The organism is Sorangium sp. So ce185 (assembly GCF_051526825.1).
Taxonomy (GTDB): Bacteria; Myxococcota_A; Polyangia; order Polyangiales; family Polyangiaceae; genus Sorangium; species Sorangium cellulosum_D.
In genome coordinates this window covers 2589204-2646874 of the sequence record NZ_CP150316.1, presented here as the reverse complement: position 1 = coordinate 2646874, position 57671 = coordinate 2589204, and the positions used below count along the sequence as shown (strand labels likewise).

The window sequence follows — 57671 nt, the reverse complement described above, 5'->3', positions numbered from 1 at the left end:
CGAGCGGCTGGATGTGCTCCCAGCAGTTGAGCGCCCCGAGCCGCCCGATCGCGGTGGCGTGCACCTTCAGGTCGCCGCCGTCGCCCTCGCCGAAGACGGTGCGCTCGGCGTGCGTCGGCTTGAGCTTGCGCCGCGCGGCGATGAGCCCGCCGTCGGGGCCGAGGAGGGCCTGTCCGAGGTAGAGGCTCGAGCCGGCGCGCTCGCTGTAGCCCATCACCACGTGGATGCGGTGCCGCGCCGCGGCCTCGCGTAGCCGCGCCATACGCCGCTCGCCCACCTCGAGCGACTGGTCGGCGTAGCGCTGCACGAACTGCATGCCCCAGGCCGGTGATCCGAGCCAGATCCAGAACGGGTATCCGGGCAGCCACACCTCCGGAAAGACGATGAGCGAGGCGCCGTGGCCAGCGGCCTCGGCGATGAGGCGCACGGCCTTATCCACGCCGGCGTCGAGATCGAGAAAGGCTGGGGCGGCCTGGACAGCCGCGGCCTTGAATCGGGGATGGGTCATGGTCATGGCCCATCCATAGCGCCCTCGCCGCCACGCCGCCGACCGGCGCGTCTACGCCAACGCCGACCGCGACGCGCGCCGCGAGCTCCTCGCCACGGCGCTGATGCTCATCGACACCTGGTCAGGCCGCGGGCCGCGTCTCCTGGCGCCGCAGGTGCCCATCCAGGGCGACTCGAGCGCTTCCCACGACGCGTGGACGCGCGGGCTCGTCATTCGACGAGGCGCGCGCCAGCGTACTCGGGCGCGCCCTCCAGAAGCTGGCTGAGATCTCGCGCAGCGCCGGAGAGGAACCCCCTGAGCCAGGTGCGGCGCTCACGTAGCCTGGCGACCGGCGTCGGCGGCGGGAGAGCGCGCAGGCGGCCGCCCGCTCCCCCGCCCTTCGCGCCGGATCAGTGGCTCCAGCTCGTGCCCTCCGCGATCTTCTGACCGGCCGGGCCGAACGTCGTCTGGAGCACCGACTTGCCCTTGATGCGGACCTTGGTGACCGTCTTCGGGATGGACCAGCTCACGACGTCATCGCAGCTCGGCTGGATGAAGCCGCCGCCCGGGTAGTACACGCCGGTCTTGCTCTTCGTCGCGCCGATCTGCACCCAGCAGCCCTCGACCTCGTCGAAGCCGTAGAGCGTCGCCGTCGTCGTCGTGTGCTCGCAGACGCTCTTCGACTTGGGGGCGTTGACGCTGTACGCCATCGCCGTCTGGGTCGACGCGAACGCGTTCTTCACGTTCGTGACCTCGACGACGTAGTTGCCCTTGCTGCTGTAGTACGTGTTGTCCGGCGACTCGCGGAGGGCGAAGCTGCCGACGTCGCTCGAGTTCGACTGGGCCGCGGTCTGGTCGACCTGCAGGGCGGAGATATCGACGCACAGCGCCTGCGAGGTCTCTTCGACCTCCTCCAATCCGGCCAGCTCCGCGTCGAGGTCAGTCGCGTCGGCGACGCAGCCCACGAGCGCGAACGAGGACACGAGGGACGAGGCGAGGAGGATCATTGCACGCTTCATGATTGAGCTCTCTTTCAGGTATTTAGTTGAACGACACGTGATCTGACGCGCGGGCAGTCCGCCGCAGGTGCAACGAGTCGAGGCCATCCGTCGCCCGGGTCGCCCTGCTCGCCGCTTGGACCGCGCCGAGCGTCACGCAACACCTATAAACAGGAAGCGTGCCACTCCCCGATCCCGGCGCTCGGCCGCGCGCGCGCCGTCATTTTCGCGCTTTCGCGCGCTCCGCGGCCCGGGCGGTCCGCGCCCGCGCCGGCGCGCTGAGGGCGCGCCCCCTCAGCCTGGAGGCGCCGCCCTCCAGGGCGGAGTCGTCAGGGGAGATCGGAGCGCGCCGGAGCGCAGGCCGGCGTGGGACGGCGGGCGGCGGCGCCGGCGCTCAGGGCGCGAAGGACACGTGGAGCGTGTACGGCCGCCCGTCCGGCGTGCTCGCGCCGCGCTCGTCGTGGCGCGCCGCAGTAGGGGGCGAGCGCGCACGCAGCGCCGGCGGCGGCTACCCCGGGCGAAGACGGTGCCGTAGGTGGTGCGGGGCAGCATCGGCAGGTCGATCCAGCTCACGCCGCCGCGAACGCGTAACTCGATGATCGGTCTGATGTCGTCTTCCAGGAGGCAGCAGATTGCATAAGAAATCATCAGCCATCTGACGCAAGCGTAAAGATTCGACCTTGACGCCCTCGAATTGTGTGCTTTCCATCTCCCCGAAACGGCGCTCCTTCGTTTGCGTCGTTTCCCTATCCGTTTCGCTTCATCCCTGACGAGGTCAAGTGGCAATGCGGCTACACCGTACACGCGCGCGTCTCTGGCTCCCGCTCTTCTTCCTTCCCGCCTGCGTATCTCTCGATTCGCCCGACTCCGACGAGGCGATCGCGTCGCAACAAGCGGCCCTCACTGGCACGGATCTGACCCCGGCGTCCACGGTCGACGTCAGCGACATGCGGGGAAATCCCCCGGGGGTCGAGGGCATCGACAAGGTGCACGACGGCGACGTCAACACCAAGCTCTTCATGCCCCACCGCACCGACTGGATCCAGTACCGGATGCAGGCTCCGTCGATCATCGTCTCGTACGACATCACCTCGGCCAACGACTTCCCGGACCGCGATCCGAGCAGCTGGACCTTCGAGGGCTCGATCGACGGCCTGAGCTGGAGCGTGCTCGACACGAGGACGAACGAGTCCTTCGCCTCGCGGCACCAGACCCGGTCCTTCACCTTCTCGAACTCGAACGCGTACCTCTACTATCGCTTGAACGTCAGCCAGAACCTCGGCGGCGGCAACGCGCTGCAGCTCGCCGAGCTGCGCGTCGGCGGCTCGCTGGCCGCAGGCACCATGCCCGGCGCTCCGGTGCTCGCCGCGCCGAGCGTGGACTCCGACGCCGTCACGCTGACCTGGGCGCCCGCCGCGAACGCGTCCGGCTACTACGTCCAGCGCGTGAACGACGACGGCAGCGGCACCACGGAGATCTTCACGAGCTCCACCAGCTACACCGACACGAACCTGGCTCCAGGCACGAGCTATCTCTATCAAGTGCAGGCGGTGAACGGCGCGCTGCGCGGGTTCCCGTCCGAGGTCTCCGCGCGCGCCACGACGGCGGGGGTCGCCGTGCACCAGGACATCACCGCGCTCTCCTCGTCCGTGCCCGTCGAGCAGCACCCTGGAAACGGGGTCGCCGGCGAGGATGTCACGAAGGTCACGGACAACAATCCGTTCTCGAAGTACTACGAGCCGAACTCCAGCACCTGGATCCGGCTCGAGACGCCGAGCGCCGTGGTCACCAGCTACAGCCTGACGTCCGCCAACGACTTTCCGAACCGCGATCCGAAGGACTGGACGCTCGAAGGTTCGAACGACGGCACGAGCTGGACCGTGCTCGACACGCGGACCAACCAGTCGTTCACGAACCGCCACAGCGCGCGCACATATTCCTGCAACCCCGAGCGGCTGGAGTTCAGCCGATACCGCCTGCACATCCAGGACAACCACGGCGCCGGTGACACGCAGCTCGCGGAGTGGCGGCTCTTCGGCACGAGCAGCGCCTCGCTCGCCGCGCCCGCCGCGCCGGGCAGCGTGAGCGCACAGGCCCTGTCGGGCAATCAGATCCGCGTCACCTGGACGGACAACGCCGGGCAGCTCAACCCCGAAGCGTCGTACCGCGTGGAGCGAGCCACGAACTCGAGCTTCACCTCCGGTCTCGTGGTCGGGACTACCGGCGCCGGCAGCACCGAGTTCCGCGCCACGGGCCTGGCGCCGAACCAGACCTACTATTTCCGCGTGAGCGCGCAGAACGCGGCGGGCAGCTCGATCAAGGTCGGCCCCGTGAGCGCGACAACCACCGCGAACACGCCGCCCGCGTCGTTCGTGGAGAACGGCTGGTACGACGGCCAGAACCGCACGGTCACGTTGGCCTACTCGGACGCGAACCTCGCCGCGTACTTCGACCAGTACGTCCCGAACCCGTCCGGCGCCACCTGGGTGACCCCGATCGTCAGCGAAGCCTGGGGCTACGCGAAGGACACCTACGGCAGCATGGTCGACCCGATCCTTCACATGATCGGAAACCAGGACAACGCTCCGGGTGAGGTTCCCGGCACCCTGGCCTACAACGTCGGTGGAGTCGTCTACGCCTCGGACAGCGCCGCCTCCTATCGAAACATCATCTTCACCGTGAGCAGCGATTGGTCGGTGCCGGACTACGGCTGGGTCGTGCAGTCGCTGATCCACGAGATGGGGCACATCGTCGAGAGCAACAACAACGGCATCGCGGGCTCGCCCGCCTTCAATGCCTGGGGTGACAGCAAGTGGGCCGAGATCTTCGGCTACGACGTGTTCCTGAACCTGACCACGATCTCCCCGAACCTCGCGCCAGTGATCTACGCGGACAACGTGTCCCACACCGATGGATTCGGCGTTTACTGGTTCCGCGACTGGTACTATCCGCTCTATACTGGCGATTTCGGCAACACGGACGCGGACCACAAGGGCAGCCGGTTCCTGTCCAGGTTCTTCCAGCTCCTCGCCGAGCACCTGCCCACGATCAACAGCACGTACGGCAATCGCCCGCTCAACCTCGGCGAGTTCATCCACTTCTGCGCGGGCGCCGCGGGGGTGGATCTCGAGGACGAGGCCCGGCTCGCCTTCCGCTGGACGCCGCAGCTCGAGCTCGAGCTCGCCAAGGCGCAGACCGAGTTCCCCGGCGTCTCGGCGCTCTACCTCGGCAATCGCGCGCCCGGCTTCACGCTCGATCCGATCACGCGGGGCGCCACGGTCAACGTGGCGCTGTCCGGGCAGACGCTCGCGGGGACGGCGACCGATCCGGACCTCGGCGATACGCTGACGTACTCCAAGCAGAGCGGCGCGAGCTGGCTCACGGTGGCGAGCGACGGCGCGCTGAGCGGCACGCCCCCCTCCGTCGGGCTGAGCACGGCGGTCGTGCGGGTCACGGATCAGGATGGCCTCTTCGATACGGTCGAGCTCGTCTTCGAGGTGACGGACGGGACCTGCACGCCGGAGAGCGACGCGCAGTTTTGCGCGCGTCTCGGCGCCGGCTGCGGCAGCCTGAGCGACGTCGACAACTGCGGCGCGCCGCGGAGCGTGAGCTCGTGCGGAAGCTGCACGGCGCCCGAGACCTGCGGCGGCGGCGGCACGCCGAACGAGTGCGGCGATCCCGGCGGCAGCACTCCTTGCGGCGGCCTCTGCGCGAGCCCCGTCGTGTTCTCGACGCAGAGCTACCACTCGGGCAACCTCGGCACCGCGGCCACCTGCCACGAGACCACCGTGAACCTGCAAGGGCTCAACTGCGGCAACTTCGCCGCGGGGCGGACGTTCCTCATCAACGGCGTGCTCGTGACCTGCAACGGCGCCAACGTCACCTTGCCGGCCGAGCGAAACGGCGGCTATTGCATGCAGGCCAGCGCCGGAAACCAGCCGTGGGCGTATTTCTCGACGTTCTGATCTCCCCCGGCGCGCCGCGATCGTCCTTCGGAGCTAGCGCGGGGGCACGCTCGCTGGGCGCCGGCCCGCCACACGGAACAGCGCGATGGCGGCAGCGGTCCACGCGATCAGCGTGACGACCGACCCCTCGACGCCGTAAGCACCGCCGCTCAGCCACTCCGGACCGGCCGGCGTCACCTGAATCCAGCCGCGCGCCGCATGACCGGAGACGGGCACCGACATCAGCGCATCGAACAGGTAGTTCCAGGCGAAGTGCATGCCCATGGCGATCCATACGCGGCGGGTGAGCAGGTAGACGCCGAGCAGGCCGGCGCCGGCCGATGCCGTGGCCAGCACCGCGAGGACGCTCACGTTGTCGTTCGGCAGGTGGGCAAGCGCAAACAGCAGCACGTTCGATGTCACGGCGATGCGGAGCCCCCACCGCTCCTCGACGATGCGGAACAGGATGGCGCGGAACACGAGCTCCTCGAAGGTGGCGACCATGATCTGCTCCGGCAGCGGCTTGAAGATGGCGCGCCAGTCACCCAGGCCCTGCACCTGCAGGGCGCCACATAGCAGCAGCAGGCCGGCCACACCGACCGCCAGCGCCGCGCCGACGCCGAAGCCCTTTCCCAGCTCCGGCAGGATGCGTGGCCCGGCAGCTTCGCGCGGCTCGCGCTTCTCTACTTTGCGCACGTAGAAGCGGTAGCCCGCCATGCATCCGGCCGCGGCCAGCAGCGTAGGCCACACCACGCGCATGGGTTTGGGCACGATCTCGGACAGCATCAGCAGCAGCGCCATCGTGCCGATGGAGGCAAGCACCGCGAGCAGGATGCGGACGAAGGTGTTTGCGAGAAGGCGCTTGCCCAGCGAAGGGCGGAGCGCTGCGTCAGGAGCGGCGGTGCTCATTGGTCCTCCTTGGTTGAAGTGCTCCGGAAACCCTCTGCGCGCCGCCCTCCGAGGTACCACATCCGTTCGCCGCGCCACACCTCCCCGTGCCCACGCTCGCGCGTCTTTTACCGACGCGCCCGGTCGCTGCGCACGGCGTGAGGTGTCGTGCGGCGAGGGGCGACCGGCGCGACCGGCTGGCGACGCGGCGAGGGGTAGGCGCGCGCCGCCGTGGGTGCGAGGCGGCGCGCTCAGAACATGGCGCGGGGGTTCGGCGCGTCGGGCGGGATGTCCTGCAGCACGTCCCAGTGCTCGCAGAAGCGCCCGTCGGCGACGCGGAAGATGTCGACCACCGCGACCCCGCGCGGCCGCCGCGGGTTCACGAGCTTGTAGTGCACCACGGCGTACTCGGCGTCGGCGATCATGCGCTGGATCTCGACCTGCGCGCCGTGGAGCGGCGTCTCGCCGTCGCGGAAATAGGCGATGAAGGCCTCGCAGCCGTTGGTCCCGGGCGCGGCGCGCGCGTCGGGGTTGTGGTCGACGAAGTCGGCGGTCAACAGGGCGCGGACGGCGTCCCACTGCCTGCCGACCACGGCGTCGTACAGCTCGAGCAGCATCTGCTTGTTGCGTTCGGGGTTCATACGGAGGGGGCGTGCCTTTCTGCACCGGGGGCATGGTCGCTCGGCGGTGCGCGCTCACCCTCGCAGCGGGGCGCGCGGCGGGCTTGAATCTGCGCGCCAATCGTCGGCGCCAATCGTCGGCTGCCGCGCGCACCGCGCCGTCGGCGCGCGCTAGCGCGTGCGCGCGACCGCGCGATACGCGCTCGGCGGCATGCCCGACGCGGCGCGGAACTCGCGCGCCAGGTGGGCCGCGTCGCTGAACCCGTACGCGTGCGCGATCTCGGTGAGCGGCCGAATCGACCCGGCGATCGCGACGGTGACGTCGCGCGTGCGCACGCGGCGCGCGAGCGCCGAGGCGGTGGTGCCGTGCGCCGCGAGCCGGCGCTGCAGCGTGCGGACCGACTGCCGCGTGGCGTGCGCGAGGCCCTGCGGCGTCCACGGCGCGTGCGGCTCGCGCGCGATCGCCGCGAGCGTGGCGGCGACCGGGTCGTCCGCGGCGCTCGGTGGGTGCAACGTCAGACGCGCGGGCGGCGCCGGCGCGGTCCGGCGCGACCACGCGAGGCGGAGCGCGACCGGCGGCTCGGCGAGCGACGCGGGCCCGAGCCAGCGGGCGTCGCAGGCGAGCTCCCGCCACGGTCCGCGCGCGACGCGCGCCGCGACGACGAGCTCGCCGTGGCCCATCCGGCGCAGCAACGCGGCGAGCACCCCGGTGATCATCACGGTCTGGCTCGCGGGGGCGAGCGCGCCGGCGTACGGCTGCGCCGCGAGCTGCAGGGCGCCGGCGCCGTCGAGCGCGAACCGCGTCTGGTGGCGCACGCCCCACGCGCGCTCGAGCGCGCTCCAGCGATGCGCGAGCTGCGCCACGCTCGCGGCGCTCTCGAGCAGGTAGAGCGTCGGCGAGAAGGTCAACGCGTCGAGCCCGTCGCCCAGCGCGAAGACGGCGCCGAGCCCACCGACGCGTGCGCGCTCCGCGACGAGCGCCCGCAGCGGCGCCGCGGGGCTGAGGGCCTGCAGGGCGGGGTCGGGCGCCCGCGCGACGTGCGCGTCGCGCGGGCGGACGCGCTGCGCGAGGTGGAGCAGCTGCAGGCTGACGTTCTGCGACACGGGGCGTGGGCGCCGCGACGGGCGTGTGGACGGCCGCGGGCACTCGCGCGCGAGTGTGGCACCTGCGCGCGCGGGCCGCCACGGTCGTGCGCGCCCCTCGCCCGCGAGGGGTGCGCACGCGCTCACCTCTCCCTCCTGGGCGATCTCTCGCCGCCCGAGCGCGATATCGCCTTCGGCGCGCCCGCAGGCTGCTCAGCAGTGGTCAAATTTGAACATGAAGGCGGGAAGGCGGGAAGAAACATTGATGATCTCCCTGCCTTCCCGCCTTCATGTGGACTCTCTCTGGGCAAAGTTGACCACTATCCGACGGCGCGTCGCTCGCGCTCCCCTCGGAGCCGAGTGACATGATCCGGTCGAATTCGCACGATTTCGCCCGTGGCGGCGCGCCGCGGCGCGTGGGGGGACGCGCGGCGGCGTGCCGCCCGGGGGCTCAACCCAGCATCGCCCTGTAGACGTCGCGCGGATCCATCTGCTCGGGGAAGACCGAGCAGCCGCCGTCGTTGATTTCGATCACCGTGTACCCACCGCGCTCGAGCCGGGCCACGTCGGCCGTGAAGAATGGGGAGCCGATGGCCTGCCCGAGATGGGCGAATTGTCCCGGATGCTCGAGCGTCGAGTCCACGTCGTAGTACGGCGCGTGCGCCACCAGCCGCCCCTCCCAGAACACGAGCCGGTGCTCGTCGGTCACGCGACGCTGGCCGGGCGCCCAGCCGGGCAACGTCGCGAGATCGAGGTACTTTCTCACGACGAACCCCCGCTCGAACCGGTCGCCGCGGAGCTCCAGGACCTTCTCGCAAATCTCGGCGAAATCGTCGTACGTGGCGCCCTCGGGCACGAAACACGCGCGATGCCAGAGCTCCTTGACCGATTTCACGTGATCCTTGACCACCCACGGCGGCGGCCCGAGCTCCAGGGCCACCTCCCACGCTTCCCGGATGTCTTCACCTTCGGTCCACCGCGTGGGCGCCGTTCGATCGCCGAGCAGCGGGACGTAGCTCGGCATGTACATCGCCTCGGCGAAGCTCTCGGGATCGACGACGAGCTCCTCGCCGCGATCCTGCATGGCCTCGTACAGGCCGGTGTATTCCTCCTCGCTCAACATCCACCCCCGGTAGAGCCACGTCCGGTACCGGGGCTTCGGCAGCCGGCGCAAGGCGCGCTCCGGCTCGCCATTCACGACGGGGTCGAGAGGGATAGCGTACGACTCGATGCCGAGCTCCTCGGCGGCCAGCACGTCGATCTCGAAGCGATCATCGGCGAGCTGAGGGACATGGGGTCTTCCGAAGAGGATGGTGACTTCGCTCATGGAGTCCTCCAGGCTGGTGCCGCGCGTGGATCCGGGCCGCGCGGCGGGCCGACAAGGTGGACCCGTGTTCGCGAAGAACCAGTCTTGCGAGGATCGATCGTTTGCGAGAGGATAGGCTCAACGGCGGACGAAAGCCGGGTCTCCCGCCCGCGCGTCGCGCCGCCGTTCAGGCCGGAATGGTCGCGCCAGCGCCTCTCGTCGGCGACGTCAGCGCTTCTTCTCGAAGGACACCTCGGGGTACTCGGGCGAGGGGCCGTCGAGCAGCGGCGACGCGTCGCCGCGCACGTGCGCCTCGACGAAGGCGCGCGTGTACGCGTTCGTGATCTCGACCGCGCGGGCCGGAGCGAGCGTGCCCAGCTCTTCGGGGAGGGCGCCTGCGCCGAGCAGGTGCTCGATGACGACGGGCAGGTCCGAGAACGTGAGGTGGGCGGCGCCCTCGACCCGCGCGAGGTAGCCCTGGCCCTTCAGCGCGCCGTAGGTCTCGTCGACGCGCACGTCGTCGACGTGGCCCTCCGCGAGCATGATCAGGAACGGCTGCGCGAGGCTCCGGCCTCCGGCGCCGCTCTCCGGCCCGACGAGGGTGCCGTCGAGGTTGAGCCCGGCGTCGAAGCGGTCGTCGACGGCGCACGCCTCGGCGGCCATCGCGCCGCCGAAGGAGTGGCCGAGGACGCCGACCCGATCGAGGTCGAGCCGCCCGGTGAGCAGGCCCTCGGGGTCGCGCTGCGCGGCGGCCGTGAGCTCGTCGAGCACGAAGCGCGCGTCGTCGACCCAGACCGCGACGTGCTCGTCCATCGCCTCGAAGAAGGCGTCGATCTCCTCCGGCGTCGCGTCCATCCCCGGCGGCGTCCCGACGACCGAGCTGAAGGGCACCGCGCGGCCGTCGGGGAACAGCGCCAGCTCGGTGTCGTGGGTGTGGCTGATGGCGGCGACCACGAAGCCGTGGCTCGCCAGGTCCTCGACGAGGCTCGTGTAGTCGGCGCGGAGCATCCCGAACCCGTGCGAGAAGAGGAGCACCGGGTGGGGCGCGCCCTCGTCGGCGAGGGGGACGCCGATGCGCGCGTGCGTGACGAAGCTCGCCTCGAAGCCGTCCTCGACCGGGAGGCCGGTGCTCGCGCGGCGGCTGTCGCCCTCCTCCGGCGCGAGGTACGGCGCGAGCTCGCCGGCGCCGCAGGGATCGGCCGGATACCAGAGCTGCACGAGGAGCTGCCGGCGGTCCTCGGGATCCTCGGTCGCCTCCTCGCCACGCGCGCCGTCGGTCAGCGCGCGGACCTGCGTGCCGACCGGGTGCGGCCCGGTCGGGCGGGGAAGCTCGAAGAGGCCGTCGCCGGGCGGAGCGTCGCCCCACCCGGCGCAGGCCGGATCACCGTCGCGCGGCGGCACGGCGTCGTCGTCGCCGCAGCCGGCGAGGAGCGCGAAGACGGAGAGGGAAGCGAGCAGCCAGGCGGCATGTCGAGAGAGGCTGTGATGGATCATTGTTCGGTTCGTGCTCATACCGTGTTCGAGACCGGCGCGGCGAGCACGATTGTGGCGGGGTGGCCCATCACCGGGCACGGCCATCCCGGTCCCCGACGGCCGCATAGCAGCTCGGCTTCGGAGGCCACGCCGCAACGGCGCCACACACCTCGAGCTCGAGCCCATCGCGTTCATGGCCACGCTGGCCGCGCTTACATCCGCGCCGACGTGCGCCCGCGGCGCTGGCCGCGCCACAGGTTCGCGCGCGCCGGACGGCGCGCCAGAATACGCGCGCCGTCCGGCGCGTTGAGCCGGGCGTGCCCCCGAAGCCTCGCCCGGCCCGGCCCCGCCTCGGCGCGTCGACCCCTCGACGGCTCGCCTATCGCACGCTCGTGACCCTGGTGTCGCTGCTGCTCGTCGGGGGCGCTGCCCTGGCCGGCGCGCGCCTCTGGGTCCTGCGGTCGGCGCGCATCTACCGCGAGCTCGACGCCGTTCCGCGGGGCGAGGTGGCCATCGTCCCGGGCGCGCTCGTGTGGCCGGACGGAACGCCGTCGGCGGCCCTCGAGGATCGGCTCGCCGCGGCCCTCGAGCTGTACCGCGCCGGCAAGGTGCGGCGGGTTCTTGTCTCCGGGGACCACGGGCGTGTCGGATACGACGAGCCCAACGCCATGCGCGCGTGGCTCGTCAGCCGCGGCGTGCCTTCCGAGGACGTGTTCATGGACCACGCGGGCCTGCGCACGCTGGACACGATGCAGCGCGCCGCGCGCGTCTTCGGCGTGCGCGACGCGGTCGTGTGCACCCAGGGCTTTCACCTGCCGCGCGCCCTGTACCTGGCGCGCGCGGCGGGCTTCCCCGCGGTGGGCTACGCCGCCGACCGGCGCGTCTACGCGAACGCCGACCGCGACGCGCGGCGCGAGCTCCTCGCCACCGCGCTGACGCTCATCGACACCTGGTCAGGCCGCGGGCCGCGTTTCCTGGGGCCGCAGATGCCCATCCAGGGCGACTCGAGCGCTACCCACGACGCATGGACGCGCGGGCTCGTCGTTCGATGAGGTCCGCGCCAGGGTGCTCGGGCGCGCCCTCCAGAAGCAGGCTTGCTTGATGGTCCGTCGAGCCCCGCCGTCCGATGGTCGCGTGCAGCACGAGCGAGGAGCGCCGGAACGGAGGTCGCGCTCCACCTCGTCATCGGGGCCCTCCTGCCGTTCTCTGGCAGCGAGTCGGCCATCGGCCGCAAGCTGCTCGGCTCGAAGCTCGAGGAGCGTCGATTGCAGCCGTGGAGATGGTCTAATGCGCCATTGGGAGCCAGATCTGGCCGTAGTCGTACTCCCCCCAGCAGTACACCGTACCATCCGTCTTCAGCCCGCAGTTGAAGTTGGAACCCACGCTGATATCGACAAAGGTGCCCGTGGGGTCGGTGGACTGATGGTAGAAATTGTACCCCCAGCAGTCGACCGTGCCGTTCGCCCTCAGCCCGCAGGTGTGATTTCTACCCGCGCCGATCCGGATGAAGGTGCCTGCGGGCTCCGCGGCCTGGCCAGACGTGTTGTTCCCCCAGCAGTCGACCGTGCCGTCGCTCCTCACCCCGCACGTATGGGAGCCGCCCGCGCTGACCTGGGTGAAGGTCCCCGGCGGGTCCGCGGCCTGGCCTGAGCTGTTGTATCCCCAGCAGTCCACCGCCCCGCCCGTCCTCACCCCGCACGTATGGGAGCCGCCCGCGCTGACCTGGGTGAAGGTCCCCGACGGGGCCGTGGCCTTTCCGCTGTCGTTGCTCCCCCAGCAGTGCACGGTGCCGTCCGTCTTCACGCCGCAGCTGTGAAACCAGCCCGAATCGATCTGAGTATAGTCTCCCGGTGGATTGTCGGCCTGGTTCTCGCTGTTGTCGCCCCAGCAGTACACCTTGTTGTCGGACGTCATCCCGCAGGAGTGAAGGTTGCCCGTGCTGAACTGGGTGAAGCCCGAGGGCGGCGTGAGGCGGCCGACAGGCAAACTGGCCTGTCCGTGATCGTCACGCCCCCAGCAGTAACTCGTGCCATCCGCCTTCGCCCCGCAGCCATGATCGAGACCCACGCTGATTTGCGTGAACGCGTCCGTCTGCGGCGCGGCCTTGTCCGCGTAGTTCTCTCCCCAGCAGGCCACGTCGCCGTCCGCCGTGACGCCACAGGCGTGCGTGGCGCCGGCGCTGATCTGGAGGAAGGTCGCGCTGGGCGGTGACGCCTGGCCGAAGGTGTTATTTCCCCAGCACTTCACCGTGCCGTCCACCTTCAGCCCGCAGCTGTAGTAATTGCCGAGGCTGATCTGCGTGAAGGTGCCGGGCGGCGGCGAGGACTGGTTGTCTGTGTTGCGCCCCCAGCATGTTATGGTGCCGTCTGTCTTCAGCCCGCAGCTGTGGTACATGCCCGAGCTGAGCTGGGTGAAAGTGCCCGGCTGGTCCGTGCCCTGGCCGTAATCGTTGAGCCCCCAGCAGTACACCTCGCCGTTGTCCCACAGTCCGCAGGTATGGAAGCCGCCGGCACTGACCTGGACGAAGTTGACGGTCTGGTCCTGGGCCTGGCCGTAATTATTGAGCCCCCAGCAGTCCACAGAGCCCCATTGCGGATTGACTGCGCAGCTGTGGTACATACCCGCGCTGACCTGGGTGAAGATGCCCGGGGGATCCGTGGCTTGATTTAAGGAGTTGTCCCCCCAGCAGTGGACCGAGCCGTCCTGCCGCACACCGCATGTGTGGTTCGTGCCAGCGCTGATCTGCCGGTAGGCGCCGCTCGGTTCCGTGGACTGGGCATAGGTGTTGCCGCCCCAGCAGACCACCGTGCCGTTCGCGCTCAACCCGCAGGTGTGCTCGCCTCCCGCAGAGACAGTGGCGGGACCGAAGATTTGCGGGCTCGGGTCCACTGAGAGTGAACCCCAGCAGTCCACGGAGCCGTCCGTCTTCAAGCCGCATGTCATACCGGCCTGTGTGCTGATCTGGGTGAATACACCCGGGGGGTCCGTCGCGCCGCCCTGGTCGTTAGACCCCCAGCAGTCGACCGTACCGTTCGCTCTCACCCCGCAAGTGTTGTAGTAGCCCGAGTTGATCTGGAGAAAGCTGCCGTAAGGCTCAAAGGTCTGGTTATAGCTGTTGTCCCCCCAGCAGTACACCTCGCCGTCATCCTCCAGCGCGCAGGCGTGGCTCGTGCCGGCGCTGACCTGGAGGTAGAAGCCCGGAGGCACGATGGTCTGTCCGACGTCGTTGCCCCCCCAGCACGAGAGCAAGCCGCTCGTCATCACCCCGCAGGTGAAGTCGCCGCCCGCGCTGACCTGCGTGAAGGTGCCGACGGGATCGGTCGCGCGGCCGCTGCCGTTGTTCCCCCAGCAGTCAACCGTGCCGTCCGTCCTCACCCCGCAGGTGTGGCCTGAACCGGCGCTGACCTGGAGGAACGTGCCCGGGGGATCGTCCGCTTCGCCGATAAAGTTCCACCCCCAGCAGTCCACGGTCCCATCTGTCCTCACACCGCAGGTGTGGTGCCAACTGGCGCTGATCTGGAGGAACGTGCCCTCGGGAGCCGTCGCCTGGCCGTGGTCATTGTTCCCCCAGCAATGCACGGTGCTGTCCGGTCTCAGCGCGCAGGCGTGCCCGGCGCCGGCGGTCAGGATGGTGTCGTCGGGCATGGCGTTCGTCGGCGCGTCGTCGTCGCGGAGGCCTTGCGAGACCGCGGTGAGGTCGCTGCTGTCCGCGTCCGGCTCTCTCGGCATCTCGCCGACACACCCGAGAAAGGACAGCGCCAGGACGTTCAGCGCGGCGAGGGTCGAGAGACGCTCGCCACCCCTCGCGCGCAGGCCCGAAGTCGAGCGTCTCCTAGGAACGTGCTTCAACATAGATCGTTAAATTCCCTTGTTTCAACCACCAGAACGCGACCGCCGCGAGAGCTGGATCCGCAGGCGGCTCGACGCTGCACGTCCGTGCTGCGGCGTCCTGCCGAGCGCGCTGTCGCTGCCCGCGAGAGCCCTACGAGGCTCCTCGCCGGTGGTGACGAGGCGCCCGGGCCACCGCGTGGCAATCCTCGCGCCAAGGCCCGCAAGCGATCGCTCAGCCCGGTTCTGGCGTTGGCACCGGCCGAGACGCTGTCCGCTGGGTGTGGGATGTCACGCTCGCACCGCGACATGTCACGCTCGCACCGTGACATGTCACGCTCGCACCGTGACGTGTGATGTCCGACCCGCACGCGTCACGGTGCGAGCGCGGGGACGCCCCCGCCTACGCGGGGCTGAAGAGGGCCAGAAAGGCGCCCCCGCCCTGAGCGCTCGCGGCGCGCGCCCCGCCGCCGGGGGCGGCCCGCGCCGCGCGCCGCTTACTTGCCGCCCTCGACCTGAAGCCCCTCGGCCCGCATCGCCCCCTGCACCGCCGGGCGCGCGGCCACCCGCCGCTGGTACGCGAGCAGATTGGGGAAGGCCGACAGGTCGATCTTGACGAAATTCGCCCAGTTCGTGACCGTGAACAGGTAGGCGTCGGCCACGGTGAACTGCTCGCCGAACAGGTAGGGCCCCTTCGCGAGCGCCGCCTCGATCACGCCGTAGCGCTTGCGCAGGTACTCTTCGCGCTCTTGCCGCTGCTCGGGCGAGGTCTTCGGGGAAAAGAGCGGTCCGTAGGTCTTGTGCAGCTCAGAGTTGATGTACCCGAGCGTCTCTAGCACGCGGTAGCGAGCCATCGTGCCCGGCGGCGGCACGAGCTTCGCTTCGGGCTTCTGGTCGGCCAGGTACTGGACGATGGCCGGCCCCTCGGTCAAGACCTCGCCGCCGTCGAGCTCGAGCGCGGGGATGTACCCCTTCGGGTTGATGGCCCAAAAGTCGCGGCCCGACGACGTCTTCTTGGACGCGAGGTCGACCTTGTCGAGCGTCAGCTCGATGCCGAGCTCGCGGGCGACGATGTGCGGAGACAGAGAGCAGCCACCGGGAGAGAAATACAATTTCATGGAGGCATCCTTCGAATGATAGCGTGTTGGTGAGAACCCCGAACGGCCCCGCCCCGGCGACGCGCCCCCGGGTGTTCGGGGCGGCGAGGGGCGGGCGGACGCGGGGGCCGGCGAAGGCCCCCGCGCGCCCCGGCGAAGCCCGTCGCTTCGGCGAGGGCCGCGGCGCGCCAGCCCGATCGCTCGGGCCGGCGCCGTCGAGACCAGCAAGCTAGCGCGCGAAGTTACTCCTGGATACTCGCCAGGTGCCAGAATCCTGAAAAAGGGGTATCTTCGGGGTTACCCATGGCGCTGCCGGTTCGAAAAAATCACGTCCCCCCGCCGCCCCTCTGCCCGCTGACGCTGTGCATGGCGCTCTTGCGCGGCGCCTGGGCGCCGAACGTCATCTGGTCGCTCAGCGGGCAGCCGCGCCGGTTCGGCGAGCTGCGCGTCGACATCCCGCAGATCTCGGCGCGGGTGCTGAGCGCGCGCCTGCGCGAGCTCGAGGCCAAGGGCGTGGTCAGCCGCCGCGTCATGCCCACCTCGCCGCCCTCGGTCGAGTACGAGCTCACCCCGCTCGGCCACGAGCTTGTGCCCGCGCTCCGTGCCATCGCCGAGGTCGGCGGAAAGCTCAACGGCCGAGGGGGGCCTCACGCCGTGCCGGGGCCCGGGGCACGCGCGCGCAGGCGCGCGGCCGCCCCGGCGCGAAGCCACGTTGCCTGAGCGCGGGCACGGACGCAGCAGCGGATCTCAGAACACCGTCGCAGCGAGCGACACGGTCGCTCCCCACCTCGGCCGCAAGCTCGCCGACGGCGCGCCGCCGAGGCCCACAGGATCATCGCGGTCGCTCCGCTCAATGAACGCAGACGCGCGCTGCGTGACCCCCCTCGTGAGCTCCCATTCCAACTGCGCCGCGACGCGCGTCATCAAAATCATATCCCCCGCCCGAGGCGCCCCTTCAGGCACGCCCAGATCGCTCACCACAACCCGCTCCGCCAGCACGACCGTGCCGCTGCCGCCTGCGTAGATCTCACGCGCGATCGCTACCCGCCCCTCCGCTGCGATCTGGCCCCCCACGTCGCCCGCGCTCCCTGTCGGATCGAGCCGCGAGAACGTTCCAGCGCCGATCGCCGCGCCAGGCCCACGCTCCCCAGCGACAACTCGGTCGAGAGAGCTCCAGCTCGGTACGAAAGGCAGCGCCGTCGACCGATAGACGAGATCCCCGAAGATCGTCGGCATCATGACGCTCGGGACGCTGTCCTTCTCGCCCTCCTCCGACGACGGCGCCTCCGCCGGCAGCGTGGCGTCATAAAGATGCGCCGGCACAGCGATACCGATGCCGCCCCGCGCCCCGAGCGACAGCCGTCTCGACAGCGAAATGCCCGCGAGCGACAGCACATCAAGCTCGATCGTGAGCGCCGCCAGATTGGTACGCCCCTCCTCCCCCCGCTTGAACGGCGCGTCCTGCTGCGCCACGTTCAAATCGATGATCGCCGCACGGACCGGCCGCTCGGGGCTCCGGTCGAAGAACTCGACGATGACCATCTCGACCCCGAGATCGCGCCGCGTGGTTCCCTCCTCGTAGCGCAGCACGTCGGCCTCGACGGCGAGGCTCATCAGGTTCAGCTTCGCCGGCAGCACCGTGAACATCCCCGGGAGCGCGAACCGGCCGCCCACCGACATCACGCCGCGCTGCGATCGCCAGAAGCGATCGGTAAACTCCACAGGCCTCTGGTACGAAAACCGCTGCTCCAGGACGACCGGCGTAAGCTGAAGCGTCGCGCTCTCCGCCGCGCGCCACTCGAACGCCCGAGCGCCGCCCGTCGATCGCGCCGCGGCGAGGCCAGCCGCGCCCGCGCGGACGATCAGGCCGCGGCGCGCGTCGAGCATCGAAGGCGAAAAGAGGCCCAGGCCTGGCGTCCTCGCGTCCGGCTCCGCGGCCGTCCACCCGATCCACCCCTCGCTGTCGATATACGGCCGCAGCCCGCCCCGCGCGCCATCGCCTCGCGTCCCCGCGGCGAGCGCGTCGACGCCCAGCGACAGCGACGCTCCCCAGCGCTCGTCCTTCGCGATCGCGATCGAGTGCGGAGAAGCCTCCTCGCCAGCCACGGCGCTCGCCCCCGGCCCGTCCTCGCCGCGCGCGGACCCGCCCGCGCCGATCTGCGTAAGGAGCGCGCACGCCCCGGTCAGCGCGATTCGCTGACGACGCGAAATCGACTGCGCACGCAGGCGCTTCTGCGCGGGGTCTGGACGCATCGACGTGGGGCCCAGAGGGCGCCTAACAACTCCCGTGCCCGCGCCGAGCCCGCCTCCTTCCCAGCTCCGCCGCGAGCGCACCCACCAGCGCCGCGACCATGCCTCGGGCCGCGCCTCGGCATCCGCGGGCCTGCGTTCCTGGCTGGACGCGCGCCGATCGCCGGAGCGTCTCCCGGCGGAGATGTCTTTTCAGCCAAGCAGTGCGGCGGGAGAGAGCCACCGGAAGCGGCAATCCTTGTCACGGTGAGCGGCAATCCTTGTCACGGTGAGCGGCAATCCTTGCCACAGCGAGGTCGTCGCTCATCTCGCCCCCTCGCCCCCTCGACCGCCCCCATCCCCCCAACGGAGCGAGCCAGCGGGGGAGGGCGTGGGGCGCGGGCGGGGGGCGGCGGGGCAGGCCCCCACAAACCCGAGCGCCGGCCCGCGGCGAAGCGATTCGCCCCCCGATCGCCTCACCCGTCCCCCTGGCCATAGCCACCAAAAGGCGCGAGTTTGTGGGACCGCCCCGCCGCCCCCCGCCCGCGCCCCACGCCCTCCCCCGCTGGCTCCGCCGCAGCCGGCAGGGCCTCCGTCACCGTTGCCCCGGCTCCACCGCGATCTCGTCGAACCGCTCCGCCGCCGCGTGCCGGCTCCCCGGCTCCCGCGCCGTCCCCGGCCGCAGCAGCTGCACCGTGCGCATCCCCGCCGCCGCCGCCGCGTCGAGCTCCGCCGTCACGTCGGACAGGAACAGCACCTCTCCCGGCTGCACCCCGAGCGCCTCCGCGATCCGCTGGTAAGCGCCCGCCTCCCGCTTCGGCCCGGTCGTCGTATCGAAGAACGCCGTGAAGAGCCCTGTCAGGTCCCCGGATGTCGTGTGCTGGAACAGGAGCTTCTGTGCCTCGACCGACCCGGAGCTGAACACCGCGAGCGTCGCCCCGAGCTCCCGCCATCGCCGCAGCGCCGGCGCCACGTCCGCGTACACGTGGCTCCGGAGCCCGCCCGACGCGTACGCGCCGCGCCAGATCTTCCCCTGCAGCGCCTTCAGCGACGTCTCCTTGCGATCCTCGTCGATCCACGCGCGCAGCGCCGCCGCGAGCTCGCCGTCGCTCACCGCCTCAGCGGGCGCGCCCCGCTCGCGCGCGACCGCGCTCCGGGCCGCCTCGACCTCCGGGCTCCCGGCGTGCGCCGACACGTACGCGGCCAGGTCCCGGCGCGCCACCGAGAACAGCGTCTCGTGGACGAAGCGCACGTCCGTCGTGGTCCCCTCGATGTCGACAAGCACCGCGCGCGCGGGGATCGACGCCGTGGTCACGCCGCGAGCCTCGGGAAGCGCGACGCGATGTCCGACCCGGTGTGCTCGGCGACCCACCCCCTCGGATCGGAGAACCACCGGATGCAGGTGAACGACGGCGCAGGCCCCATGTCGAACCAGTGCCGCGTCCCGGCAGGAACGCTGATGAGGTCACCCTTCTCGACCAGGAACGAGAGCACGCGCTCCCCCTGATGGATGCAGAACAGCCCGCGCCCCTCGACGAAGAAGCGCGCCTCGTCCTCGGTGTGGATGTGCTCGTCGAGGAACTTCCGCCGGAGCTCCGCGTGGTTCGGCGTGCTCGGGGAGACCGAGATCACGTCCGCCGTGACGAACCCGCACGCCTCGGAGAGCTGCTTCACCGGGCCGGCGTACGCCTCGAGGACCTGCTCCGGCGACGCCGAGGGCGGCAGCGGGCGCTCGGCCGACCAGCGCTCGAAGCGGATCTGCGACGCGGCGGCGACGCGGACGATGTCCTCGAGCGTCGTGTATTCCTCGGCCTTCGTCGGATCGCTCTCCCGATACACCCGCAGCAGGCTCATGAGATGCTCCCTTCCAGCAGCGCGCAGTCGAGCATGAACTCGAGCGCCTCGATGTGGCGGATCGTGTCCGCGATGTCCGCGCCCCAGGTGTAGAGCCCGTGGCCGGCGATGAGGTAGCCGTGCACCGGCGGGTGCGCCGACATGAACGCCTCGACGTCCTCGGCCAGCTTCCGGATGTCCTGCGTGTTGACGAAGACGGGGAGGAGCACCGCGCGGTCGTGCGTCGTCACGCCGGAGAGCGCCTTCGCCACCTCGTAGCCCGCGAGGGTCACGTATCCCTCCTGCGCGCACCGGCGCGAGAGCACCGTCGCGGCCCGCGAGTGGGTGTGCGCGACGGCGCCGATGGCGGCGGAGCGCCGGTAGAGCTGGCAGTGCAGCGCCGTCTCGGCCGACGGGCGGCTGGCGGACGGCCCGACCAGGCGGCCCTCGGCGTTGACGACCACGATGTCCGACGGGCCGAGCGCGCCCTTCGGCCGCCCGGACGCGGTGATCGCGACGGTGCCTTCGCCGAGCCGGGCGGAGAAGTTGCCGCTCGTGGCCGGCGTCCAGCCGCGCTCGTAGCACCAGCGGGACAGCTCGATGAGCTCGGCTGCGACCGAGGAGAACGAGGTCAACGACGTCCCGCGCGCGCTCACCGCGCGACCATACCAAAGCGAGCCCGGCCGATCAACGCGCCCCCCGGCGGCCCGAGCCGCGGAGTCCGGGACAGCCGCGCTCGGTGCGCGCCTGCCCCCGCGCGCCCCCGCGCGTCACGACGTCGGCAGGCGGCCCTCCGCGCGCCGTCCAGCGCGTTCGCGGGCGCCGCGGAGCAGGCCGGCCCAGAACCCGAGCCCGTGCGCCGCGTGCATTGCAGGGAAGATGGCGCAGAGCAAGGGGAAATCGCCGGACGAGGCGCGCCGCGAGAGCCGGAGCGACTCCGCGATCACGAGCGCGGCGTACGCGAGCGACGCGAGCGCGAGCGCGGGTCGGACGGACGGCAGGAGGGCGGAAGCGAGGGCGAGCAGCGCGGCGGCGGTCACCAGGAAGAACGGCAGCATCGGCCGGAACGACAGGAGCCTCCGGCGGCGGAGCAGGGTGCGGGCGCGCCCCTTGCCATAGGCGAAGTACTGCCGCGCGAGCGGCGGCAGGGACGATCGCGGGTAGTAGTACGCGACGATCTCCCGGGACAGGTAGACGGCGCCGCCGGCCTCGATGATGCGCTGGTTGAGCTCGGCGTCCTCGTTGGTGATCGCGTCCGGGTCGTAAAGGCCGGCGATCTCGAACGCCTCGCGCCGGAAGGCGCCGTTGAAGACCGACTCGACGAAGCCCTCGCGCGAGGGGTCGCGGTAGGCCGAGCCGCCGACGCCGAGCGGGCTCGAGAGCGCCGCGCAGAGCGCCCGCTGAAAGCGGTTCCGGTGGCGCGCCCGCGCGGCGCCGCCCGCGTTGAGCGCGCCGGTCCTCCGGAGCGCGGCGACCGACGCGGCCACGTAGTCTTCGGCGTACTCGGCGTGCGCGTCCATCCGGACGATCACGTCGCCTCGCGCTCGGCCAATGCCGATGTTCATCGCCGCGGCCTGGATCCGGGCGGGGTTGTGGAGCAGCGTCACCCGCGGCTCCTCCGCCGCGACCCGGCCGACGATCTCCCGTGTCCTGTCGCTCGAGCCGCCGTCGACCACGAAGATCTCGAGGAGCTCGGGAGGATACCGCTGCTTCAGGGCGCAGCGGAGGACGTCCTCGATGTAGCGCTCCTCGTTGTAACAGGGAATGACGATGCTGCACCGCGGCCGCTCGGCGAGCGGGCGCAGCGAGAGGCGGCCCGAGAGGGGCGCGCTCGCCGATCCATCCATGAACTCCCCCCGTCTCTCTCGGGTCGAATCGACCCGACGCTGGACTGTGCGAGAGGCGGATACAAGCGCGGGGCCAGGAGGCGCCGCGGGGCCGACCGGAGCAACCTGTGCGGCGCGGGAGGGCCGAAGACGCGGGTGAGCAGGCCGCTGGGCTCGGGCTGCACACCGGCGGGCGAGGTCTTGCGGAGCTGCCCGCTCGCGAAGGTCCCTCATCGCCGTCGGCCTCACCACCGACGAGGCGGTGAACGATTACCTCCGGGGACGGTTGGCGTCGCTACAGGAGGACTGACGCGCGCGGAGCGACGTCCTCTGGGCCGCGGGAGATCCAGGTGCGTAGTCCGACGGACGTGACGGCTCGTCCCGGAGCGACGCTCCGGCCAAGTCTGGCGTGACGTGGACCGGAGCGTCGCTGGCGCGCGCTCGTCTCCTCACCAGGGGAGCGGCCCTGCTTCGTCCGAGAAGGTGCCAGTCGGTCCATCGGGGCCGAGCAGCGCGAGCCGCACCGGCTGGCGCGCGCCTTCGGCGACGGTGCGCGTCCCGCTGTGGTTGTTGAGATCGGTCGCGACGTAGCCGGGGCACACCGCGTTGACCTTGATCGGGGTGCCGGCGAGCTCGTGCGCGAACGCGATCGTCACCGCGTTGAGCGCGCTCTTCGACGGGCTGTACGCGACGCCGCCGACGCCGCGGTACGGCGTGGCGGGATCGCTCATCACGGTCATCGAGCCGAGGCTGCTCGACACGTTGACGATCCGCCCGGCAGGCGCCTCTCGGAGGAGCGGCAGCATCGCCTGGGTCACGGCGATCACGCCGAACACGTTGGTCTCGAACACCTCGCGCACGTCGGCGAGCGAGGCCACGCTCGGCCTCCCGCTCCGGGAGATCTCCTCGACCGTGACCCCGCTCTGCGCGCTGCCCTTGGCGATGCCAGCGTTGTTGACGAGGACGTCGAGCCGGCCGAGCTCGCGGCGGATCCGCGCTGCGGCGGCCGCGATCGAGCCGGCGTTCGTGACGTCGATGGCGATCGCGCGCGCGTCGCCCGCGATCTGCTTCGCCGCGGCCTCGCCGCGCGCGAGGTCGCGCGCGCCGACGAGCACCGTGTAGCCGCGCGCCGCGAGCTCCTTCGCGATCGCGTGGCCGATACCTTTGTTGGCCCCCGTGACGAGGGCGACGGGTTTGTCGTTCATGTCCCCTGGATAGCGACCGCCGCGGGCGCTGCCTTGGCGATTCTTGGCCGGTCGAGAGGGCGCCAAGAACGCCCAAGCCGGCGGCCAAGAATGCCCAAGCCGAGGGGGCGCGGCGATCGTAGAATGGGGGCGTGACGACCCGTGCCGACGTCCTTCCTGTCCCCGTGCCCGGCGTGCGCGCCACGCGCTGGTCGACCGACGAGCTCTACGCCGGCATGAAGGAAACGTACGCGATCGGTCGCATCGAGGCCGGGCGCTCGGAGTGGTGGAGCCGCGGGAAGGTGTGGAGCTGCGGCCCGGGCTCGCTGCAGATCCTGCAGCCCGGCGACGTGCACCGCGACGTCTCGCGCGACGGCCCGGGCACGGGCCAGTGCGTCACGATCTCGGCGCAGATGGTCGAGGGCGCGATCGGCAAGGTCCGCGTCCATACACAGCTCGCCGCCGATGACGAGCGGGGCGCGGCGTTCCACCGCCTGCATCACGCGGTGCGCGCCGGCGCCGATCGTCTCGAGATCGAGGCCGCGGTCGCCGAGGCGATCGCCGCGCTCGCGGCGCTCGGTGACGCGCAGCGCGAGCACACGCGACCGGTGCGCCGCGCGATCGAGCTCCTGCGAGAGCGGCTCGCCGAGCCGGTGACGCTCGACGACCTCGCCGCGCACGCCGGCCTCGACAAGTATCACCTGAGCCGCGCGTTTCGCGCGCAGGTCGGCATGTCTCCGTACGCGTACCTGACGCGGCTGCGGATCATGCGCGCGAAGGAGATGCTCGCCGCCGGCGTGAAGCCGCGCGACATCGCCCCGAAGGTCGGCCTGTACGACCAGAGCCAGCTCAACCGGCACTTCCGGCGCATCGTCGGCACCACGCCCGGCCAGTACGCGCGCAGCGCCTAGAGCGGCGGGCACCCGCTTCGGATACGGGCCCATCTCGGCGTTTTCGGTGCTCAGCGCACTGGAGTGCGCCTGCGCGCCGAAAACGCCGAGATGGGCCCGTCTCCTGTGCGGGTGACCGCCGCTCTGCGATCGTTCGGGGGCGCGAGGTCAGAACTGCGAGAAGAAGTTCCAGATGGCCGAGCTCGCGAAGCTCGGCTGCTGGTGGTCACCGGCAAACTCGCAGCGGTGCACCGGGTAGCCCTCCCGGCACCCTTGATAGGCCACGCACGAGCTGGGGCCCACGGGGGTCGTCTCGGTGCTGCAGCCGTTCTTGCGCACGAAGACGTCGAGCGCCGCCCTTCCGGCCGAGATGGGGACGACGCTGTCGGACACGCCGTGCGACATCCAGACGGCGACGGGCTGGGTGTTGGACTGGTTGCAGCCGCTGTAGAGGGCGCCGGACATCGGCGCGATGGCTCGGAAGACGTCGGGCATGTCACAGCCGAGCGCGTTCGACATCATCCCCCCGAAGCTCCACCCGGTCGAGAAGACGCGGCTCTTGTCGACGCACAGGTTGGCTTCGAGGTGGTCGACCATGGCGCGGGCAAAGGCGATGTCGCGCCCGTTCGTGTTGGCCCAGCCGTTGTCGATGCCGTTCGGAGAGACGAAGATGGCGCTGCCGTTCGCCAGCGCCTTGAGCCCATAGTACCCGTTGTTCACGACGTCATTGGCCGATCCGCCGCGCCAGTGCCAGCCGAACACCAGCCGATACGCCTTGTTCGGGTCGTAGTTCGCCGGAATGTCGAGCACGTACTGGCGCGTGGTGCCGTTGACGTTGATGGTGCGGTTACCGCTGGCGAGGGAGGTGGGAATGCCGCAGCCGGCGCTGCGCGTGCCGCCGGTGCTGCCGCCGCCGCCGGAGCCGCCGCCGCCGCCGGAGCCACCGCTGCCGCCGCTGCCGCCGGAGCCGCCGGTGCCGCTGGTGCTGCTGGTGCTGCTGGTGCTGCTGGTGCTGCCGGTCCCCGAGCCCACGGGCGTGAGCCGGAATTGCTGATTGGTGCCGCCGTTCGACGCCCATTGGATCACGGCGGTGCCGTCCGCGGTGCCGCGGCCGTAGACGTCCAGGGACTTGCCGCTGTGGCGCGCGGTGATGCGCACGACGCCGCTGGCGACGTCCGTGAACGACCACTGCTGGTTTTGCCCCGTCCAGCAGGAGTATTGCTGGACGGCGGCGCCGTCGCCGGTGGAGGCGCCCGTGACGTCCATGCACCGGTTGCTGTTGACGTTGCGGATGCGATAGTAGCCGCCGCCCGCCGACTCCATGCGGAACTGTTGCCGCGTCGAGCCGTTGCAGCTGGCGATCTGGATGGCCGCTCCATCAGCGGTGCTGCCTCCAGCCACCTGCACGCATTTCCCGCTCTGGACGCCGACGATCGTGTAGACCGCGTTCGTATCGACCGTGATGGCGCCCTCGAGCGAGCCTTGCTCCTCGATCTCGGCGTCGTACGCCCCGTCGGGGCCGACGACGCACGACACGGCGAGGACGCCCGTCGCCGCCGCAATCAAGCCCTGCTTGGTTCCGAACCTCATCTTGTCCTCCTCGTCCTGTCAAGGATGTGAAACTGACATCTTCTCACTGCTCGACGCTGCCCTCGCGTGGGTCGGGGTCGCTCGCCGCGTGCTCAAGGCTCCCGAGCGGGCCGCCGCGTCGGCCACTGCCGCTGCGGATGAACGTAGAGACGCGCGCAGGGTGGATCGGTTCGCTCTGCGCGCGCCAGGGTCGGTCGAACCGCCTTGCTCCTCGGAGCAAGGCGGTTCGAGCGCGAGCCACACTAGGGCAGGTTGGCAGAAGAGATCTGCCAGGTCCTGTCGGTGCAGAAGCGGCAGTTCGGGCCGACGAGCATGCCCTTGCCGGTGGCCGATTCGTCGCCCTTGAGCCACCAGTTGAGCCACGCCAGGTTGACCTGAGTGAACTCGCCGCCGTTCCGGGCCCACAGGTCGCCCCCGTGATCCGCGCCGACCTTGGCGAACATCATGACCGGGATATCACCCAGGGCGGCGATGTTCTGGAAGTCCCTCGCGCCGTTCTGGTTCGCGCCCAGGCTATCCGCCGTGCCGGTGACGATCAACACGGGCGTGTGGATCGAGTTGTAGAACGACTGATTCGCCGAGAAGGAGCCGCTGCTCGTGTGTCCCCAGGTCGTCATCCTGGGATCTGCAGCGGTCCCCGCCGCCATCAAGCCGCCGCAGGAGAAGCCGTTCGCCGCGACCTTCGTGGTCTCGATTTTCTGGTAGTAGGCGCTGCAAGGTTTCTCATTCTGGGCGATCACCCAGTCGACGTAGCCGCGCAGCACCTCGCCTCCGCTCCCGAGGTCGCGGTTGGGCTGCGTGTTTCCCGGTGTCCCGTCCGCCACCACGAAGTAGCCATGCGAGGCGATTTCGGCCATGGCCGCTTGATTCGCGAGCCCGTCTCGCGAGCATGCGCCCTGCCCCCAGACGAAGATCGGATACTTGGTGGCTCCGCTGAGATCCGCCGGACGGAAGATGGTGCCCTGGTTGATGCCCGGGTCTGCATTCGTCTCGACGATCACCTGATGAGGGCCGCTCCCCGACACGTTTCGACCAGCCGGTCGCGACGCGGTGCACGTGCCGCCGGTGCCACCCCCGCCGCCGGTGCCGCCCCCTGCGCCGGTGCCGCCGGTGCCGCCGGTGCCGCCGCCGGAGCCGCCGGAGCCGCCGCTGCCGCTGGTGCTGCTGCTGCTGCTGGTGCTGCTGGTTCCCGAGCCCACGGGCGTGAGTCGGAATTGCTGATTGGTGCCGCCGTTCGACGCCCATTGAATCACGGCGGTGCCGTCCGCGGTGCCGCGGCCGTAGACGTCCAGGGACTTGCCGCTGTGGCGCGCGGTGATGCGCACGACGCCGCTGGCGACGTCCGTGAACGACCACTGCTGGTTTTGCCCCGTCCAGCAGGAGTATTGCTGGACGGCGGCGCCGTCGCCGGTGGAGGCGCCCGTGACGTCCATGCACCGGTTGCTGTTGACGTTGCGGATGCGATAGTAGCCGCCGCCCGCCGATTCCATGCGGAACTGTTGCCGCGTCGAGCCGTTGCAGCTGGCGATCTGCATGGCCGCTGCATCAGCGGTGCTGCCCCCAGCCACCTGCACGCATTTTCCACTCTGGACGCCGACGATCGTGTAGACCGCGTTCGTATCGACCGTGATGGCGCCCTCGAGCGAGCCTTGCTCCTCGATCTCGGCGTCGTACGCCCCCTCGGGGCCGACGACGCACGACACGGCGAGGACGCCCGCCGCCGCCGCAAGCAAGCTCTGCTTGGTTCCGAATCTCATCCCGTTCTCCTCGTCCTGTTAAGTAAGTGAAACTGGAATCTTCTCACTGCTCAGCGCTGCCCTTGCGTGGGTCGGGATCGATCGCCACGTGCTCAAGGCTCCCGAGCGGGCCGCCGCGCTGGCCATTGCCGCGCAGAGTGGATAAGTTCATCTCGCGTGCGCCAGGCAACACGATGAGGGTATCTATTGTTCCGGGCTGGCAGGCCCGTCAAGCCGATTGTGCATCGCGAGCGGGCTTGATCCTCATAAAGGTGCGATAAGCTCAGATGCGGAGTCATGATGGCAACTCGACGTCGACATGGGGCCGAGTGCTCGACGGGCGCGACCGCCAGGCGCGCGAATCTCGCGAGAATCTCGCGCGAATCTCGTGCGAATCTGGTCGAAGATCGCCTGCGACCAGCGGGCCGCGCCGGCCGCGCTCGGCATGCGAGCGCGCTCGAAAAGCTGTGGTGAGATGGACGGCTGGCGTCGCCGTACGACACGACCAGATGTTGATGGTGCAGCCCCCCGGAGAGGCCTGCTGCTGGACGGGATACGCCGGGTCGATCCCGGGGTTCCCGCCGCTGCCGGCTGCACCGAGGTCCCACCACTGCTGGGATCGTTGGTGCAACCAGGATCGCCACTGGCCAGGACCGCGATCCCAGCCGCGAGCGACATGACCGATCGCTACTTCATGACCGTCTCCTGGATGTGCATGACGGCCCTTCCGGAGCAAAGCAAAAGCATGATGACCGCTCGGCAGTGTGAGCGTTCACATGCGGGATGTCAACGTCGATCGACCAGCCCGCCGCTCGGCGATCGAGGTACGCGCTGCTGTGAGCATTCACAAATTCACCCAGCCAGCGCGCTCGCTTGCTGAGCCCGGCACGCCATCCAGCTCTCCCCTGCTTCCGCGCTCAGCGTGGGCCCCGGTCACTCGGCATAGGCATTTGCGGGACCATGCTGCACGAGGAGAGACCGCAAGGGCGCGAGAGGCGCAAGAGGCGCAAGGGGCGCAAGGGGACAGAGATGGAATTTTATTCTTCTCCTCCCCGCGCCCCTTGCGCCCTCGCGGTCCTCTTCTCCATGAATCGATGCTTTGCCGAATTTCGGCATGATCGGCGCTCTAGCGCCCGCGGCGCACCACCCGCGCGATCTTGCGCGACAGCACGTCCGGCGCGACCGGGTAGCGGACCACGTCCGCGGCGCCCGCAGCGACGAGCGCGTTCATCCGGTCCGAGGAGAGCCCCGCCGCGCACACGACGGCCCGCACGCCGGGCGCCGCGCGGCCGAGCGCCTCCAGCAGCGCGCACGCCGCCTCCACGTCCGCGCCCGCGTCGATCACGGCCACCCCGAGCCCCGACGCGACGAGCGCGGCGGCGTCGGCCACCTCGGTGAGGTGGATCCGCTGCGCGTCGAGCCCGATCTCGCACGCCTCGCTGAGCCCCTGGCCCGCCGGCGCGAGCCGGATCAGCCCGACGGCGCGCTCCGGCACGGGCGCGAGCGCCGCCGTCTCGCCGAGCGGCCAGGGCGGCGCGCGCTCGCCCCGCTCCCCGAGCGGCACGTCCGCCTTGCGCTCGGGCAGCCGGCGCGCCTCCGCCTCCCGCGACATCGCCTCGTCGAGCCGCGCCCGCGCCGCCGCGGCGCTCTCCGGCCGCCGCTCCGGCAGCTTCGCCAGGAGGTCCAGCCGGAGCCGCTCCAGGAGCGGCGGGACCGGCGGCGCCCCGGGCGGTCGAGCCAGCGGCGGCGGGATCGAGAACATGTGCATCGCCATGAGCTCGATCGCCGGAAGACCGGTGAACGGCGGCGACCCCTGCAAGAGCACGGTGAGAATACAGCCGCACGCGTAGAGATCGGTGCTCGGGCCCACGGCGAGCGAGCGGCACTGCTCGGGGCTCATGTACTCCGGCGTGCCGGCGACCATGTCGTTCGAGGTGAGCGTCGGGCCGGCGTCGAGCGGGTCGTCGAGGTGCGCCAGGCCGAAGTCGACGACCTTGGCGACGCGCTGCCCGTCCTGCTCGGCCAGCAGCACGTTCTCGGGCTTGAGATCGCGGTGCACGATGCCGCACGCGTGCGCGGCGCCCACGCCGTCGAGGATGTCGCCGAAGATCTCCGCCACCTCCGCGAGGTCCATGAGCGCGCGCGACGCCCGGAGCCGCGCGGCGAGCGACTGCCCCTTGAGCAGCTCCATCACGAGGTAGATCTGCCCGTCCTCGCCGTCCTCGTCGCCCCCGAGGTCGAGCACCTTGACCACGTTCCGGTGCACGAGGCGCGAGGCGGCGCGCGCCTCGCGGAAGAACCGCCGCCGGCTCTCCGGGAGCAGCGCGATGTGCGGGTGCATCGTCTTGACCGCGACCGGGACGCCGAGCAGGACGTGCTCCGCCTCGTAGACCTCCCCCATCCCGCCGGCCCCGAGCAGCCGCACGAGGTTGTACTTGCCGCCGAGGACCCGCCCGACGCCGGCCCGCTGCGGCGGGCCGGCCTCCGGCACGTCCGAGGGGAGCGTCTCCGCGTCGGCCATGCGGCCGGTGCGCTGGTGCGGGTCGGGCACGAGCTGGGTGCCCGGCGCGCGCGCGCCCTTCAGCACGGTGCGGCCGAGGTCCCCGTCCGGCGGCCGGCGCCCGTCCCCGTCCGGCGGCCGGCGCCCGTCCCCGTCCGGCGGCCGGCGCGCGCCGTCGCCGCCGCTCACGGCGGCGCCTCGCGGAAGCCCACCGCGATCTGCGCCGTGACCGGGCCCTCGCCCGCCTCGCGCCACGGGCTCACCCGCACCGACAGCGCCCCGAACAGCGCGCCGCCCGCCTCCGCGCCCGCCGACAGCCCGCCGAGCACGTCGTTCGCCCCATCGTCCCGGTGGACGAGGTGCAGATCCAGCGCGCCGTGCAGCCGGAGCCACGGCGCAGCGTCGGCCGCCGCGCCCGCCAGCAGGAAGCCCTGCGACGGCGGCGCGGTCGGCGCGCCGCCGCCCTCCTCGCCGCCCGCCGCGCCGCCCTCGCCGCCCGCCGCGCCCTCCCCGCCGCCCCCCGCGCGGATGCGGAGGCCCGCGTCGACCACCCACGTGAGCCGGCCCGCCGCGCCGCCGAGCGCGACCCCGGGCTCGATGCGGACCGGCGGGCCCCCGTCGGCCAGGGGCACGCCCAGTCGGAGCGTGGGGCCGAGCTCGAGCGCCGAGCGGTCGAGGCGCACGGCCCGGAAGCGCGCGCCGAGCCAGCCGGCGCTGCCCACCCCCTCGCCGCCGCCGGCGGGGTTCGAGCGCAGCGCGGCGTCGAACCCCAGCGGCCCGATGGCGCCGCTCGCGCGCACCTGCCCCGCCGCGACCCAGCCGCCCCCGGCGCGCACCGCGGCCGCGCCCACGGCCACCACGGCGGGCGGCGTGGGCCCGAGCCAGAGCGCGTCCGCCGCCGCGGTCACCGGCAGGAGCGGGAGGTACGCGCCCAGCACGGGCGCGGCCGGCGGCGCCGGGACCGCAGCGCGCGCCGGCCCCGGCTCGGCCGGCAGCTCGACGTCGCTCGTGCCGAGCACGCCGCCGCGGCCGTCCGCGACGTCGAGCCGGACGCGCAACGGCGCGCCGGGGCGCGTCGCCTCCGGGGGCAGCGGGATCCGCGCGGTCAGCGCGCCGCCCCGCTCGCCGCCGGTCAGCGCGGCGGAGCGCGCCCCGCCCGGCAGGTGGGCGACGATCCGCGGCGCCACCCGCCGCGCGACGTCGACCCCCGCGACCCCGTCGAGCGCCACCCGGGCCTCGAGCGCCGGCCCGCCCGCCGTCGCCACGCGCGCCGCCTGGATCGACGCGCCCACCGCCGTGTACCGGACCGGGAGCGACGTCACCGCGTCGGGCCGACGCTCCGCCGCGGCGCTGCCCCGCTCGCGCAGCCGCAGCTCGCGCGGGGCGCGCTGGAGGAGGTCGATGCGCTCGGGGACGGGGCCGAACGGCCCGTCGTCGAGCGAGAGCTCGAGCGCGGGCGACGGCGTGAGCTCGACGATCCCGTACGGGTTCGCGGTGATCTCCCGCGCCGCCGGGGCGACGCCGCCGGAGACGCGCGCGGCGACGAGGTGGAACCGGCGCACCGCGCCGACGCCCAGGTACTCTTCCCGATCGATGACCCGGACCCGGAGGAAATAGGCGCCGGCCGGCATCTTCTCCGCGCGGAAGGACACGACGTCCGGCTTCACCTCCTCGCGGACGACGAGGTCGTTGAGCTCCGGGTCGCGCGCGACCTCGACGCGGTAGCCGGCCGCCCCGGGCGCCGGCTTCCACGACGCCGACAGGACGCCGAGCCCCGCCGGGGCGAGCGCGATCGGCGCGACGTCCGCGGTCGTCCACTCGGGCGGCGGCGGCAGCGGCCGCGGGCGCGCGGGCGGCGCCCTGTCCGAGAAGCGGGTGCCATGGTCCTTCGGGACCACGACGGAGACGCCGCCCGAGCTGACCCCCGCCTTGCCGTCGAACACCGCGACCGTCGTCCGCTCCCCGCGCCGCTGCACCACGGTGTCCCGCGACGACGCGCTCACCCGGCCGCCCCCGCCCGTGGCGACCTCGACCGACTGGCCGCGCAGCGCGGCGAGCGCGGCCTTCACCTCGCCGTCCGCGAGCTCCACGGCCGCGGGCGGCGTCTTCGATACCCGCGTTCGGCTCGCCGTACCGTAGATGACGACGAGCGTATTGGGCGCGAGCAGCACCCGAGTCCGATCCACAAACTCGATGTCTGCCCGCCCCTCATCGAGCGTGTTGACGCTCGAGTTCGCGACGAGGGGCATCCCCGGCGCCGCGGGCGCCCAGGCGCCGCCCGCCGCCCGCGCGCGCACGTCCGGGTGCATCGACCGGATCTTCGCGTCGGGGATGGACGTCACCTCGGCGGGGAGCACCAGCGTGAGGCCCTCCGCGAGCGCCGTGCCCGGGCCGCACGCGACGCGGTTATATCGCTGGATCAACCCAACATGCCTGGACGAGCCGTAGAGGACCTCTGCGATGTGGTCGCACGTCTCTCCGCGCTGCACGCCCCATTGGATGACCGCCTCTGGATATCCCGGCGTCGGCTCTTTGGCGCTCGACGCGCCGACGTAACCAACGTGGCTGGCACAGCCGAGGAGCACCGCGATAGCGACGGACTGGCCACTTGACGATGCCACGCCCGGCGCACGCTACCGGATCGAGATCGGCGTTGCAAGAGACCAGGCAATGGGATACGAGCAGACCGATGGCGTTTTGGTCGGCGCGCGCCATCGCGCCCCTCCTGGCCTCCCCGCTGCTCGTCGCGGCCGCCTCGGCTTCCATGCCGGCCGCGGCGCAGGAGGCCACCGCGCTCGACAGGCTCGCTCCCGCGCCCGCGGGCGACGGGCTAACCACTGTCCCTTCTGCCGGCGTATCGGGCGAGCTCCGGCCGGCGGTCGGACTGCTGTTTTCCTATTCTCATCAACCGCTCAGCCTGCGCGGGACGGCGCCCGCCGGCGCGGTCGCGTGGGTGGACCGGCAGGCGATCCTCCATGCGCTCGCGAGCGTGGAGCTCTTCGGGCGGGTCAAGCTCGACCTCGACGCGCCGTTCGTGCTGGATCAGGGCGGCGCGTCCGGCGCGCTGGGGGACGTCCGCGTCACGGCGCCCGGCGGCGGCGCCGCGCTCGCCGATCTCCAGGTGGGCGGCCGGGTGACGCTCCTGCCGCAGGAGGGGCTCTGGCCGGCGGCGGCGCTCGGGCTCTCGGTCTGGCTGCCGACCGGCGACGCGGCCTTCGCCGGCGCGGGCGCCGCGCGCTACGCGCCGCGGGTGATCGTGGGGGCGGAGCATCCGGGCTTCCGCTGGTCGGCCGCGGCGGGGGGCCGGTTCCAGCCGGCCTCGGCGGACAGCCTGACGGGGAGCGAGGTGTTCTTCGCCGCGGGCGCCGGCGTCCGCAAGGGCCCGCTGCAGCTCGGGTCGGAGCTCTCCGTGTGGGCGGCCGCCGGCGAGGCGTCGGCGCTCCGGGTGCCGGGCCGCGCGGGGGCGGAGCTCCTGCTCACCGCGCGCTGGTCGCTCGGCCCGCTCACGCTGGACGCGGGCGCCGGCCCCGGCTTCGGGCGGCTGCCCGGCACGCCCAAGGCGCGCTTCTTCGCGGCGATCGGCGTCGCCGCGGACGCCCTGCCGGCGCCGTCCTCGGCCGCGCCTCGGGCCCCCGCGGGCGCGCCTGCGGCCGCGGACGGCGGCCGCGGCGCCGCGCGCGCGCCGGCTCCGGCCGCCGATCTCGACGGGGACTCGGTCCCCGACGCGGAGGACGCGTGCCCCCGGGTCATCGGCGAGGCGCGCCCGCCGGCCGCGGCGGCGGGGGCCCGGCAGGCGTTCCGGCGCGGCTGCCCGGCGGATCGGGACGACGACGGGATCTACGACGTCGACGATCGCTGCCCGGACGAGCCGGGGGTGAGCAGCGCCGCGGCCGACGGCGCGCCCGGGGGCGCGGGGGCCCGGCCGACGTCGAGGCACGGCTGCCCTGCGGACACCGACGGCGACGGCATCCCCAACGCGGCGGACGCCTGCCCCTACGAGCGCGGCAAGCCGAGCGAGGACCGCGCGACGCACGGCTGCCCGTTCGCGGTGCGCATCGAGGGCTCGCAGATCGTCATCCTGCAGCAGGTCCAGTTCCCGACCGGCAGGGCCGAGATCGAGCCGGAGAGCTTCGAGCTGCTCGCCGAGGTCGCGGCGGTCCTCGAGGAGCACCCCGAGATCGCGCGGGTCGCGGTCGACGGCCACACGGACAACCAGGGCACCGACCAGGGGAACCTGCGGCTCTCGCAGCGCCGCGCGCTCGCCGTGGTCGCGTGGCTGACCGCGCGCGGCATCGACGCCCGCCGCCTCGAGGCGCGCGGCTTCGGCGCGCGCCGGCCCCTCGCCGACAACCGCACCCCCGACGGCCGGGCCAGGAACCGCCGGGTGGAGTTCCAGATCCGCAAGCGCACGGACGAGGGCGCGGCCGGCTGGAAGGACGGCCCCCTTGAGTGACCGGGCGCGCCGCGGGGCGCGCGGCGCGGCGAGCCGCGGCCGAGCCGTGGTCAGATTTGAACATGAAGGCGGGAAGGCGGGAAGAAAACATCAATGATCTTCCCGCCTTCCCGCCTTCATGGGGACACTCTCTGGGCAAAGTCGACAACCACCCGGGCGCGCGCCGGGGGCGCCGCGTGAGGGCGCTCTCGCTCAAGGCGAAGGCGATCGCGCTGTTCGCGGGGATCGCGCTCGTCCCCGTGGCCGTCGCCGTCACGCTCCTCGCCGACGTGAACCGGCGCGCCGTGCGGACGTCCGAGGAGGCCTTGCAGGCGGCGATCCTCTCCGAGGTAGCCTCGGTCTCGATCCAGCTCGTCCGGGACGTCGAGAGCGACGTCGTCGCGGCGGCGGCCATCTTCGGTCATGCCGCGGGCGGCGCGATCCGGGACGAGGATGCGGTCGCGTCGGTGCGGGCCCTCGTCGCGACGCGCGCGCTTGTCGACGCGGTGCGGCTCGAGGTGCCCGACGCGGGGATCGGCACCGTGATCCGCAAGGCCTCGTCCGGCGCGGACGTCCCCGCGGCGCCGGCCGCGCTGCGCCGGCTCGCGGACGAGCGCGGGGTCGGCTTCGGCGTGGTCGGTCCGGCGCGGGGCCTCCTCGTGGCCCGCGTGCGGTCCTCCGGCGGGGCGGGCGCGGCCGGCGCGGCGCCCGCCGGCGCGGCCGACGCGCCCGCCGGCGCGGCCGATGCGCCCGCCGGCGCGGCGCCGCCTTCCCCGGCCGGCCCTGCCGGCTACGTGGTCGCGGAGGTGGCGCTCGACGCGCTCGGGCGCGACCTCGCGGCGATCGCCGCGCGCCGCTTCGGCGGCCGCGAGGTGCGCCTGCTCATCGCGGGCCACGATCGCCGGGCGATCGCGGCGTTCGGCGTGCCGGGCGCGGCGCCGGGCGCCGACGTCTCGGCCTTGCCGCTCTGGGGCAAGCTCCCGCCGGGCGCGGTGTGGACCGACAAGATCAGCGTGCTCGGCCCGCACGACGAGGGCGGCCAGCGGATGATCGGCGCCATCGAGACGCTCCCCGACCTCGGCTGGGCGGTCGCGATCTGGCGCCCGGAGCCGGTGGCCTTCGCCGCGCTCGACGAGATGCGGCGCCGCGGCCTCGGGGTCGCCGCGGGCGCGCTCGCCCTCGCGCTCGTCCTCGCGGTCTTCACCGCCCGCCACGTGACGCGCCCGGTCCTCCACCTCGTCGCGCAGGCGCGGCTCATCGGCGCCCGGCGCTGGCGCGAGATCGCGCTCGGCGACGGGCTCCGCGGGCGGCGCGACGAGATCGGCGAGCTCGCCGCCTCGCTCGGCCGCATGGCCGCGGATCTCGAGCAGGGCGAGGCCGAGATCGCGCGGGAGGCGAAGCTCCGCGGCGATCTCGGCCGGTTCATGGACAAGGCCGTCGTCGACGCGATCGTGCGGGGCGAGCACCCGCTCGCGCTCGGCGGCAAGCGGGCGGCGGTGTCGGTGCTCTTCGCCGACGTTGTCGGCTTCACGCCGCTCGCCGAGTCGCGCGACGCCGAGCGCATGGTCGCCCTCCTCAACGAGCTCTTCTCGATGCTCACCGAGATCGTGTTCCGGCACGGGGGCACGGTCGACAAGTTCATCGGCGACTGCGTCATGGCCGTCTGGGGCGCCCCGCTCGCGCAGGCGGATCACGCGCGGCGCGCGCTCGCGGCCGCGGAGGACATGATGCGCTTCCTCGAGACGGCGAACGAGGAGTGGCGCGAGCGATACGACGTCGAGGTCCGCCTCGGCATCGGCGTGAACTCCGGAGAGGCGATCGTGGGCAACGTCGGCTCCGACAAGCGGATGGAGTACACGGTGATCGGCGACGTGGTGAACGTCGCCTCGCGGCTCGAGGCGATCGCGGCGCCGAACCAGGTGCTGGTCTCGGAGGCCACCCGGTCCCTCGCCGGCGACGCCTTCCCCCTGCGCGCGCTGGGCGAGCGCAACCTCACCGGGCGCAAGACGACCACGACCGTCTACGCGCTCGACCCGGACTGACGCCCGCCCGGCGCGCCCGCGGGGCGCTCAGCCGTGCACCGCGTTGATGATGCCGTCGAAGAACTCGGCGCAGCCGATGGCGTCGAGCATCCGGCTCCAGCCGATGTCGTCGAACGGCTGCGGCAGGCCGTGGTTGGTCAAGAGGACGCCGATGATCTCGAGATCCGGCTCCACCCACACGAACGTCCCGGCGCCGCCCGCCTTGCCGTACGCGCGCGGCGACAGGCGCATGCCGCCGTTCGAGAAGCGCCTCGTCCAGAGCTCCCATCCGAGGCCCTTCGGGGTGAAGAGCAGGTTGTTGATGGGCGAGGTGTCGGTCGCCGCCGCCGTCACCTGGGGCGTGTTGTTCTTCTTCATCTTTCGCACGAGGTCGGGCCGCAGGACCTCGGCGCCGCCGTAGGCGCCCCCGTTCATGATCATCTGGCAGAACACCGCGATGTCCATCGCCGTGGAGAAGACGCCGTCACACCCGGTGACGCCGCCCAGCGCGAAGTCCTGCTCGTCCTGCACCTCGCCGCGGACGACGTAGCCCCGGAGGGGCGAGTACCCCGTGGCCGCGATGCGCTCGAGCAGCTCCGGGGGCGGGTTGTACATCGTGTCGTTCATGCCGAGAGGCTCCCAGATCCGGGCGCGCGCGACGGCGTCCAGATCGTCCCCCGCGGCGGCCTCGATCATGCGCCCGAGGAGGCGGTACGTGAGATCGCTGTAGAGCACCGACGTGCCCGTCGCGTACTCGAGCGGCGTCTCGGCCATGATGCGCCACGCGGTCTCGTCGTCCGGCTCGTCCAGGCGCTGGTTGTCCATCGGCAGGCCGGCCGAGTAACGGAGCATGTCGTAGACGGAGATGCCCCCCTTTCCGTTGGCGGCGAACTCCGGCAGGTAGCTGGCCACCGGATCGCTCAGCTCGATCACCCCCTCCTGCACGAGCGCGAGCGCCGAGGCGGCCGTCGAGAGCACCTTGGTCATCGATTGCAGGTCGAAGATCGTGTCGAGCGTCACCGGCTCGTCCGCGCCGGCGACCTTGCTCCCGAAGGCCCGGTGCCCCACGACGACCCCGTTCCGCGCGACCAGCGCGGTGGCGCCGGGGAACAGGCCCTCGCTCACCCGGCGTTGAATCCGTGCGAACACGTCCTCGAGCCGTTCGGAGCTCATGCTCACGTCCTCGGGCTGCCCCGGGGTGAGCCTGGTGCAGGTGGCGCCTCTCCACGGGTCCGAGCCGAGCGCGGGCGCCGCGGCGGCGACCGCGGCGAGCTGGGTCATCCCTTGCAAGAAGTGCCTGCGGTTGAACGCTCGTCGTTGATCGATCATGGCTCTTCCCAACCTTGCTTTCATAAGGAACGAATGGTTCCACGGTGTCGCCTCGGCGGCGCCGGGCGCATTCGACGTGGGCGTCTGTCGCGAGGAGTCGCAATTTACACGCCAGCGTTGCCTGTTTTCTTCCCCTCCTGCTGCATCGCCGACGAGATCGACTATCTCGCTGCCTTTTCAGCCGAGCGGCTGGGCGCGTCTCTGCCATTTGGGTTGGCACGGCGGCAATCGAAGCGCAATCGATTGCGGGATGACGCAAGCCGATGTGCGCTCCCCGCGACATCCAGGACGCCCCTGGAGGAGCGTGGACGAATGGACAGCACGTTTTCGACCGCGCTTCGAGGCGACGGCGGACACCGCGCTCGGGCGTCGCTCCACGGGCGCGCATCGCCTCCGGGCGGCGCGCCCGAGCGGCTCGATCGACGCGGACGTCGCCTCTCGAGGTGCGCGCCACGCCGTCAGGCGGCCAGCGCGAGAGGAGACATCCACGCGAGCTGGGTCGAGGGCAGCCCCGCGATCTGCCCGTTACCGCATCTGCCGCCCATTCGCCGGTTCCGATCTGTCTTTTGCCAGCCAGCCCTCGTCGTCGAATGGATGGTTTAGAGAGCAGCATTACGGATTCGGCGCGATAGCAGGATACCGACGGAGCTTCCCTGTCGCGACGCCGCCGCGCGCCGCGATACCCTCTGTCCTTTCCCATCTCGGGACGGGCGGGTGGCCCGCCCGCACCGAGCGCGCGGCTCCCCGGCCCGCCGGTGCGCCAGGATCGAGCCGCGCCAGCGACGCCGGTGCTCCGCGGTCGAGTCTGCGTGCTCCGGCATGCACCTGCGGGCCAGGGCATGCACCTGCGGGCCAGGGCATGCACCTGCGGGCCAGGGCATGCACCTGCGGGCCAGGGCATGCACCTGCGGGCCAGGGCATGCACCTGCGGGCCAGGGCATGCACCTGCGGGCCAGGGCATGCAGCTCCCGCGGACACACGACCGCAGAGGAGGATCCGGCTACCGCTCGTGGCGGATCTCGAGACGACCGCTCAGGCCGCCCACCGCGCGGCGACCGCTTGATTTCTCGGCGAAAGCGGGTCGCGCCGCACGACGCACGCTCGGCGCGGCCCGGGCGTCGTCACTGCGGATGAGCCCGCCAGCAGACGACGGGACGGGCGGAGGCGGTATAAAACTGACCACCTCCGCGTCCGGGCAGCATCGACGCACCGCCCCATCCCTTGCGCGGGCAAACCTAAATCGATATCATATGAGCTCGGGATAGACAACGGCAGAAGCGCACTACGACAGAGAGTCCACGCGGCTCCACGTAGCCTGTTGTGTCTTGTCTCATTGTCACAGCCCCAGTGAGGCACCTTTGTCACCCGGACGACAGAGCCACTGAACTCTTTCATGGTTCTGCTGTCCTGGCACCGACTCTGACGTTGGCATCAACCGTGAATACGCTCCGACGCGAGGGCCGAATGGCTCTGCAAGTGGGGCGCATGAGCTCCGGGACGGCATGAGCGAACATTGCTTTCGCAGCGCGCAGGGCTGTTCGCAGCAGCGCGCCGCGCGGGGGGCTTCGTTATAGAAGCCCGCTCGGTACAACATGGCTGCATGGAGACCGGCGCGAGAGCGCCGGCTGGCGACCACAGGTCGAGATCGATCCAGGCGGACGCGCACCCGACGGACGGGGCCGCCCGAGCGCGCGATCGATCGATGGGACTCGTGAATGGCTCATGACGAACCGGTGTTCTGTGCGCGTTGAACGGTCAAACCAAAACAAGAACCTGTCACCACGAGGATAAAACAACCATGAAGTCGCTCAAGTCTCGCGTTCTGTCTGGCGTCGGCGCTGCTCTCGTTGCCATCAGCATGTCGACCACCGCCCTGGCGTCGTGGTCGGCTCCGGATCACACCGACGTGCCGAACTACTCGAGCGTGACCAGCGCGCTCGGCCTCATCACCGCCCAGATCACGGACATCGTCGCGCTGGTCGGCGTGAACGCCGAGGACATCAAGGTCGTCTACCTCGAGGACATCCTCTCGGGCGACGAGCTCGTGAACGTGGACAACACGCTGAACAACCTCCTCGTGAAGCTCCAGCTCGTCAACCTTCAGAACACGCTGAACGGGATCGACATCCTCAACAACGTGAAGATCGGCGACATCCTCAGCGACAACGACGTCGACATCAGCGATGTCGTCGCCGTCAAGGTCTTCGACGACGGCAAGGTCCTCGTGTTCTGCAAGTGAGGCCTGCCCCGCGGCGCTGAGCGCCGGCATCGCGAGATCGAAGCCGGGAGGCGCGCTGCCTCCGGGCTTCGATCAGCCGAAATGACCGAAATAGATCGCAAAGAATAACAAAGAACCTGTCACCACGAGGATAAAACAACCATGAAGTCGCTCAAGTCTCGCGTTCTGTCTGGCGTCGGCGCTGCTCTCGTTGCCATCAGCATGTCGACCACCGCCCTGGCGTCGTGGTCGGCTCCGGATCACACCGACGTGCCGAACTACTCGAGCGTGACCAGCGCGCTCGGCCTCATCACCGCCCAGATCACGGACGTCATCGCGCTGGTCGGCGTGAACGCCGAGGACATCAAGGTCGTCTACCTCGAGGACATCCTCTCGGGCGACGAGCTCGTGAACGTGGACAACACGCTGAACAACCTCCTCGTGAAGCTCCAGCTCGTCAACCTTCAGAACACGCTGAACGGGATCGACATCCTCAACAACGTGAAGATCGGCGACATCCTCAGCGACAACGACGTCGACATCAGCGATGTCGTCGCCGTCAAGGTCTTCGACGACGGCAAGGTCCTCGTGTTCTGCAAGTGAGGCCTGCCCCGCGGCGCTGAGCGCCGGCATCGCGAGATCGAAGCCCGGGAGGCGCGCTGCCCTCCCGGGCTTCGCTCGGTCAAGATGACCGACTGCCCGGTCATCTTGACCGGCTGCGCGGCGCTCCGTCCCGCGCGACCGCCGCAAAATCCGGCGATCGCGGCCTGGCCTCCGAGGTGCTCTCGGGTGCCCCCGTGGTCCGCTCGCCCGCGCCGCCCTCGGTCCTCGAGCGCGCTGCCCGGCCGAGGGGCCCGGGAGGCAACCGCGATGCATCATCGGATGGACGTGCTCTCGCCCGCGTTTCGCGCCGACCCGTATCCCTGGTACGCCGAGCTGCGCCGCGCGGCGCCGGTCTGCCAGGTCGAGCCCGGCGGAATGTGGGCCGTGAGCCGGTACGAGGACGTGCTCTTCGTCCTCAGGAACCCGGAGCTCTTCTCGTCGCACGGCTTCAAGGCGGCGTGGCAGCCGCCCTGGGTGGGGTACAACCCGCTCGCCAACTCGATGCTCGCCCTGGATCCGCCGGCGCACACGCGCCTCCGCGGGCTCATCCACCGGGCGTTCGGGGCGCGCACCGTGGCCCGCCTCGCGCCGCGCGTCCGCGCCGTCGCCGAGGAGCTCGCGAGCGGCCTCGCGGGAGAGCTCGACGTCGTCGACGCGCTCGCGATGCCGCTCCCGGCCTTCGTCATCGGCGAGGTGCTCGGGCTCGACCACGGGCTCCGCCGGCACTTCAAGCGCTGGGCCGACGACATCCTCTCGGTCACGCCCGGCCCGGAGCCCCCCGCGCACGCCGAGCGCGTCCGGACGACGATCGCCGAGCTGACGGGGTACCTGAGCGACGTCGTCGCGGCGCGCCGCCGCGCCCCGGCGGACGACACCGTGAGCGACCTGATCCGCGCCGAGGCCGACGGACAGGCGCTGACGGACACCGAGATCGTCGACTTCCTCGTCTTGCTCCTGCTCGGGGGGCTCGAGACGACGACCCACCTGCTCGGCAACGCGCTCCTCTTCCTCGCCGATCATCCGGAGATGCTGCGGCGCCTGCGCGACGCGCCCGACCTCGTGCCGCTCTTCCTCGAAGAGGTGCTCCGGTACGACGGTCCGAGCCAGTCCGTGCCCCGGCTGACGACCCGGGAGGTGGAGCTCGCCGGGGCGACGCTGCCGCCGGGGGCGCTCGTGCTCGCGCTCGTCGCCTCGGCCAACCGCGACGAGCGGCAGTACCCCGAGCCGGATCGGTTCGACCTGCACCGCGGCTCTCACGGAGGGCTCCAGTTCGGGCACGGCATCCACTTCTGCATCGGCGCGGCGCTGGCCCGCATGGAGGCCCGCGCGGCGCTGGAAGCGCTGATCGCGCGCTTCGCCCGGATCGAGCGCTGCCCCGGGGAGATCGTCTACAACCGCACCCTCACCGTGCGCGGCCCGGTCGCCTTGCCGCTGCGGTTCTTCGCCGGGCCGGCGTGAGGCGCGGCAAGTTGACCAGACCAACGCGCCGGGAGGCGCAGGGCGCGTCACCCGCTCTCTCCGGCCGCGGCAAAAGGGCCCTGCCGCGCCTGCCATCTTGACAGAGGTCGCGCTCGCGCTATCCTCGCCACACCGGTCCGGAACAGGATCCGTCATTCCACCGACCGCCGAGTCATGACGGGCCGCGCAAGCGCCAGGCGACGATAGACGCAGAGACGTCCCCGTGCCGCACAGGCCGGGGATGACGAGGTCGCGCCATGCGAAAGGCGGAAATCGACGCCCTGGTGCGCGCGCATCGGGGCCGTGCCCGTCCCGTCGCCTTCTTTCATGTGCTCCGCCAGCCGGTGCTCGAGCCGGACGATCATGCCTTCTTGTCCGAGCACATCGAGGAGCTCGGGACATCCGATCTCCTGCGCTGGAGGGCGCGGTGCGAGAGCGGCTTCAGCGGGCCAGTGATTCAGCAGCTCGCCCGGCTCGCGATCCGGGATCCGGCGCACTTCCAGCACGAGGTGCTGGGCGTGCCGCGGCTCACGCTCGCTGAGGAGGAGTGGATCGAGCTCTCGGATCTCGTGCGCGGCAAGGTCCCGGCGGCGATCTACGAGCGCGTGCTCGCGCGCTGCCGGCGCGAGCCCGTCCAGTGGCCCTCGGAGTTCGTCCTCTCGCCGAAGGTCCGCAGTGAGCCGCTCCTCGACGGCGACGAGCTCGACGGCCTCGCCGAGCGCCCCGCGCTGCGCGATCTGCCGGTCGCGAAGATCCTCGCGGCGCGGCGGGCGGGGTTGCTGTCGCTCGACGACGGCGCGCTGGCCGCGCTGGCGATGGAGCGCGCGCGCGGCTCGGACGAGGACTGGAGCGCTCATATCCGCCGTTTTCCTGCCGTGCTCCGGGACGCGATCCTCGAGAAGGCGCGGCGGACGCCGCGGGGGTCGGAGCGGGCGAACCTGCTCGTCTGGCTGGAGGCGCACGGCGTGGCGCGGGCCGCGCTGCTCGACATCGCGCTCGGGTCGATCCGGGCGGGGGGCGACGCGTATGCCGTGCTCCCCTGGCTCGCGCGCCAGCTGACGACGCGGGCCGCCTGGGACAAGCACGGTCTCGAGACGCTCTCTGCGCTGATGTCGCGGCGCGCCTTCTCGGAGATAGGCGAGCTCGTGACGCTCGCGTGGAGCGAGGCCGGCCAGGGCGGCAAGGAGGTCTCGCGCGGCTTCCTCGAGGCGATCCAGGTCGCCTTCGCGCTGGTCCTGCTCGGGATGGCGCGAGAGGCGCTCGCGGCGGGCCACCAGGAAGGCGCGACGGCGGCGCTGTCGGCGCTCGCGTGCCTCGACCCGCCGTCGCGGGTGAGCCGCGCGGTCCACGAGCTCCGGCGGGTCCCGGGCGCGAGCCAGGACGTCGCGGAGCTCATCGCGGTGAACGAGCGGCTCGTGAAGCACAGCGACGCGCGCGACGCCTCCCTCGAGGGGTTCGTGGCCGCGCTCCACGCGATCGCCGACGCGTCCTGCTGAGCGCCGCCGGCGCGGCGCCGCTCGCCGCCGCGGCGGCGACACAGCGGCTCGCGGCCGGCGGCGCGTGACGTAGCGCGCGACGCGGGCGCCGGCGGCGCGTGACGTAGCGCGCGCCGCGCTCGACGCGGGGATTCGATGGGGGAGCGCCGTCGCCCTCCCTTCGAGGGCGGGGGCCGACTGCCTTCCTTCCATCGCGAGGGCGGGCGGTCGCCTCCTCTTCCCACGCGGTGGTCGGCCGCTGCCTTCGCTTCCGAGCGATCGCGGCCGATCGCCTTCGCTTCCAATGCGGGGACCGGCCTTGCCTCCCCTCGAACGTCGACTCTGTGAGGAGCACGCCGATGTCGTTCATCAACTATGCGACCCGGGAGATCTACTGCAAGATCGTCTATTACGGGCCCGGGCTCTGCGGGAAGACGACGAACCTTCAGTACGTGTACGATCGGACGGTGCCGAACGCCAAGGGGCGGCTCATCTCGCTGAAGACGGAGAGCGATCGCACGCTGTTCTTCGATTTTCTGCCGCTCGATCTCGGGGGCCTGTCGGGCTTCCGGACGCGCCTCCAGCTCTACACCGTGCCGGGCCAGATCTTCTATCGAGCGAGCCGGAAGCTGATCTTGAAGGGGATGGATGGCGTCGTGTTCGTGGCGGACTCGCAGCGCGCCCGGCTCGACGCGAACCTGGAGTCGATGGCCGATCTCTGGGACAACCTCGCCGAGGAGGGCCGCTCGCCCGGGCGGCTGCCGCTCGTGATCCAGTACAACAAGCGGGATCTCGACGGGATCGCCGACGTCGCGGAGCTCCGCGCGCTCCTCAACCCGGGCGGAGCGCCCGATTTCGAGGCCGCGGCGGCGAGCGGCCGCGGCGTGTTCGACACCCTGCGGGCGATCGCGAAGCTCGCCCTCAAGGAGATGGATCGCGGGCGCCGCTGAGGCCTTTTGCGCGCAGATGGGCTCGTGCACGAGGGCACGGCGCCGTATCCTCGCGTTGCGTCGAGGCCGGCGCCTGCGCCTCGACCTCCTCGTCGTCCCCCCTTTCCCAGCAACCCCTCGTCGTGGAGGCGAGCCATGCCTGACGACCGTCTCACCGCCGCCGAGCTCCGCGAGATCTGGGCGGTCCTGTCCCCCGCGGAGCGCGTCGAGAGCTTCGAGCACGTCGACCGGAGCGAGGTCCACAGCTTCTTCCTGAGTCTGTCCGGGCAGGAGCAGGCGGCCATCCTGCTCGCGATGAACAGCGGTGAGCGGCAGCTCTGGATGCGGCTCCTCGCGCCCGACGACGCGGCGGACGTGATCCAGCTCGTTCCGCCGCAAGACCGCGACTCGTTCCTCGAGATGCTCGACGAGCCGACGCGGCGTGAGGTGACGGCGCTCATGGCGTACGCCGAGGACGCGGCCGGCGGCCTGATGAGCCCGCGGTTCGCGCGCCTGCGGCCCGACATGAAGGTCGGCGAGGCCATCCGGTACCTGCAGCGGCAGGCCCAGGAGAAGCTCGAGACGATCTATTACGCGTACGTGCTCGACCAGGAGCAGCGGCTGCAGGGCGTGGTGTCCTTCAGGGACCTCTTCGTCGCGCCGGGCGACAAGCTGGTGTCCGAGGTCATGCGCCGGGACGTCATCTCGGTGCCCGACACGCTGGACGAGGAGGCGGTCGCGCGCGTCATCGCGCACCACGATCTCAACGCGCTCCCGGTCGTCGACGCCGAGGGCCGGATGAAGGGCATCGTGACGGTCGACGACATCGTCGACGTCGTGCAGCAGGCGGCCACCGAGGACATCCAGAAGCTCGGCGGCATGGAGGCGCTCGACACGCCGTACATGCAGACCAGCATGCTGGCCATGGTGAAGAAGCGCGGCGGCTGGCTCTCGGCGCTCTTCCTCGGCGAGATGCTCACCGCGAGCGCCATGGGGCATTACGAGGAGGAGATCGCGAGGGCGGTCGTGCTCGCGCTCTTCGTTCCGCTCATCATCTCGAGCGGCGGCAACTCCGGGTCCCAGGCGACGACGTTGATCATCCGCGCGATGGCGCTCGGCGAGGTCACGATAAAGGACTGGTGGCGCATCGTCCGACGCGAGCTCACCGCCGGGCTGTCGCTCGGCGTCATCCTCGCCACGATCGGTCTGGTCCGCATCCTCGTGTGGCAGGCCATCTTCCACACGTACGGGGAGCACTACCGCGAGGTGGCCGCCACCGTCGCCATCAGCCTGATCGGCATCGTCACCTGGGGAACGCTCGCGGGCTCGATGCTGCCCTTCGCGATCCGCCGGCTCGGCTTCGACCCGGCCAGCGCCTCCGCGCCGTTCGTCGCGACCCTCGTCGACGTCTCGGGGCTCGTCATCTACTTCAACGTCGCGCAGATCGTCCTCCAGGGCACCCTGCTGTGATGCTCGGCCCCCGGCGCGGCCCGCGCGCTCGAAGATCGTGACGGTGAACCTCGTGCCGAACGACTCGGACGCGTGCTACGACGCGTGCCTGGACGACGGCGAGCTCCCGCCGAGCCAGCGCGCGCAGGCCTGCACCGCCGCGCCTCTAGCCGCGTCGGCCCCCACGACCACTGCACATCTGTCCACATCCTGTGGACTTTCTGTGGACAATCGAACCCGGCACGCCGCCGCGGCGCGTGAGCTGCGAGGCGCGGGTTCCTCGGAGGAGCCACGGATCCGGCGCCGTGCCCCGTCCGGCAGCGACAAGGATTCTCACGGAGGAGCTCGCTCGGCGGCCCGCGCAAGGGTCGCGGGGGATGTCGAGAGACCACCGACAAGGTCGGGGTTCACGGCCCGCCGCCATCGGGCGTCAGCGGGAGCCAGAGGCGTTCTCGTGCGCCGCGAAAACTCCGATTTGTCGAAAGCGCACGTTTTTTTGAGACTCTGGTGATTGAGTCCGAGCTGCCGGAGCAACATGGAGGTCGTTCCTTGATCCTCGCCCTCCGGGGCATCCGGTCGAATGATCCGCCGGCCCCGGGCAGCGAGGACCTTTCGCGGATCGCCTCGTGCGCCGCGCGTTATGAAAGGATTTTTCCATGCGAGCTTGCTTATCCGCAGCAACGGCCACTGCCCTCGTGCTCCTCGGGGCGTGTGTCATGGATGACGCGTACGGGCCTGAAGGAGGGCTCGAGCAACAAGGGGCCTTGGATCAGCCGCTGACGGGCGACGGGCTGACCGCGACGCTGACGTACGCGTCGGACTGGGGGAACGGGTACTGCGCCGACGTCGCGATCCAGAACACGGGAACGGCGGCGACGACGACCTGGCGGATCGCCATCGACATGAACGGCTCCGCCCTGGCGAACTCCTGGAACGCCGACGCGCGCGAGAGCGGATCGCAGCTCGTCGCGACGCCGAAAAGCCACAACGCGAGCCTGGCCCCCGGTGCATCGACGAGCTTCGGCTTCTGCGCCACGGCGAGCGGTCCCACGCAGCGCCCGGCGCTCGCGAGCGTGACGGCAGGCGGGTCCGGAAGCAGCGCCAGCAGCAGCGCTAGCAGCAGCAGCGCCAGCAGCAGCAGCGCCAGCAGTGGCGCAGGCGGCAGCGGCGGCTCCGGCGCCAGCAGCAGCGCCAGCAGTGGCGCAGGCGGCAGCGGCGGCTCCGGCGGCAGCGGCGGCTCCGCGCCGAGCGGCCACTACCAGATGGAGGACCTCGATCGCGGCGTGGTCGCCGTCAAGGTTTCCAACGGCGTTTACGTCGGGTGGAGGATGTTCGGTTACGAATACGAGCCGGCGAACCCGAATGCCATCTCGTACGACGTCTACCGGAACGGCACGCGCATCGCGAACGTCACCAACAGCACCAATTACCTCGACACCGCCGGCACCACCTCGTCGACGTACTCCATCCGGGCCGTCGTCGGCGGCGCCGCTCAGGCAGCCTCGCCCGCCGCTGCCACGTGGGGCCAGAACTACCTCCGCATCCCGCTCGAAAAGCCCGCCAACGGAGCGACGCCCTCGAAGTGCGACAACGCGGGCGAGAGCTATTCGTACTCCGCGAACGACGCGAGCACCGGCGACGTGGACGGCGACGGACAATACGAGATCATCCTGAAGTGGGATCCGTCGAACGCCAAGGACAACTCCCAGGCCGGCTGCACCGGGCCCGTGTACCTCGACGCCTACAAGCTCGACGGGCGGCGGCTGTGGCGCATCGACCTCGGGAGGAACATCCGGGCAGGCGCGCACTACACGCAGTTCGTGGTGTACGACTTCGACGGCGACGGGAAAGCGGAGGTCGCCGTGAAGACCGCTCCAGGCACGCGCGACGGGACGGGCGCGTACCTGCGCCGAGGGCCCGCCGCCTCCGACGACGACGCGGCGGACCACAGGAACGGCGCGGGGTACGTGCTCAGCGGCCCCGAGTACCTGACCGTGTTCGGCGGGCCCGACGGCGCAGAGCGCGCGACGGTGGCGTTCGACGTGCCCCGCGGGACGGTCTCGTCCTGGGGGGACTCGTACGGCAATCGGGTCGACCGGTTCCTGGCGAGCGCCGGATTCGTGAGCGACCTCGGGAGAGGACAGGAGGCGAGCGGCCGGCCGGCGATCCTGATGGCCCGCGGCTATTACACGCGCGCCACGATCACCGCCTGGAGCTTCCGCGACGGGAGCCTCACCCAGATCTGGAAGGCCGACAGCAACGCGAACACCGCCTACACGGGCCAAGGCGCCCACTCGATGGCGGTGGCCGACGTCGACGCCGACGGCGCGCAGGAGGTGATTTACGGCGCCTCCACGATCGACAGCAACGGCACCCGGAAGTGCTCGACGAACTTCGGGCACGGCGACGCGCTGCACGTGAGCGACTTCGTCCTCTCGCGTCCGGGGCTCGAGGTGTTCATGCCCCACGAGGACGGCAGCAAGCCGACCTACGACATCCACGACGCGAACACCTGCGCGGTCCTCCGGCAGGGGCCGGTCACGGGCGCCGACACCGGCCGCGGCGTGGCGGGCGACGTGCTCGCGAGCAACGCCGGCGCCGAGATGTGGACCAACTCCACGGGAGGCCTCCTGTCCGCCACGAGCGGGTCGAGCGTCGGGAGCCAGCCTGCCTCGGCGAACTTCCTGATCTGGTGGGACGCGGACGAGCTGCGCGAGCTGCAGAACAATACGTCGATCACCAAGTACGGCGGAGGCTCGCTGCTCAGCTGCAGCCAGTGCGCCTCGAACAACGGCACGAAGTCGACGCCTGCGCTCACGGCCGACCTGCTCGGCGACTGGCGGGAAGAGATCGTGTGGCGCGAATCCAACGACGCCGCGCTGCGGCTGTACACGACGACGAGCGTGACGACGCGGCGGATCTACACGTTGATGCACGATCCGCAGTACCGCATGCAGATCACCTCGGAGCAGACCGCCTACAACCAGCCGCCTCACCCGAGCTTCCATATCGGCGGCGGGATGGCGGCGCCCCCCAGGCCGGACATCCACGTGAGGTGACGCCGACCGCGCACGGCGGGCAGGTCGCCCGGCGCGAGGCCGCGGCGCGGCCTGCCCGCCAGCGCGCGAGGGCGTGACGTCGAGCGGTCGGGGCGCCGCGCGCGCCACCGGCCGAGCGAAGCGTCGGGGCGCGGGAGCTGCGGGCCGGAGGCGCCGAAGCTGCGGGCCGGGGGCGCCGGAGCTGGGGGCCGGGGGGCGCCGGAGCTGCGGGCCGGAGGGCGCCGGAGCTGCGGGCCGGGGGGGCGTCGGAGCTGCGGGCCGGGAGCTCACTTGCGGTACTGCGCGAGCAGCAGGCCGGCGTCCGCGGTGCCGTCGGCGACGAAGCCCGCCATGGTGCGGGCGCCGGTCTCGTTGAAGTGGGTGCCGTCGACCGAGCCATCGGCCCGGACGAGGAAGAAGTCCTCGCCCGCCGCCACGCACCCGATCGAGTTCAGATGGGCGAGGGTCTTCTCGTTGAGATCGATGACGGGCACGTCGAGGTCGCCCCCGAGCTCCCGCATGGCCTTGGCATACGCGGCCATGCCGTTGCCGAAATCGTGGCTGTCCCCGGTGCACGATCTCCGCGGGGGCGGGGTGACGAGCACCGGGATGGCGTCGCGCGCTTGCGCGCCCGTGATGTACTGCTCGAGGTACGATTTGAAGTCCGTCGCGGGGTCGAGGTAATAGGGAATCGTGGCGCCGTCGTGCTCGTACGTCGCGTTCTTGTTGCTGTCGTTGGTGCCGAACTGCACCAGCAGGTAATCGCCGCGCTGGATGTCGTCGAGGATGTCGGCCAGACGCTCCTCGTCGATGAACCGGCGCGCGGTGCGGCCGCCGATGGCCCGGTTCTCGATGTGCACCCGCGCGTCGAAGAACTCTCCGAGCATCTGGCCCCAGCCCGCCTGGTGAATGGGGCTGTTCACGTACGTCTGAACGGTCGAGTCGCCGGCGATGTAGACCGAGACGTCGGGCAGCGCGGCGGCGCCGCCGCCGCCTTCAGAGCCGCCTGAGGCGCTCGTGGGCCCTCCGGCGGCGGCGCCGGCGCCCGAGCCGCCGGCGCCTGCGCTGCCGGCGCTCGCGCTGCCGCCGGCGCCCGAGCCGCCGGCGCCCGTGACGCTGGCGCCCGAGCCGCCGGCGCCCGTGACGCTGGCGCCCGTGACGCTGCCCGCGTCGCCCGCGCCGCTGCCGCTCTGCGCATGCGCGGGGGGCGGGTCGTCGGCGTCAGCTGGGTCACAGCCGCCGGACGCGAGGCCGGCGACGAGGAGAGGAAGCACGACGGTCAAGAAGAGGGGGCGCGTTCGCATGACAAGCTCCTGCAGGAAAACAACGGATGGAGGAAGTGCGCCTCGGTGCGGGCGGCGGGGAGACAGGGGGGGTAGCCGACCGAGCGCGGATGCGCAGCGGGGAGGCGCGCGAGGGGCGGGGTAAGCGGTGAGAAGCAGGGTCGCATGGTCGAAATCGTGCGAAGCGCCGCCCGGCACCGCAGTGCTCTCCACGTGGGCCGAAGCGGGCGCGATCAATCACGGGTAGGCCGGACGTCCTGTGAGAACCGAATCTGTTTCACCAGGGTGCAAAATTACACATTGAAGGCGTCGCAGGTCTCCGCGGATCTCAACCACGGTCGGGTCAGCCCAACCTCGGTGACCTCAACCCCGGTCGGGTCGGCCACCTCAACCCAGCGACGAGCTCAACCCCGGTCGGGTCGGCCCAACCCCGGGCCGGCCCAACCCCAACCACGGTCGGGCCGGCCAACCCCAACCACGGTCGGGTCGGCCCAACCCCAACCACGGTCGGGTCCGGCCTGGTCCGGTCCCGCCACCGCAACCACGGTCAGCTCGCCCGGCTCGGCTCCACCGCAACCACGGTCAGCTCGCCCGGCTCGCCCGTCGGCGTGAGCGGCCGTCAGAGCTCGACGCCGAGGAGCACGCCTGGCCGCAGCCGGTAGCGCGCAAGGACGGTCTCGGTCCCCTGAGCAAGCGACAGGTCGTAGCGGACGCGTGCGGGATCGAGCTCGACGAAGAGCTCCGTGAACACCCGGATATCCCGGCTCAGCGGCAGCTTCGCCACCGGACCGGCCACCAGCACGAGCGCGTTCGAGGCGCTCGCCTCCGCAGGCACGTACCCCGACGCCCCCGCGCTGCCCGGCCTCGGCGCCGCGTCCACATGATCGACGCCCGCACCGAGGCGCACCCCGAGCTCGATCGGCATCACGCCCGTGGCCACCGGGTAAAGCCAGCAGACGTCCGCCCGGAGCGTGATCGTCCGGAGATCCAGGCCGATCCGCGGCTCCTCGTAACGCCGCTCGAACTGGTACTGAAAGCGCGCGTCGAGGGCGACCCGGTGTCGGCCCCAGCCCCCGCCGAGCGCCACGCGCACCCCGGGGCCGTGCGTCAGACCCACCTCGGCGGAGTGCGCCGTCACCCCGTAGAACACCCCGAGCTCCAAGGCGCGCCGCGACGCCGCGGGCGCCGGCACCTCGGCGGGGACCTCGGGAGACGCCGTCTGGCGGAGGATGAGCGCGCGCGCCTGCTCCCGATCCAGCGAGGCGCGCGCATCCACGCGCAGCGACCGCAGCGACAGCTCCACGACCTGCGCCACGGACTCGCGATCGAGCTCGTCGAAGCGGCCCGAGAGCTCGATCGAGCGCACCAGGAAGCGATCGGCCACGGGATCCGTGAAGTAGAGCGCCGCGCGGCGCGGATCGCTCACGTCGATCCAGCACGAGAGGGTCACGCCGGACGAGGCTCGCGTCGCGAAGAGCGCCGCCGCGTCGAACCGCGGCGCGATCCGGAAGCGGACCGCGAACGCGGAGAGCGCCTGGGATTCGAGCGCCGTCCGGATCGCGCCGAGGTGGTCCGCAGCGCCCGTGAGCGCGATCTCCACGACCGGCGCTCCAGGCACCGGCGCTCCGGACACCGGCGCTCCGGGCACCGGCGCCCCAGGCACCGGCGCTCCGGACACCGGCGCTCCGGACACCGGCGCCCCAGGCACCGGCGCCCCGGGCGCCCCCGCCATCCCGTCGCGCGCCAGGGCGCTCGCCGAGGAGAGCGCCGCGGCCGCGGCGACCGCGAGACAGAACGCCCCGCGCTGCGCGATCGCCCGCCGCGTGATCACCCTCCGAGCTCGGCGAGACGGCGGCGCGCGTGCTCGACGTACGGCGAGCCCGGGTGCTCCCGGAGCAGGCGCCGCCAGTTCTGGGCCTCGTCGGCCGAGCGGCCGAGCGCCCTCAAGGCGCGCCCGCGGCCGTACAGCGCCTCGACCGAGAGCGGCCGCGCGCCGGCCACGCCGAGGTACCGGTCGAACTGCGCGAGCGCCGCCCCGGGCGAGCCGGTGTTGAGGAGCAGGCTGCCCAGCGACACGAGCGAGAGCGTGGCCTCCGGCGACGTCGCGAAGCTCTTCTGGAGCGAGCGATAGAGCTCGATGGCGCGCTGGGAGCTCCCGGCGCGCCGCGCGTCGTTGGCCTCCCGGAAGAGCTGCCCCGCGGTCGCCGCCGCGGAGGACGGCGCTGCCGCGCTCGGCCCCCGCGCCGCGTCGCGCGGCCTCGGACCAGGCGCCGCGACCTCCGGCAGCGCCGCCGGCGGCGCCGAGCGCGCCGCCCCGCTCGGCCCCGCCGGCGGCGCGACGGCCGCCGCGCGCTCGTCCGCAGGTGGATTCGCCTCGGGGAGCGCCGCCCCGCGCGGACGGGACACCGCCGCGCGCACCGCGGGCTCGATCGCGCGGGCGCTCGGCCGCGGCGCCGCCTCCGGGCGCGGACCGACGAGCACCGTGGCGGCGCCGGCCACGCCGCAGGCGAGCACGGCCGCCACGGCGCAGAGCCAAACGCTGCGCCGCCACCTGGCCCCGGGCCGCCCCGCGAGGCCGCCCTCCGGCCGCGCATCGCCGTCTCCGCGCCGGACGTCGTTGTCGGGTCGCACCCCCACGCCCGCGCGCCACACCGCCGCGCCCTCGCCGCCCACGCCCGCGGGCCACACCGCCGCCCCCTGGCGCCGCAGATCGATCGCGACCCCGCCGAGCGCGGCGTTCGCGATGCGCGCGAGGAGCTCCGCGTCCCCGGGCTCCGCCGCGCCCACGGCGTCGAAATCCTGCGCGAGCTCCCAGGTGATCCGGCACGACTCGCAGGAGCCGAGGTGGGCGTCGAAGGCGAGCCGGTCGGGCTCGGTCGCGACGCCGCGGCGCACCCGCGTGAGGAGCTCGCTCCGGCAGTCCGCGCTCACGATTCCCTCCCGCGGAAGAGCTCGGCGAGCTTCGCGTTGTTGGCGAGCGCGCGCCGCAGCGCCTCCTTGCCGAGCCGGAGGCGGCTCCACACCGTGTTCGGAGACACGCGGGCCAGCGCCGCGATCTCGTCGACCGTGTAGCCGAGCACGAAGTGAAGGGCGAGCGCCTCGGCGGTCGACTCCGGCATCCTGTCGAGCACCTCGAGCACCATCTCGCGCCGCCTGTTCGAGACCGTCTCGGCGAACGGCGACGCGCCGCTCTCGTCGGGCGCGATCTCGACCGGCGCGTCCGGCTCGTCGAAGCGCTCGCGCACGCGGAGGCGCCGGCGCGCGCCGAGCGCGGTCATCACCGCGATGCGGCTCGCGAAATGGAGCACGGTGCACTCGGCGCGGAAGGAGGGCAGGGCCTGGAGCAGCGCGAGCACGGCTTCCTGGGTTACATCCTCGACGTCGGGGTGATGAGGGCCGAGCACCTTCCTCACGCTCCTCAACATGGCCCCGCCGAGCTCGGTGATGAGCGTGCGGATGGCCGCGGGGTCGCGCGCCGCCGCGGCCCGAGCGAGCCCGAGCAGGTCATCCGCCCGCGGAGCTGCTCCCTCCGGCGGCATGGGGAGATCGGTCGCGGGCTTTCGCACGTTGACGACAATGCACGAGGCCAGAACACCGGGTCAAGGCGCACCGAGAGCGCCGGACGCCCGCAGCCCGGCGGTGACGCTCGGGAGCTGCTTGGGACGAGCGGCGCGCAGGGGTTGCACACGGCCCGACTGCCCACCCTCACTCGCCGGACGGAAATGGGATGTCAGCGCTGGTGACGAGGAGAGCACCGACGTTGGGAGTCTCACCGCTGCTCCAGGCAAACCGCCGTGCTCGCGTGGCGAACGCGGCTCGCACGTCACGGCCCTCCGGAGCGCGGCCAGCCGTCGCTGTCCCACACCAGCTCGGAGATCCGCAGCGTGGGGGCGCCGTTCGCCTGGGCGTCGTAGGCGTGATAGAGGTTGTAGGCCCGGCCGCCGTCGAACACGACCGCGTTGTGTCCTGGCCCCCGCCACCGTGCGTCGCCTTGGACGAGCAGGGTGCCTCCTCCGGACCTCATCTCCCTGCCCTCCTTGTCCACGTAAGGTCCGGTGATGCTCGTCGAGCGGCCGACGGCGATCTTGTACGTGCTGTCCGTGCCGCGGCAGCACGCGTCGAACGAGACGAACAGGTAATAGAATCCGCAGCGCCGGACGATGAACGGCGCCTCGAGCGCCCCGCTGGCGTCGGGGCGCGAGGCGAGCGCGTGGAGCTCCGCGTCGGCCCGCTCTCCCGACGGGGTGAGCTTCACCATCTTGATGCCGCTCCAGAAGCTCCCGAACACGAGCCACGGCGTCCCCTCCTCGTCGATGGCCACGTTGGGGTCGATCGCGTTCCAGTCGTCCCGCGTCCCGTCGTTCGAGCAGATGGCGGCGCCGCGGTCCGCCCAGGGCTCTCGGGTGTCGAGCGACGCCTTCGTCGCGTGCCCGATGCACGACTTGTTGCTGCCGAACGTGGAGGCGGAGTAATACAGATGGTAGGTGTCCCCGAAGCGAGAGATATCGGGCGCCCAGAGGTGGTCCACGCCTGGCACCTTGTTGCTCAGCCAGGCGGGTTTCGCGTCGAACACCCGACCGGCATCCTGCCAGTCGACGAGGTTCGTGGAGACCTTCATGGGGAGCCTGTCCCCCGTCTGGAACAGGTGATATCGGTCGCCCGCCTTGATGACCACCGGGTCGTGGGTCCCCAGGTTTCCGGACAGACGCAGCGCCTCGGGCGGGCTCGCCGGGTCGAGCGTCGCTTCTGCGCACCGGTCGCCGACCTCTCCGCCGCCGGCTCCCCCCGCGCCGCCGGTCGCCCCTGCGCCGCCGGTCGCCCCTGCGCCGCCGGCCCCGCCCGCTCCCCCGGCGCCGCCCACGCCCGCCGTCGTGCCGGCGTCACCTCCCGCGCCGCTGGTCGATGAGGCGGACGCGGTCGTCGCGGAGGTGGTGGCGCCGGTGGTGCCGCTGTCCTGACCACCGGTGCCGGCCCCCGGGCCGGGCGACTCCGAGCTGCAATGGAGCGACGCGACGACGCTGAGCAGGCCCCACGCGCGCGCAGACCCCCGTCGTACCCGAAATCGGCAAAGCATGAAGCGCATCTGAGACTCCTGAAGATCCCTGACAGACCAATCGTTCATCGACGGACCGCCCGTGGGCGGTCAACGCACGGACCTCGCGTGCTCCCCCGCGGCCCCACCGCGCTCCCCGGCGGAGCGACGGTGAGGTTGGCTCCCTCTCCTGTCCTCGAACGTCATCGGGAACCTGTCCCTCCTCGTTTCCCCGTGGATCGGAGCGCCTGCAATCAATCACCGGTCGCTCGAATTTCTCGCGATCAGCTCAGAGAATTTCATTACAGCAGCAAAATTGCACCAAGGAAGGACACCGCGGCTCCATGCGGTCGCGCGCGTGTGCCGCGGAGGGGTCGCCTGTGCGCGCGGCTCCTCCAGCGCCGCCCGCGTGCGCCGCGACCGCTACGGGGCCATCTCCGCGATGCGCGGGGCCTGAGCGTGCGGGGTCACGGCGCGACGCGGTGGGCTTCGTAGATATCCGCCACGTTGGTCCGTGTCGACGCGAAGAACAGGACGGAGCCGTCCGGGGAGAGGTGCGGATCGGTGTCGCGCTCCTCGGGGAGGTTCACCGGCTCCTCGAGCGGCGCTGCCTCCTCGAACGCCGCTTCGGCGCTCGCCCGTCGTGCCCAGAACAGGTCTCCCCCTCCCTGGCGGCTCGATCGGAACAGGATCTGCTTGCCGTCGTCGAACAGGAACGGGCCGCCCTCGTCACCCGGGCCGTCCAGCCCGGCGATCGGGACGAGCGCGCTCCAGTCGTCCTCCGGGCGTTCGCGCGACGCGATCGCGAGGTACGTCTCCGCGTCCGCGGGCGTGACGCCGGTCACGACGACGAGCCCTGCGGAATCGACGTGAGCGCCTATCACCGTGGCGCCCTCGACGGCGAGGGCGTCCACGTACGCTGGCGTCCCCCACGGGTCGTCCCGGCTGGCGCGCTCGGCGAGCCAGACGCCCTCCGGCTCGCGCGCGCTGTAGAACCAGATGCGGAGCCCATCCCCGGAGACGCAGGGGGTATCCTCGATGCTCTCGGCCAGGTTGATGTTCTCCACGGCGCGCGGCGCGTCCCAGGGCGATCCCACCCCAGCCCGCCGCGACGTCCAGATGTCCCGGCTCCCCCCGCGATCGGACATGAAATAGATCTCGAGCAGATCGTCCGTGAGGGTCGGGTCCTCTTCCCTTGCGCTGCTGTTGATCTCCGTCACCGCCGTCGGCGCCTCGAACCTCGGCCGCTCTGGCGCGCCCGCGCCGCCTCCGCCCTGCCCCGGCGAGAGCGCGCCGATCACGACGCGCTGGTCCTCGCACCCCGCCCCGCCGATCGCGAGCCACAGCCCCGCCGCCGCAATCCTCCGGAACCCGCTCATCGATCTCCGCCGACGATCAGAACCCCGCGCTTCCCCATGCTCCCCCTTTCACCATGGAAGGCCCCGTGAGGGGGAGCTCGTCGCGCGGGGCCTCACCCGATCCCGGCCTCGCTCGGCCGCGCGACGGCCTTGTCATCCGCCGCCTGGAGGGGCACATGGGGGAACCACAGCGCCACCACGAAGCCGACCAGGCCCATGCCCGCGATGATCCAGAACACCGTCGTGAGGCCCGACGTGAGCGCCTCCCCGAGGTGCTGCAAGATCGACGGATCGAGCCCCCGCGCCCCCTCTGCCGTGAGCAGCCGGCTCGCCGCGTCCGCGGGGATGGTCGGGTCCTTGGCGAGCTCAGCCGTGAGCACGCCGCCCATGACGCCGACCGCCACCACGCCGCCGAGCAGCCGGGAGAACATCGTGCTCGCCGTGGCGATCCCGCGCTGATCCCAGGCGACGCTGCTCTGCACCGCGATGAGCAGCGCGACGTTGGACAGCCCCATGCCCACGCCGAAGACCAGCGTCGTCGCGCGGAGCATCAGCGGCGTGTCGTGCGTCCCGCCGATCGCGAGCGCGAGCCCCGCCGCCGCGGTGAAGCCGAGGCCCGCCCAGATGAGCGGGCGGAACCCGACGCGCGGGATGAGCCGCCCGCCGATCGCGCTCGCGACCGGCCAGCCGATCAGCATCGGCGCGATCGCGCTCCCGGCCTCCGTCGGCGTGCCGCGGAGCACGCCCTGCACGAAGAGCGGCACGAACGTGATGGTGCCCATCATCGCGCCGCCCAGGATGGCGCCGGCCACGTTGGAGGTGAGCATCACCGGCCGCCGGAAGAGCGGCAGCGGGATCATCGGCTCGGGGGCCCGGCGCTCGACGGCGAAGAACACGGCGAACAGCACAACCGCCGCGATCGAGGCGAACAGCGTCGTCCCCCCGCCGAGCCTCCCCGTGGCGAGGAGCAGCGCGACCACGCCGGCGGACAGGAGCCCCGCGCCGAGGAAATCGAGCGCGTGAGGCCGCTTGTCGATGCGCTCGTGGAACGCGCTCGCCACGAGCGCGACGGACGCGATGCCGAACGGGATGTTCATGTAGAAGACCCAGCGCCACGAGAAGTAGTGCACGATGAGCCCCCCCACCATCGGGCCGATGATGCCGAACAGCCCCCAGGCGGCCCCGAAGACGCCCTGGATGCGCGCGCGCTCGTTGAGATCGAAGATGTCGCCCGAGATGGTCATCGCCATCGGCTGCATCGCCCCGGCGCCGGCCCCCTGGAGCGCGCGGAAGGCGATGAGCTGCGGCATCGACCGCGCCGCGCCGCTCGCGATCGAGCCGATCAGGAACACGGCGATGCCGAACAGCATCACCGGCTTGCGGCCGTAGATGTCCGAGAGCTTGCCGCAGATGGGCACCAGCACCGACGAGGTGAGCAGGTAGGCGGTGGTGACCCAGGCGTACTGTTGAATGCCGCCGAGATCGCCGATCACGGTGGGCATCGCGGTGGCCACCACCGTCGACTCGAGGGCGG

General features: G+C 71.7%; 40 protein-coding genes (2 of these 40 cut by a window edge). 13 read left to right on the top strand and 27 right to left on the bottom strand.

Annotated features, from left to right (window positions below; translation table 11 throughout):
- Together WMF26_RS09870 and WMF26_RS09865 are read right to left on the bottom strand one after the other, a co-directional pair.
- A protein-coding gene (locus tag WMF26_RS09870) for a carbon-nitrogen hydrolase family protein (protein WP_438000113.1) crosses the window boundary here: on the bottom strand, positions 1–514 show its 5' portion. The gene continues 476 nt to the left of window position 1, outside the view; only the first 514 of its 990 coding nucleotides appear in the window; it begins with the start codon at positions 512–514; its stop codon lies beyond the left edge, outside the window.
- A gap of 383 nt (positions 515–897) precedes the next feature.
- Complete coding sequence (locus WMF26_RS09865) at positions 898–1506, bottom strand: hypothetical protein (RefSeq protein WP_438000112.1); 609 nt, start codon at positions 1504–1506, stop codon at positions 898–900.
- Positions 1507–2432: 926 nt separating this feature from the next.
- Between WMF26_RS09865 and WMF26_RS09860 the strand changes: the two genes are divergently transcribed.
- On the top strand, positions 2433–5450 hold the full coding sequence (locus WMF26_RS09860) for a fibronectin type III domain-containing protein (protein ID WP_438000111.1): 3018 nt from the start codon (positions 2433–2435) through the stop codon (positions 5448–5450).
- Positions 5451–5483: 33 nt separating this feature from the next.
- Here the strand turns inward: WMF26_RS09860 and WMF26_RS09855 are convergent, their stop codons facing one another.
- From WMF26_RS09855 to WMF26_RS09835, 5 genes are all read right to left on the bottom strand, one after another.
- Entirely contained in the window at positions 5484–6338 is an 855-nt protein-coding gene (locus WMF26_RS09855; RefSeq protein WP_438000110.1) for a CPBP family intramembrane glutamic endopeptidase, read from the bottom strand.
- A gap of 230 nt (positions 6339–6568) precedes the next feature.
- Positions 6569–6958: a nuclear transport factor 2 family protein gene (locus WMF26_RS09850; protein WP_438000109.1), complete on the bottom strand. Its 390-nt coding sequence runs from the start codon at positions 6956–6958 to the stop codon at positions 6569–6571.
- Between the two features lie 150 nt (positions 6959–7108).
- Positions 7109–8041: a helix-turn-helix transcriptional regulator gene (locus WMF26_RS09845; protein WP_438000108.1), complete on the bottom strand. Its 933-nt coding sequence runs from the start codon at positions 8039–8041 to the stop codon at positions 7109–7111.
- A gap of 430 nt (positions 8042–8471) precedes the next feature.
- Positions 8472–9347, bottom strand: coding sequence for an ATP-grasp domain-containing protein (locus WMF26_RS09840; protein WP_438000107.1), 876 nt, complete (start codon positions 9345–9347; stop codon positions 8472–8474).
- A 207-nt stretch (positions 9348–9554) separates the two neighbouring features.
- Positions 9555–10820 (bottom strand): alpha/beta hydrolase family protein, encoded by a 1266-nt coding sequence (locus tag WMF26_RS09835; RefSeq protein WP_438000106.1) that lies wholly within the window; start codon positions 10818–10820, stop codon positions 9555–9557.
- A 296-nt stretch (positions 10821–11116) separates the two neighbouring features.
- On the opposite strand from WMF26_RS09835, the gene WMF26_RS09830 reads away from it, so the two are divergent.
- Entirely contained in the window at positions 11117–11851 is a 735-nt protein-coding gene (locus WMF26_RS09830; protein WP_438000105.1) for a SanA/YdcF family protein, read from the top strand.
- A gap of 232 nt (positions 11852–12083) precedes the next feature.
- On the opposite strand, the gene WMF26_RS09825 is transcribed toward WMF26_RS09830, so the two are convergent.
- Positions 12084–14651, bottom strand: a complete 2568-nt coding sequence (locus WMF26_RS09825; RefSeq protein WP_438000104.1) for an RCC1 domain-containing protein — start codon at positions 14649–14651, stop codon at positions 12084–12086.
- Between the two features lie 473 nt (positions 14652–15124).
- A complete protein-coding gene (gstA, locus tag WMF26_RS09820) occupies positions 15125–15745 on the bottom strand; it encodes a glutathione transferase GstA (RefSeq protein ID WP_438000103.1) in 621 nt (206 codons plus the stop codon).
- A gap of 282 nt (positions 15746–16027) precedes the next feature.
- On the opposite strand from gstA, the gene WMF26_RS09815 reads away from it, so the two are divergent.
- The gene (locus WMF26_RS09815) at positions 16028–16444 is read left to right on the top strand and encodes a winged helix-turn-helix transcriptional regulator (RefSeq protein ID WP_437336901.1); all 417 of its coding nucleotides are present in this window, start codon (positions 16028–16030) and stop codon (positions 16442–16444) included.
- 27 nt (positions 16445–16471) lie between these two features.
- Here WMF26_RS09815 and WMF26_RS09810 read toward each other — a convergent pair whose 3' ends face one another.
- The 6 genes from WMF26_RS09810 to WMF26_RS09785 form a co-directional block, all read right to left on the bottom strand.
- Positions 16472–18058 (bottom strand): hypothetical protein, encoded by a 1587-nt coding sequence (locus WMF26_RS09810; RefSeq protein ID WP_438000102.1) that lies wholly within the window; start codon positions 18056–18058, stop codon positions 16472–16474.
- A 490-nt stretch (positions 18059–18548) separates the two neighbouring features.
- Complete coding sequence (mtnC, locus tag WMF26_RS09805) at positions 18549–19268, bottom strand: acireductone synthase (RefSeq protein WP_438000101.1); 720 nt, start codon at positions 19266–19268, stop codon at positions 18549–18551.
- Positions 19265–19807 carry a 1,2-dihydroxy-3-keto-5-methylthiopentene dioxygenase gene (locus WMF26_RS09800; RefSeq protein WP_438000100.1) on the bottom strand — a complete coding sequence of 181 codons (543 nt, stop codon included), beginning with the start codon at positions 19805–19807 and terminating at the stop codon, positions 19265–19267. The genes mtnC and WMF26_RS09800 overlap by 4 nt, the downstream gene beginning before the upstream one ends.
- Positions 19804–20442, bottom strand: a complete 639-nt coding sequence (locus WMF26_RS09795; protein ID WP_061628676.1) for a methylthioribulose 1-phosphate dehydratase — start codon at positions 20440–20442, stop codon at positions 19804–19806. Before WMF26_RS09795 ends, WMF26_RS09800 begins: the two co-directional genes overlap by 4 nt.
- A gap of 114 nt (positions 20443–20556) precedes the next feature.
- Positions 20557–21633: a glycosyltransferase family 2 protein gene (locus tag WMF26_RS09790; protein ID WP_438000099.1), complete on the bottom strand. Its 1077-nt coding sequence runs from the start codon at positions 21631–21633 to the stop codon at positions 20557–20559.
- Between the two features lie 428 nt (positions 21634–22061).
- Positions 22062–22817, bottom strand: a complete 756-nt coding sequence (locus WMF26_RS09785) for an SDR family oxidoreductase (RefSeq protein ID WP_438000098.1) — start codon at positions 22815–22817, stop codon at positions 22062–22064.
- Between the two features lie 131 nt (positions 22818–22948).
- Between WMF26_RS09785 and WMF26_RS09780 the strand changes: the two genes are divergently transcribed.
- The gene (locus WMF26_RS09780; protein ID WP_438000097.1) at positions 22949–23707 is read left to right on the top strand and encodes an AraC family transcriptional regulator; all 759 of its coding nucleotides are present in this window, start codon (positions 22949–22951) and stop codon (positions 23705–23707) included.
- Positions 23708–23854: 147 nt separating this feature from the next.
- Here WMF26_RS09780 and WMF26_RS09775 read toward each other — a convergent pair whose 3' ends face one another.
- The 4 genes from WMF26_RS09775 to WMF26_RS09760 all read right to left on the bottom strand — a co-directional run bounded on the left by WMF26_RS09775 (position 23855) and on the right by WMF26_RS09760 (position 31935).
- Positions 23855–25276: an RICIN domain-containing protein gene (locus tag WMF26_RS09775; protein WP_438000096.1), complete on the bottom strand. Its 1422-nt coding sequence runs from the start codon at positions 25274–25276 to the stop codon at positions 23855–23857.
- 242 nt (positions 25277–25518) lie between these two features.
- A complete protein-coding gene (locus WMF26_RS09770; RefSeq protein WP_438000095.1) occupies positions 25519–27033 on the bottom strand; it encodes an RICIN domain-containing protein in 1515 nt (504 codons plus the stop codon).
- A 1105-nt stretch (positions 27034–28138) separates the two neighbouring features.
- Positions 28139–29701: a protein kinase domain-containing protein gene (locus WMF26_RS09765; RefSeq protein ID WP_438000094.1), complete on the bottom strand. Its 1563-nt coding sequence runs from the start codon at positions 29699–29701 to the stop codon at positions 28139–28141.
- Positions 29698–31935, bottom strand: coding sequence for a FecR domain-containing protein (locus WMF26_RS09760; RefSeq protein WP_438000093.1), 2238 nt, complete (start codon positions 31933–31935; stop codon positions 29698–29700). Before WMF26_RS09760 ends, WMF26_RS09765 begins: the two co-directional genes overlap by 4 nt.
- A 266-nt stretch (positions 31936–32201) precedes the next feature.
- Between WMF26_RS09760 and WMF26_RS09755 the strand changes: the two genes are divergently transcribed.
- Positions 32202–33965, top strand: coding sequence for an OmpA family protein (locus tag WMF26_RS09755; RefSeq protein WP_438000092.1), 1764 nt, complete (start codon positions 32202–32204; stop codon positions 33963–33965).
- Between the two features lie 62 nt (positions 33966–34027).
- Entirely contained in the window at positions 34028–35986 is a 1959-nt protein-coding gene (locus WMF26_RS09750) for an adenylate/guanylate cyclase domain-containing protein (protein WP_438000091.1), read from the top strand.
- Positions 35987–36013: 27 nt separating this feature from the next.
- Here WMF26_RS09750 and WMF26_RS09745 read toward each other — a convergent pair whose 3' ends face one another.
- On the bottom strand, positions 36014–37294 hold the full coding sequence (locus WMF26_RS09745) for a serine hydrolase domain-containing protein (RefSeq protein WP_438000090.1): 1281 nt from the start codon (positions 37292–37294) through the stop codon (positions 36014–36016).
- A 1798-nt stretch (positions 37295–39092) separates the two neighbouring features.
- Here WMF26_RS09745 and WMF26_RS09740 point away from each other — a divergent pair.
- The 7 genes from WMF26_RS09740 to WMF26_RS09710 all read left to right on the top strand — a co-directional run bounded on the left by WMF26_RS09740 (position 39093) and on the right by WMF26_RS09710 (position 48485).
- Positions 39093–39533, top strand: coding sequence for a hypothetical protein (locus tag WMF26_RS09740; protein WP_438000089.1), 441 nt, complete (start codon positions 39093–39095; stop codon positions 39531–39533).
- Positions 39534–39674: 141 nt separating this feature from the next.
- A complete protein-coding gene (locus WMF26_RS09735) occupies positions 39675–40115 on the top strand; it encodes a hypothetical protein (protein WP_061621141.1) in 441 nt (146 codons plus the stop codon).
- A gap of 267 nt (positions 40116–40382) precedes the next feature.
- The gene (locus tag WMF26_RS09730; RefSeq protein ID WP_438000088.1) at positions 40383–41573 is read left to right on the top strand and encodes a cytochrome P450; all 1191 of its coding nucleotides are present in this window, start codon (positions 40383–40385) and stop codon (positions 41571–41573) included.
- A 257-nt stretch (positions 41574–41830) separates the two neighbouring features.
- On the top strand, positions 41831–43069 hold the full coding sequence (locus tag WMF26_RS09725; RefSeq protein WP_438000087.1) for a hypothetical protein: 1239 nt from the start codon (positions 41831–41833) through the stop codon (positions 43067–43069).
- 338 nt (positions 43070–43407) lie between these two features.
- The gene (locus WMF26_RS09720) at positions 43408–43998 is read left to right on the top strand and encodes a GTP-binding protein (RefSeq protein ID WP_438000086.1); all 591 of its coding nucleotides are present in this window, start codon (positions 43408–43410) and stop codon (positions 43996–43998) included.
- Positions 43999–44133: 135 nt separating this feature from the next.
- Positions 44134–45447: a magnesium transporter gene (gene mgtE, locus WMF26_RS09715; protein ID WP_438000085.1), complete on the top strand. Its 1314-nt coding sequence runs from the start codon at positions 44134–44136 to the stop codon at positions 45445–45447.
- A gap of 743 nt (positions 45448–46190) precedes the next feature.
- On the top strand, positions 46191–48485 hold the full coding sequence (locus WMF26_RS09710; protein WP_438000084.1) for a cellulose binding domain-containing protein: 2295 nt from the start codon (positions 46191–46193) through the stop codon (positions 48483–48485).
- Between the two features lie 266 nt (positions 48486–48751).
- On the opposite strand, the gene WMF26_RS09705 is transcribed toward WMF26_RS09710, so the two are convergent.
- The 7 genes from WMF26_RS09705 to WMF26_RS09675 all read right to left on the bottom strand — a co-directional run.
- On the bottom strand, positions 48752–49768 hold the full coding sequence (locus WMF26_RS09705) for a rhamnogalacturonan acetylesterase (RefSeq protein WP_438000083.1): 1017 nt from the start codon (positions 49766–49768) through the stop codon (positions 48752–48754).
- 598 nt (positions 49769–50366) lie between these two features.
- Entirely contained in the window at positions 50367–51578 is a 1212-nt protein-coding gene (locus WMF26_RS09700; RefSeq protein ID WP_438000082.1) for a hypothetical protein, read from the bottom strand.
- Entirely contained in the window at positions 51575–52678 is a 1104-nt protein-coding gene (locus WMF26_RS09695; RefSeq protein ID WP_438000081.1) for a tetratricopeptide repeat protein, read from the bottom strand. Before WMF26_RS09695 ends, WMF26_RS09700 begins: the two co-directional genes overlap by 4 nt.
- On the bottom strand, positions 52675–53313 hold the full coding sequence (locus tag WMF26_RS09690; RefSeq protein ID WP_437336879.1) for an RNA polymerase sigma factor: 639 nt from the start codon (positions 53311–53313) through the stop codon (positions 52675–52677). The genes WMF26_RS09695 and WMF26_RS09690 overlap by 4 nt, the downstream gene beginning before the upstream one ends.
- Before the next feature lie 257 nt (positions 53314–53570).
- On the bottom strand, positions 53571–54821 hold the full coding sequence (locus tag WMF26_RS09685) for an arabinan endo-1,5-alpha-L-arabinosidase (RefSeq protein WP_438000080.1): 1251 nt from the start codon (positions 54819–54821) through the stop codon (positions 53571–53573).
- 425 nt (positions 54822–55246) lie between these two features.
- Complete coding sequence (locus WMF26_RS09680; protein ID WP_438000079.1) at positions 55247–56158, bottom strand: hypothetical protein; 912 nt, start codon at positions 56156–56158, stop codon at positions 55247–55249.
- Positions 56159–56250: 92 nt separating this feature from the next.
- Positions 56251–57671, bottom strand: the 3' portion of a protein-coding gene (locus WMF26_RS09675; protein WP_438000078.1) for an MDR family MFS transporter. The gene runs 67 nt beyond the window's last position; the window shows 1421 of its 1488 coding nt (coding positions 68–1488); its start codon lies beyond the right edge, outside the window; its stop codon occupies positions 56251–56253.

Bases quoted from the DNA above. Each gene is read 5' to 3' on its own strand.
- WMF26_RS09740 (WP_438000089.1), top strand. From the start codon at position 39,093: ATGAAGTCGCTCAAGTCTCGCGTTCTGTCTGGCGTCGGCGCTGCTCTC.
- WMF26_RS09850 (WP_438000109.1), bottom strand. From the start codon at position 6,958: ATGAACCCCGAACGCAACAAGCAGATGCTGCTCGAGCTGTACGACGCC.
- WMF26_RS09815 (WP_437336901.1), top strand. From the start codon at position 16,028: ATGGCGCTGCCGGTTCGAAAAAATCACGTCCCCCCGCCGCCCCTCTGC.
- WMF26_RS09865 (WP_438000112.1), bottom strand. From the start codon at position 1,506: ATGAAGCGTGCAATGATCCTCCTCGCCTCGTCCCTCGTGTCCTCGTTC.
- WMF26_RS09685 (WP_438000080.1), bottom strand. From the start codon at position 54,821: ATGCTTTGCCGATTTCGGGTACGACGGGGGTCTGCGCGCGCGTGGGGC.
- WMF26_RS09825 (WP_438000104.1), bottom strand. From the start codon at position 14,651: ATGTTGAAGCACGTTCCTAGGAGACGCTCGACTTCGGGCCTGCGCGCG.
- WMF26_RS09680 (WP_438000079.1), bottom strand. From the start codon at position 56,158: ATGAGCGGGTTCCGGAGGATTGCGGCGGCGGGGCTGTGGCTCGCGATC.
- WMF26_RS09705 (WP_438000083.1), bottom strand. From the start codon at position 49,768: ATGCGAACGCGCCCCCTCTTCTTGACCGTCGTGCTTCCTCTCCTCGTC.
- WMF26_RS09745 (WP_438000090.1), bottom strand. From the start codon at position 37,294: ATGATCGATCAACGACGAGCGTTCAACCGCAGGCACTTCTTGCAAGGG.
- WMF26_RS09775 (WP_438000096.1), bottom strand. From the start codon at position 25,276: ATGAGGTTCGGAACCAAGCAGGGCTTGATTGCGGCGGCGACGGGCGTC.
- WMF26_RS09735 (WP_061621141.1), top strand. From the start codon at position 39,675: ATGAAGTCGCTCAAGTCTCGCGTTCTGTCTGGCGTCGGCGCTGCTCTC.
- WMF26_RS09835 (WP_438000106.1), bottom strand. From the start codon at position 10,820: ATGATCCATCACAGCCTCTCTCGACATGCCGCCTGGCTGCTCGCTTCC.
- WMF26_RS09860 (WP_438000111.1), top strand. From the start codon at position 2,433: ATGCGGGGAAATCCCCCGGGGGTCGAGGGCATCGACAAGGTGCACGAC.
- WMF26_RS09725 (WP_438000087.1), top strand. From the start codon at position 41,831: ATGCGAAAGGCGGAAATCGACGCCCTGGTGCGCGCGCATCGGGGCCGT.
- WMF26_RS09720 (WP_438000086.1), top strand. From the start codon at position 43,408: ATGTCGTTCATCAACTATGCGACCCGGGAGATCTACTGCAAGATCGTC.
- WMF26_RS09800 (WP_438000100.1), bottom strand. From the start codon at position 19,807: ATGAGCCTGCTGCGGGTGTATCGGGAGAGCGATCCGACGAAGGCCGAG.
- WMF26_RS09755 (WP_438000092.1), top strand. From the start codon at position 32,202: ATGGCGTTTTGGTCGGCGCGCGCCATCGCGCCCCTCCTGGCCTCCCCG.
- gstA (WP_438000103.1), bottom strand. From the start codon at position 15,745: ATGAAATTGTATTTCTCTCCCGGTGGCTGCTCTCTGTCTCCGCACATC.
- WMF26_RS09840 (WP_438000107.1), bottom strand. From the start codon at position 9,347: ATGAGCGAAGTCACCATCCTCTTCGGAAGACCCCATGTCCCTCAGCTC.
- WMF26_RS09790 (WP_438000099.1), bottom strand. From the start codon at position 21,633: ATGGATGGATCGGCGAGCGCGCCCCTCTCGGGCCGCCTCTCGCTGCGC.
- WMF26_RS09770 (WP_438000095.1), bottom strand. From the start codon at position 27,033: ATGAGATTCGGAACCAAGCAGAGCTTGCTTGCGGCGGCGGCGGGCGTC.
- mgtE (WP_438000085.1), top strand. From the start codon at position 44,134: ATGCCTGACGACCGTCTCACCGCCGCCGAGCTCCGCGAGATCTGGGCG.
- WMF26_RS09785 (WP_438000098.1), bottom strand. From the start codon at position 22,817: ATGAACGACAAACCCGTCGCCCTCGTCACGGGGGCCAACAAAGGTATC.
- WMF26_RS09730 (WP_438000088.1), top strand. From the start codon at position 40,383: ATGCATCATCGGATGGACGTGCTCTCGCCCGCGTTTCGCGCCGACCCG.
- WMF26_RS09855 (WP_438000110.1), bottom strand. From the start codon at position 6,338: ATGAGCACCGCCGCTCCTGACGCAGCGCTCCGCCCTTCGCTGGGCAAG.
- WMF26_RS09750 (WP_438000091.1), top strand. From the start codon at position 34,028: ATGAAGGCGGGAAGGCGGGAAGAAAACATCAATGATCTTCCCGCCTTC.